The organism is Paenibacillus andongensis (assembly GCF_025369935.1).
Taxonomy (GTDB): Bacteria; Bacillota; Bacilli; order Paenibacillales; family NBRC-103111; genus Paenibacillus_E; species Paenibacillus_E andongensis.
In genome coordinates this window covers 115,344-173,014 of record NZ_CP104467.1, presented here as the reverse complement: position 1 = coordinate 173,014, position 57,671 = coordinate 115,344, and the positions used below count along the sequence as shown (strand labels likewise).

The following is a 57,671-nucleotide window of genomic DNA, read 5'->3' as shown; positions in this document are numbered from 1 at the left end:
ACAAAATGCAACTTCATTCGTTGGGTGCGGAGCGCTCATGCTCATCGAACTCGTCCAATACATTGGGCTGTTCTGGATGAGTTAGGTTCGCCGGGTATTTTCTAGGCGCTATGTTTGTTGGTACCGATCTAGGCTGCATAAACCAATAATGTTCGTTTATTTCTCGAGGGTGCTGGATACATTAGGCAACCTACCTATCTACAACCAAGTAACATTACTATAGCCCACACGCCGACATTAGCTGTTCGATTACAGTTCCATGTCAGCTGTGGGCCACCTAATGCTTCATACGTTCTCTATGGCAAGCCAGACGTTATGTAGCGTCCATCCTATACAAAGATAATGAGTGATACCGTTGAAAGCAGCTGCATTTCTCAAAAAAAATAGCTTCGTACTCGGCCTGCTATTAGCAATCGTCGTCTCCGACCAGCTCATCTCCTGGTGGAACCCGATGGTTAGCTCGCGCCGTTTTTACAAAAACGACTTTACCAAAACACTCTACCACCACGGCTGGTCCCAATCGGGTCCGGTTTTCTTCGGTAATTCGTCCGTTACTGGTGCCTATATCGAAGAGAAATCTGAAGCACATTTAGTCGAGATGGGACTTTCTTATGGAAAGCTAACCGACCTGAAAGCCATCCTATCGAATAACCTTTACCAAGTTAAGGATGAGCTTGTGATTGGCATCGATGTTCACACCATGCTGGATTCACTTGAAACGGATCCAACCTACCAATGGTTCAAACCATGGTATCAGCCTTATGTTTATACGTACCGCGACTATTTCCGGGATACTGGTGAAGAGTTTGCTCGTAATTTGCGCAAAGGCAGCCTAGCCTACGAACCCCGCTGGATTGATAAAGAACTGTACCCCGGTCGCAAAGACGATGCTTTCCTAAAGACGAAATGGACCGATTACGACAAGCGTTTCGGTGCCATGACACTAAAAGATTTTCAAGCAAATTTGGATGCTCTGAAGTGGGTTATCCAGTATGCGAATAAGCATCAACTTCCTCTGCGTGTGATCTGGATGCCGTGGAACAAAGGCTATGCGGATCCGCCTTACGTCGCCTCCTTGATGCAAGAGGCAAACCGCCAGCTGCAAGCAGCGAATGTCCCTACGCTGGATTTGCTGCACAAATACGATCCACGCTATTTCCATGACCTTGTCCACTTAAACCGCGAAGAGGGCGCACCGTTATTTACGAAGGAGGTAGACACATGGTTAAAATCCTTAGGAAAACCATCGAAGTCCTGATCTATCTCGTAATGCTGTATTTGGTTTTCATCTATTTTACTGGCAAAGGCTTGTTTATCTACGAGAAATTCTAGTATTTCTAAATCTTCTAGAAGTCTAAGATGAGACTGATTAAGCATTCGAAGCGAGGAGTTCTTAAGCTATGTTTTATATGCACATGAACGCAATTATTGCTATGATCGGCATGGTTGCTGTTCTGATGCTCACCCGCAAGTGGGCTAATAATAAACGCATTCTGATGATTATTTTCAGCCTATGCTTCCTGCTGCTCTTCAGCCAGAAGCTGCTTATTTTCTATGCCGCTTTTACGGTCATTAATTATGCCGGCTTTGTTTATCTATGTCGAACGACGTTATGGCGTAAAGCGACCTTTATTTTCGCGATTGCTGCTAATGTTGTCGGTGTGTTTCTCGGTGTCCGGCTTTTCGTCATGGACATTTTTCACAACCCATTGTTCGATGCTATCATCTATTTAGGCCTCATTTATAACGTTCTTAAAGTGATCGATGCTTATTATTTTGCTTATTTCTTCGGTAAAGAAGGCCAAGTTCCAGTTATTGATTACGCGAATTACCTGCTCTTCATTCCAACTTTTACATCAGGGCCGATTTTAAAATTCCGTGACTTCATGGCCGATAGCAAAAAGCCTTACAACGTAGATGCAGCGCTCTTCGAAGACAGTGTGAAACGAATCATTTTAGGATTGTTTAAGAAAATTGTTGTGGTCACTTGGATGACCAGCGTTTTCGATCAAGTGCTAAAGCAGGATCTGCACACCCATCAGTCGTTATTTCTATTGATCTGGTTCTATGCACTCATTTACTTCGATTTCTCCGGTTATTCCGATATGGCGATCGGCTTTGGACGATTGATGGGTTACACGATGCCTGAGAACTTCAAGCGTCCACTCCTCTCGCCTTCCATGACGCAGTTTTGGCGGAATTGGCATGCGACGCTAGGTGATTTTTTCCGTGATCATATTTTCATGTTCTTCTCCCGTACCGCCCCATCCCGCTGGGTAGCCTCCAGCTTGTCCGTTCTGATTATGGTCTTGATTGGTCTGTGGCATGGCTTTACGTGGCTTTATTTTTTCTACGGGCTCTATCATGGGATCATTCTTGCCATCGAAAATATGTTTAAAATCACTACCGTTAATAAAAAGAAAGTATCCAAAACCTATTTCTACTTCCGTTGTTTCGTGACACAAGCGTTGGTTACGTTCTCGGTTATTATCTACAGCTCCAATTATGAGACGGTCCTTCGGATCTATAAAGGCTTGCTTCATTTTACTGGATGATAGTGGTATAATTTGTGTGGTTGTTTACCATTTATGGAGGTGTACCTAATGAAGTTAGGCGTTTTTATGGTTCTGTTCGGTGGAAAACCTTTCGAGGAAGCGTTGGATTACATTGCTGCAAAAGGCTTAGATGCTGTTGAAATTGGTACAGGGGGCTATCCCGGTACAGCGCATTGCAACCCAAGCGAACTCCTCGCAGACGCAGGGAAACTAAAAGCATTTAAACATGCGGTGGAATCCCGCGGTTTGACAATCAGCGCCCTTAGTGCCCACGGTAACCCGCTGCACCCGCAAAAACACATTGCAAAAGAGTTTCACGATGCTATCATACAAACGATTGATCTTGCTGAACGCTTAGAGGTACCTGTGGTTAACACATTCTCTGGCTGCCCTGGAGACCATGAGGATGCGAAGTATCCGAACTGGCCGGTAGCGCCTTGGCCGAACGATTTCCAAGAAATTCTGGACTGGCAGTGGGGGAACAAAGTTATTCCTTACTGGACAGAAACAGGCAAGTACGCTTCCGACCGAAATATTAAAATCGGACTGGAGCTGCACGGTGGTTTCTCCGTACATACGCCAGCAACCCTCCTTCGTCTTCGTGAAGCTGCAGGTGAAGCAATTGGAGCAAATCTTGACCCGAGTCACATGTGGTGGCAAGGTATCGATCCTGTTCAAGCGGTTCAAATTCTTGGCCGTGCCGGCGCGATCCACCATTTCCACGCCAAAGATACATCCCTTGATGTGAACAATGTGAACCGTTATGGTGTAACAGATATGCAATCCTATGCCAACATGCTTGACCGCGCTTGGCAGTTCCGTTCCGTTGGTTACGGTCACGATATGAAAGTTTGGGCTGACATCATCAGTGCTCTGCGCCTTGTTGGTTATGACTATGTCGTGAGCATCGAGCATGAAGACGGTTTAATGTCCGTTGAAGAAGGATTCTCCAAAGCCGTGCAAAATCTCCAACAAGTGCTCATCAAGGAACCTCTTGGTGAAATGTGGTGGGTATAAGCATTCATTTTAAATAAAACAAAAAAGCCCGCAGGCTCCGTTGATCTTACGATCTTGGTCCTGTGGGCTTTTATCTTGTTTTGCTCGGAATTACCAGCCTCTGATCATAACAACATCCATGAAGCCGAATACGAACAAGGCAACCCCCGCAAACCCTAGGGCAAACAAATTTCTTTTAGGATTGATCAGCTCTCTGATGAAAGCAATGGCGATGACCACCGTGAAGATTAAAACGTAAATATCAAAGCTTGTATACGTACTTGTTGTTGCTGCTGCTTCCGCTAATAACATGGTGAAACCTCCTTATAGTAACTCGGTGCAAGGCACACGTCCTGCTATTTTAATTCTATGTTAGCTTGATTGAGCACTAGATGCAAGTGATTACACTGATGTGTAACAAGTTTGTCACCTTTTGCAGGGTTTCTTCTTGATGAATCGAGATTTCTCAAACCTGCCTCGTAAGTATAAAATGTCCATCTCTTCAGATATTTATAACCGGGCATACTGTGATTCAGCTCTTACCTATATATCAAAATAAAAAATAAACCCGAAATCCCTATCGAGGGACAGCTCGGGTTCTATGTTTTCATAGAGTTGCACTTCTTAAACGACTAGTCCGTAAACAGGGTCGAATTCTTTATGCTCCTCTAGATATGCATTTTGTAGTTTTTCAGCTAATTCTTTCTCCTGCCAAGCTAGGAATCGAAAAGGATCAATACCTAAAGCAGAAACAATCTCTTGTAATTCTAGCGTCGGTTTCATAACAAGCCTCCATAAAGTAGATAGATTAGAATGCATATATCCTCGATCATGGATAGTTAGTATGAGGGATATTTCTGTATGCAACTTATATCCTAATTATAGGTCTATTCTCCTTCATTGTGATAGAGGGTTAAATTGTCGAAGCTTGTATCATTCAATTAAGTCTTAACAAAATCCAAGGTTTGTTCGTCGAATTTGTGACAAAAGAACAAAATAAGCTTGGCGTCACGGTCTCTTGTATCGTGAGCCAAGCTTATTCGGATAATTGGCTAGCCGACTGATTCTTCTAACACTTCAAGGCGCTTCGCGTAGTTCTCAGAGCGCTCCCGATCCCGTTCAAGGATCGGTTTCAAGTACTGGCCGGTGTAAGACCCGGCCACTTTCACGACATCCTCCGGCGTACCGGCAGCCACGATCAGTCCTCCGCGGGTACCACCCTCGGGGCCTAGATCGATGACGTGGTCCGCCGTCTTGATGACATCGAGGTTATGCTCGATGACAAGTACGGTTTCACCGTTCTCAACGAGACGGTGAAGCACCTTCAGCAGACGATCGATATCGTGGATGTGGAGCCCCGTAGTGGGCTCATCCAGGATGTAGATCGTCTTGCCTGTGCTGCGGCGGTACAGCTCCGCCGCGAGCTTCACACGCTGGGCTTCGCCGCCGGACAGCGTAGTTGCTGGCTGGCCGAGGGTCATGTAGCCCAGTCCCACATCCAGAAGTGTCGTCAATTTACGATGAATACGCGGCAGGTTCTTAAAGAACTCGCAGCCGTCCTCAATCGTCATCTCTAACACTTCAGAAATACTCTTGCCTTTGTACTTAACTTCCATCGTCTCGCGGTTGTATCGCTTGCCTTTACAGACTTCACAAGGCACGTACACGTCCGGTAAGAAATGCATCTCGATCTTGATGATGCCGTCTCCGCGACAAGCCTCACAACGGCCGCCCTTCACGTTAAAGCTGAAGCGGCCCTTCTTGTAACCGCGAACCTTGGCTTCGTTCGTATTCGCATAAACATCACGAATATCGTCAAACACACCGGTATACGTCGCTGGATTCGAGCGTGGCGTACGGCCAATCGGTGATTGGTCGATGTCGATGACTTTATCAATGTGTTCAAGTCCCACAATTTCCTTGTGCTCACCAGGACGCACCTTAGCTCCGTTTAAATCACGCGACAAGGTTTTGAACAAAATCTCGTTAATCAACGTACTTTTGCCTGAACCGGATACCCCTGTTACACAGGTAAATACTCCGAGTGGCACTTTAGCCGAGACGTTGCGCAAATTATTTTCTTTGGCGCCTTTGACCTCGATCCATTTCCCGTTCGGTTTGCGTCGCGCTGCTGGAATAGGAATGAAACGTTTGCCGCTAAGGTATTGCCCTGTAAGTGAGTTTTCGTCTTTCATTAACTCTTTAGGCGTACCTTGTGCAATGACTTGTCCGCCATGAATACCGGCGCCAGGACCAATATCGATAATGTAATCCGCAGCCATCATTGTGTCTTCATCATGTTCTACAACGATTAATGTGTTGCCGAGATCACGCATATGTTCGAGTGTCTGAATCAGACGCGTGTTATCTCTTTGATGCAGCCCGATGCTGGGCTCATCCAAAATATAAAGGACACCCATCAAACTAGAACCGATCTGAGTAGCCAAGCGTATCCGCTGCGCTTCTCCACCCGATAACGTACCTGCGGCACGATGCATCGTTAAGTAATCAAGACCTACGTTGACTAGGAACCCTAGGCGAGATCTGATTTCTTTGAGAATCAAATTAGAAATCGTCAACTCCCGCTCATTCAAGTCCAGCCCTTTAAACCATTCCTCAGCGTCACCAATCGAAAGGGAAGTTGCATGTGCAATATTTTTGCCATTGATCGTCACAGCTAACGTTTCCGGCTTCAGACGCTGTCCTTTACACTTCGGACAAGGCTTCGTGCTCATATACGTCTGGATATGCTCTCTGATACCCTCAGAGAACGTATCTTTGAATCTGCGTTCTAAGTTGCGAATGATACCCTCAAATGGAACTAGCGCTTCCTTGCTCGCTCCCATATCATTCTCGTAGCGGAAACGAATCTTCTCCCCGCCTGTTCCATATAGAATCACCTTCATCTGATCACTGCTGATCTCAGAAACAGGTACATTACGCGGAATGGAATAATGTTCACAAACCGCTGCAAGAAACTGCGGATAATAGTTGGAAGTGCTGCCCGCCCAAGCTTCGAACGCTCCCTCTTCAATCGTTAGCTTCGCATCAGGAACAAGTAAATCCGGATCAACGATCATCTGGCTGCCTAGTCCATCACAATCCGGACAAGCACCGAAAGGACTATTAAACGAAAACATTCTCGGCGCTAATTCCTCAACGCTGAAGCCGCACTCCGGACAGGCCAAGTTCTGGCTAAAGAGCAGCTCTTCCTGGTCAATGACATCGACGATGACCCGGCCATTTGCCAACTTGAGCGCTGTCTCCAGAGAATCCGCAAGACGAGTTTGAACGTCCTCTTTGATCACGATACGGTCAACAACGACCTCGATCGTATGCTTCTTATTTTTGTCGAGTTCTATCTTCTCAGCGAGATCGACCGTTTCTCCGTTGACGCGTACCCTTACGAATCCTTGCTTTTGTATATCGGCAAGCAGCTTCGTATGTTCACCTTTGCGTCCTGAAATAAGCGGAGCTAGAATCTGGAGCTTCGTTCGTTCCGGATACTCCATAATACGATCCACCATTTGTTCCACGGTTTGCGACGTAATCTCGATGCCATGGGTCGGACAATGCGGTCGTCCAATTCGAGCATATAACAGTCGCAAATAGTCATAAATCTCCGTTACGGTTCCAACCGTGGAACGCGGATTACGGCTAGTTGTTTTCTGATCAATGGAAATAGCCGGTGATAGACCTTCAATCGAATCTACATCCGGCTTATCCATTTGCCCTAGAAATTGTCTGGCATAGGCAGATAGAGATTCAACGTATCTGCGCTGCCCTTCCGCATAAATCGTATCAAAGGCAAGCGAAGATTTCCCTGATCCACTTAAGCCTGTGAGAACAACAAACTTATCACGCGGAATCGTGACATCGATATTTTTTAGATTATGAGCTCTCGCTCCTTTAATGACGATTTGATCTCTAGACACGGGTACCCTTCCTCTCCTATGTGAAGCTGATGCCCCTTCTAGGCATCAGCTTTCATTTCCATAATTGCATCACGCAGCTGCGCGGCTCGTTCGAACTGTAGGTTCTTCGCAGCCTCTTTCATCTCGCCTTCCAAACGCTCGATCAGCGATGCGCGATCCTTCTTGGACATCTTCGCACCCTTCACATCAGCTAGATAATCCGCTTTCTGTTCAGCCACCTTCGTAGCTTCAATGACATCGCGAATTTTCTTGGCAATCGTTTGCGGCGTAATCCCCAGCTTCTCATTATGCGCTTCTTGAAGACCTCGACGGCGACTAGTCTCATAGATCGCTTTCTGCATGGAATCCGTTATCTTATCTCCATACATAATAACACGACCGTCTGCATTCCTCGCCGCACGGCCGATGGTTTGAATCAACGATCGTTCCGAACGCAAGAACCCTTCTTTGTCCGCATCTAGAATAGCGACCAGCGATACCTCAGGTAAATCAAGCCCTTCCCTAAGGAGGTTAATCCCCACGAGAACATGGAAAGTCCCCAACCGCAAATCACGTAAAATCTGCATACGTTCAAATGTCTTGATATCTGAGTGCAAATACCGAACCTTAATGCCTATTTCCTTAAAGTAATCGGTTAAATCCTCTGACATCTTTTTCGTCAAGGTCGTAACGAGCACCCGCTCATCTTTACGGATTCGATCCTGAATTTCGGCTATTAAATCATCGATCTGACCCTTGGTTGGTCTTACTTCAATAATCGGATCCAATAACCCTGTAGGACGAATAATTTGCTGTGTCATCGTCGGACAATGTTCCAGCTCATAAGGTCCAGGTGTCGCCGATATATATAAAATTTGGCTGATTTTCTCCTCAAATTCCTCAAAACGCAGAGGTCGGTTATCTAGTGCAGATGGCAACCGGAAACCATGATCAACCAATACTTCTTTTCTCGCCCTATCCCCATTATACATCGCGCGAATTTGTGGCAAAGTCACGTGAGATTCATCGACCATAAAGAGCATATCGTCTGGGAAATAATCCAAAAGCGTATAAGGCGTAGCCCCCCGCTCCCGGAAAGTCAGCGGTCCTGAGTAGTTCTCGATGCCACTGCAGAAACCCATCTCTTGCATCATTTCCATATCGTAGCGCGTCCGTTGTTCCAATCTCTGCGCTTCGAGCAGCTTCCCTTGCTCTTTCAGCTCTGCGAGACGCTCTTCGAGCTCACGCTCAATATTCACTAGCGCGCGCTTCATCGTATCTTCGTGCGTCACAAAGTGAGACGCCGGGAAGATCGCGATATGTTCGCGCTCGCCGATAATCTCGCCAGTAAGCACATCGATTTCCGTAATTCGTTCAATTTCGTCACCAAACAACTCAACTCTCACCGCTTGTTCGCCATGCGACGCTGGAAAAATCTCAACGACATCTCCGCGCACGCGAAACGTCCCGCGGACAAAATTCAAATCATTCCGCTGATATTGAATATCCACGAGCTTGTGTAAAATCTCATTGCGCGATTTCTCCATACCTACACGTAAAGAAAGCAGCATACTTCCATATTCAATTGGCGAACCCAAGCCATAAATACACGACACGCTGGCAACGACAATAACGTCACGGCGTTCAAATAACGAGCTTGTCGCCGAGTGGCGGAGCTTATCGATCTCTTCATTGATGCTGGAATCTTTCTCGATGTAAGTGTCAGAGGAGGCAATGTAGGCTTCTGGTTGGTAGTAATCATAGTAACTAACGAAGTAGGATACGGCATTATGAGGGAAAAATTCTTTAAATTCACTGCACAACTGTGCGGCTAACGTTTTGTTATGCGCAATAATCAGGGTAGGACGGTTCAACTTGGCAATGACTTGCGCCGCTGTGAACGTTTTTCCCGTTCCCGTCGCACCTAAGAGCGTTTGATGCTTATTACCCGCTTGTATACTTTGAACAATTTCCTCAATCGCTTGAGGCTGGTCACCCTGCGGAGAAAAATCGGATACAAGCTCAAACTTCTTAGAGCTAACTACTAGTTCACTCATCAATAATCACCTACACTTATAGAGGTTGTTTAAAAAGTTCGACTTTTTAAACCTTCATTTTATCGAAATAAATCGAACTTTTATCCTATTAACTTTCCTTATGCTATTTCCGATATAGAAGTTTATGGAACTTATTCTGCACAAATATGAAGGAATCTCAAATTCATCCATCATAAGAATGTTTGTTCTGGTTTTTCCATTATACTCTTTTTGAATCATGGATGCAAACGGCAATATCTGTTACGGCCTGTATAAATTTTTGTGGAGAGTCTCCAACGAATGGATCAGGTTGCTTTATGGTTCCTATTCTTTTTATGCTAATTAGGAGTGGTACAGTCATGGATTTGACAACAGTTTTAGGATTAGTATTGGGTCTTGCAGGTTTAGTCGGCGGGTACATGTGGGATGGCGGTCATCTTAGTTCATTGATTATCCCAAGTGCCATGCTGATCGTTTTCGGCGGAACCTTTGGTGCAGTAGCCATCAGCTTCCCGCTCTCTATTTTAGCCAAAATCCCTAAAGCTCTAGGCATTGCCTTCAAAGAAGTAAAAAGAGATCCGGGGGCAACGATTGATGAACTTGTGGACATGGCTTCGATCGCTCGTCGAGAAGGAGTACTTGCCCTAGAGCAGCGCGCACAGGAGCATACAAATCCATTCCTCAAAGATGGCTTGCTTATGGTGGTGGATGGAACAGATCCTGAGCTAACCAGACAAATTCTGGAACTTGAAATGGACGCTATTGAGCACCAGGTTAACAATATGTCAAAGGTGTTCGAAGCCGGAGGCGGATATGCGCCAACCATGGGAATTATCGGTACCGTTATGGGGCTCATTCACGTTCTCGGCAATCTCGACGACCCTTCCAGTCTGGGACCTGCCATTGCTGTTGCTTTCACAGCTACCTTATACGGTGTTATGAGCGCCAACCTGGTCTATCTTCCGATTGCTAATAAAATTAAAGTTCGCGGCAAAGAAATGGTTTCCGAAATGGAACTGATGTTAGAAGGCATTCTTGCCCTTCAAGCCGGTGAAAATCCACAGTTAATTAAGAAAAAACTGAATTCCTTCCTCCACGATAAATCAACGAAAAAAGTCGTAGAGGAGGATGTCGACAATGGCGCGGAGAGGTAAGAAGCACGAGGAACATGTCAATCATGAGAGATGGCTCATTACTTACGCTGATTTAATCACCCTTCTGCTCGTTTTCTTCATTATTATGTATGCAATGAGTAAAGTCGATGTTCAAAAGTATTCCGTTCTGGCTCAAGCCTTAAACATGCAATTCCAGAAAGCCGACTCCGTTTTGGATAAAGGCTTTGGCGTCAGCGGCCAAATGACTCCTAAGCAAGGCGATGCCAAGACGCCACAGAACCAGAATCAGAGCCAAGACGATCAAAAGGAAGAGAAAGATAAAACAAAGCCTGAAGAGAATGAAAAAGAGAAGCGTGAAAAGGAACTTCAAGATCTTTTAAAACAAGTCCAGGCTTATATTAAGGATCAAAATCTAGAGGCACAAGTATCCGCTAGCGATACAGAACGCGGTGTAGCTATCACACTAAACGACTTATTCTTATTCGATCTAGGAAAAGCAGATCTGAAAACGGCCTCCTTTCCTATTCTGCAGAAACTCGCTTCACTCATTCCTACATTGAACAGTAAGGTAAGCATTGAAGGGCACACCGACAACTTGCCGCTGGCGACAGGATCTCCTTTCAAAGATAACTGGGGCCTATCCTTCGCCCGATCCCTTTCGGTGCTTCGTTATTTTAGCGATACAGCCAAACTGGATAACAATAAATTTATTGCAACAGCGTATGCCGATACGATGCCCAAAGTAGCCAACACCAGCGATGAGAATCGCAGCAAAAATCGCCGCGTCGAAATCATTGTGCTGCGTGATGGGCTATCTCCCACAACAACGGTTAAATGAGCAAAGACCCTTCCTCTTTCAAACGAGAGGTTAGGGTCTTTTTTTAAAATCACATGGTTTTCGTCGAATCATTGGATAACAAGCCGGTCAGTTTGCTTCGCAAATAGGAAAACAGATGCAGAGGTCTTTGCTCTAGGAAGTACAGTGCATCCTGATCCGGAGCTAAAATAATGCCTAATTGATGATGATCGCCAGAGAAAATTGCTCGCTGCAAGAAGCGTACCTCACCTTGCTCATTCAGCACTTCCAGCCTGCAGAAGGCGGAATTCAGCCCCATGGCAACGTGCAGATCGGTTTTCGTCTTGATTTTGTGCCCGTTCACCTTGTGAATAAGTTCGCCCGTTTGAATACCTAGCTCGTGAGCAGGGCTATTGGGCACTACCGACAACACCATTAGACCTTGCTGTGAGTGAACGTAGAACGGAACCAGCTTATCTTCCATCCATTGGTTATAGCGAATCAATCCTTCATGTAAAGCAATGCTTAATACGGCTCCTACAAGCAGAATCGGCGGCCAGAAATGAGCGGCAAGCGCTGTAACTAACAGGATGATGCCATATACGTAGAGCAAGCTTGCGCTGAAACGTGCTTGTTTGCGGGGAAGCTTCGATATCGTAAGCTCCGTGAAGCCAATCATGGCCGGAAAGGCAAGAAGTGTCCATCCCGATGCGAGGTTCGAGCCAAACAGCGTTTCCCATGGAAGACCTTGTATACTTCCTCCCGTCATAGGAACGAGCAAGAATAAAGGAACAGGCCAGAAGCCTTGCAGCTGTTGCCCGCCGATAATTTGCCCTCGCCTTCCCTCGAGAAACAGCGGTGTTGCCATGCGTGCCCCTTGAAAGCCAACGAGCGTCCCTTCTAGAAGATGAAGTACGGCGACTATGACCAGCAAGGAAGGGATATCCGCGCCAACTACTATGTCCAGAACCGGAACCGCCTCCTGCAGACTAGCAGCATTCGGCAGCCACGAAAGAATCACTTGCGCGATTCCCAAAATACCCACCGCATAAGCCAAACAGAAGAATCTAACGCGCATCATCACTAGGATAATCGAAAGAACCCATAACAGAATTACCGTGTTTGCCTGAATATTAACACCTACGAAAAGCATAAGAACGGAGGCACTGATACCGCCCAGCCATCCCCAGAGAACGGTTCGCCACGTTTCATTCAATAAAGAATGCAAGCGCGTGTGAAACAGCTTACGCTCCATCTGAATCTGCTTCCGATAATGCAGCACGATAAATAGAATACCTATATAGTAAAAAGGATTCGCAAACAACTGCCCTACAGCTTGCAGCAGTCTGTCCAAGAGTTGAATCAATACATCCATACGAATCTGGGTCTCCTTGATGAAAAAGAAATAGGAAGGCAGCCGAAGCAACCTTCCTACACTAATTCGACTAGTAGAGCTTAACTCCTGCCCAACTTGATGAATTTCCAATATCTGATCCTTATTATTTCCCGAGTTGCTTTTGAATTTGCCCAATTGCTGCTTTTAATTGCAAATCGTTTTTCGGCTCACGAATTTGAGCTAAAATTGATTTTTCAATTTTAGTCGCTGTCTCCGTATCGACTTCGCCAGTCATAGGCAAACCGTTAGTCCGTTGGAATGCTTTAACAGCCGTAACTGTTTTATCATTGAAATAACCATCCGTACGCTCTGGGTTAAAGCCAAGACCGGATAACATGAGCTGAAGATTCTTCACATCATCGCTTGTCGTATCCTGTTTAAGCACACTTTTCTTAGACAGCGGAGCTGCTTTAAAATAACCTGGCTGCTCAACTGGGATATCCGGTTGGATCCCTGTTTTGTGGATCCAGTTGCCGTTCGGCGTTAACCATTTGTACACCGTCATTTTAATATTGCTGCCGTCGCCCATTTCCTTCTCAAAAGTAACCTGAACGGTTCCTTTCCCGTAGGAAGTTTCGCCAATAATCTTGCTGCCAACCGCTTCTTGGAAGGCTCCTGCCAATATCTCCGAAGCACTCGCACTGCCCTTATTCACAAGTACAGTAACCGGATAGTTCTTGCCTGAACCCGTCGAAGGTGTCGGCTCCCGCTTCCCATCTCGGTTCTCGACCTGAACGATTGGCTTGCCGCTCTTAACGAAAGGATTCACGATATCAACGACTACGTTGAGCAGACCGCCCGGGTCATTACGCACGTCGATAACAAGTCCTTTCATCCCTTTGGCTTCAAGACTTTTCAGTTCTTCAGCGAAACGGACGGCTGTATTCGAGGAGAATTGGCGAATCTCAATTTTCCCGATTTGGTCCTGAAGCATTTCGCCATAAACTGTTTCAACGTCAATATTATCCCTGACCACGATGACTTGCACCGGATCACCGGCACCTTGACGAAGCAGATCCAGCTTTGCCTGTGTCCCTTTAGGACCGCGGATTTTCATCACTGCTTGGTTGAGTGTAAGCCCGTCCAACTTCTCTCCGTTAACGGAGACGATCACGTCTTTGGATTGGATACCCGCTTTCTCAGCAGGAGAGCCCTTGATTGGAGAGACGATAACGAACTTACCTTCCTCAATCGAAACCTCTGCCCCTATGCCTTGAAAAGAGGACGTAATACTCTCGTCGAACTGCTTCGCTTCCTTCTGATCCATATAGACAGTAAACGGATCTTCCAGAGATTCCAGCATGCCATTGATTGCGCCGTTGACCAACTTATCATGATCCGGCTGCTTCAAATATTTACTCTCGATCAATTGAAACGTTGTAGAGATTTTACTCAAATCCTTACTCGATAGCCCGGATGAAGTAGCAGTGGATGCGGCTGTACTGCCCGCTGGCTGCTCTTTCCGCCCCCAAGAAAAGGATGAATCCACAACCGTCAGTGTTACGATACTGCTTGCAAACATGGCTAACAAAACAAATACAATGACCGTGCGTCCTTTGAATTGCAAAGCGCGTTTCACCACCTTTTTCCTAAAACCCATTTGGGTTCGCCTGTTTGTAGTATATGACAAGCTATTCCCGTTTTATAACCAAGTTACCCTATCGCAAGAACGGTTTAGGATCGGTTGGAACTTCATTCTTCCTAACTTCAAAATGCAAATGGTACCCAGTCGATTGACCTGTCGAGCCAACTCCCGCAATCTTCTGTCCGCGTTTCACGACATCGCCAACTTTGACGTAGATTCCATCATTCATAATATGTCCATATACCGTCCATAACCCATTCCCATGATCCAAGATGACGCAATTCCCGTAGCCGTTCATCCATGATGCATAGATGACGGAGCCGTTCTCAGCCGCGAGAATGTCCGTTCCTTTGGGAGCTCCCAAATCAATCCCTTTATGGCTCTCTGCTCTGCCTGTAACTGGGTTGATTCTATTCGTAAAATCAGATGTAAGTGGCGCTTGAACGGCTAATGGGTAACCCAATTTCCCCCCGGAATATGTGAAAGGCGACTTCGCATTACTAGCAGCCCGCTTCTTCGCTTGTAGGTCTGATTCTTGCTTCGCTAGTTGTGTAATCTGTTTATCGCTTTCTTCTGAAATATCCTCTAGCACCTTCTCTTGCTTCGTAAGGGAAGCAATCTTGACTTCCTTGGCCTTCTCCTTCGCTTGCAGGTCATCCCTAAGGGCGTCGGCGTCCGCGTAAAGCGCTTTAACCTTCTCAAGCTGCTGCTCTGTATCTACTTTCTTCTGGGCAACCGTCTCTTTATCTTTCTTATTCGAAACTAGTATCTCTTTATCTTGATTAACAATAGATTTCAAAGCTTCAATACGGTTCAAGAAATCAGAAAAACTAGTCGCGCTAAGCACCACATCCATGTAGGAAACAAATCCGTTCATGTACATCAAACGCACTCTGGATTTCAGCATTTGATCACGGCTCTCCACACGCGCCTCCGCTTCATCCAATTGTTTAGCGTTATCCTCTAAGGTATCCGACACTTTGTCGATTTCTTCATTCAGCTTCGTGAGCTTCTTACTAGCCTCATTCACCTGATTGACCAGTGTGTTCATATCTTTGGTTGCCTGGTCCTTCTCATTATGGACCTTCGTTATTTGATTCTGCGCGTCATTCGCCTTCTGCTGCGCTTGCGCCTTCATTTTCTTGAGCTGAGTCAACTGCTGATCGATCTTTTCCGTTGTTGAAGCGGCATATCCCGCATATGGAACCGCCAATGAAGCCGCAATCCCAAGTGTCAACACCACAGGTAGAATCTTCTTCTTCAAGCACGTAGCCTCCCCATCATCAAAACCTGGTTCTTCTCGAGTCATTAAAACTTTGAAACTCTTAGTCTCTTATCTTTTAATCTATGAATCTTTGAAAATGAAAAATCAGTAGAAAACTTAAATAACGCTTTTGTAATCGGCTTTCAGAACCGAGAAGGTTGGACGAAATCCGGAGAAGGAGGAACGGAGCTTAGTGTTTTGCTAAGTGAGTACCGCACTTCCCGGATTTCGTTCAAGATTCGACGCCGAATAAGCTACCTGTAACATCATCGTTATCAAAGTCGGTTATAAAAGCTTCCGTCTTAGACGCGGAGGAATTTGCGGACGGAGATTAGGGATCCCCAGATTCCGATAACCATACCAATACCTAACAATAAAGCAGTCATCGTAGGAGCAATCTTCCCGAAAGGTGTTAATTCAACCATAAGCAGATTCAAGTTCAGTGAACTTGTGTTAAGCAGCTTCCAGTACCCACCTAGAATAATAGCTGTCGGGATCACAGAGCCAATGAATCCGAGTAGAGCACCTTCTATAAAGAACGGCCAACGAATAAAGGAATTCGTCGCACCCACCAGTTTCATAATTGATATTTCTTTGCGTCTGGCCAAAATCGTAATTTTGATCGTATTGGCGATCAGGAACACGGCGGTAAATGAAAGTAAAACCACGATACCAATCCCGATCCAACGAACAATTTCTGTCACCTTAAATAGGGCTTCCACCGTACCTTTGCCATAATTCACCTTATAGATAGGCTTTGGATCTTTGCCAATGTTGAGCGCACTGATTTGATCAGCAACGACGGCCACATTTCGCGGCTCATCGACTTCGATAGTGAATGCATCGTTTAGCGGGTTATTATCCCCTTCAAATCCATCTAACAAAGCTTTACCGCTCTCACCAAGCTTTTGCCTTAAATAAACAAGGCCTTCTTCTTTCGAAACAAACTTGATCGTTTTCACCTCATGAATAGCTTGGATTTGAGATTCAAGCGCCTTAATCTGATCCTGCGAAGTGTTAACCTCCAGATACACATTAATCTCAACCTGTTTCTCAATCTGACCGGCAATATCATTCACATTAAGGGTAATAAGGACGAAAACACCTAAAATAAATAACGAAATGGCAATCGAACTGATCGATGCGAACGTCATCCAACCATTCCGAACGACATTCTTCGTGCCTTCTCGCAAATGACGAGAAATCGTACTAATCTTCATAGCCGTATTCCCCCCGTGCCTGATCACGAGCAATGAGTCCATGCTCAATCGCAATGACTCGTTTACGCATCGTATTGACGATTTCCTTGTTATGCGTAGCCATGACTATGGTGGTTCCCCGGAAGTTAATTTCCTCCATCAATTTCATGATCCCCCAGGATGTCTCAGGGTCGAGATTTCCTGTCGGTTCATCGGCGATAATGACAGCTGGGTTGTTAATTATTGCCCGGGCAATCGCTACCCGCTGCTGCTCGCCACCAGAAAGCTGAGAAGGCAGCGAATTCGCTTTATCCTTCAGCTTAACAAGCTCGAGCACTTCCATTGTGCGTTTCTTAATCTGCTTCTTAGGTGCCTCGATAACTTCCATAGCGAAAGCTACATTTTCAAAAATATTAAGCTTAGGAAGCAGTCGATAATCTTGGAAAATAACACCAATATTACGACGCACGTAAGGAATCTTACGCTGTTTCAGCTTTTCCAAATTAAAACCGTTCACGAAGATTTGCCCCTTGGTCGGCCTCTCTTCTCTATACATCAACTTCATAAATGTAGATTTACCTGCGCCGGAAGGTCCAACAACATAGACAAATTCGTTACTGTCCACTTTTACATTAATCCCTCGCAATGCATGAGTGCCGTTGGAGTATGTTTTCCATACGTCCTGCATTTCGATCACAATATCACATCCTAATATAGGGATCTTTGAGCGGAGCTCAAAGTCTCTCTGCTTTGGGATCTTTGAGCCCAGGCTCAAAGTCTCTCCGTTTTGGGATCTTTGAGTTTACCCAAAGTCTCTCTGCTTGTAAAGATAGCTTTTAACCATTCGACACAAAAGCTGAAATTCCTTTTAAAAAAGCTCTGCAATTCCTGTTGAATACCGTCATTATATCATTTTCTTAGAGAATATGAGAAATCCAACGCTAGTAATGTCGAACTAGAAAACTATACCATACGCAAAAACCGCCCTGCATAGGACGGTCATGTCATTAATTTTGTCTATTTTTAGGTGCGGCTACACTAGATCGGACGAGAAGTTCCGCTGGTAGCACCATCAGTGCTGTTGGTTTAAGGGACTAATAAAGCTATATTTGAAAAACCGTTGGATTATGTCCGACGGTTTTTGTTCTCCTGGGCTGCTGGTTAATTCCCTAGCAAGTACTAAAACCCCTTAGCTAACGATACATATAATAGTACAGGCATTCTACTGCCTGTACCGCTTGTATCTGAGCGCAAAGGAGCCGCTGTACATGCCTAGCCAAATTAGAAAAGTTATCTTCTATGCGTCCATCTTCATAGGCTTACTTAGTGCGTTTAGCATTGCTCTATATATCTATGGATCTCAACCTACATTTCCTGCAGGTTTCACAGTTGCTGGCTGGCGGGTTGGAGGCATGCCCTATGATAAGTTTCAACCAGAATACGAAAAGCGCCTACAGCTGCTCTCCTCCTATCCCGTTCAATTGCAATCCTCCCGTTCGAACATTCCCGATAAACAACTGGCGCTTGGACAACTCGGTGTTCAGTATCAAAAGGAAACCCTAGCTCGTTCACTTGAGCAACTATTCGGAGGCTCTCCGATAGCGCGTATAAAAGCTCGTTGGACGCTGCGTCATGCAGATATACCACTCGAGGTCACTGTCAATCAAGCGCAGTTAAACACCGTAGTTAAAGAAGCTTGGAAAGACCTCTACAGTCTTCAGCCCGTTGCCGCCAAACGAATCGTAACCAATGAAGATTTATTAGCTTTTGAACCCGAACGTAAAGTGCTGAGAATTGATACGGCCCATTTGCTTGAACACTTGAAAGAAGTTGCCCCGTCCATAGCCTATATTCACAATGCCGCTCCTATCATACTGTCCTTGCCTTTATACGAGCAGGGTCCCGCGGTAACGATAGAAACATTGAAGCGTCAAGGCATCGATCGCAAAATCTCGGAATTTACGACCTCATTTCCTCCATCGGGTGAAGGAAGAATTCACAATATACGCTCCACAGCCGCCTCTATTCAGGATTATCTAATGGCTCCGGGAGAGACTTTTGACTATAGCAAGATTATTGAACAAACCGAAGCCAAATTCGGCTATAAGGAAGCACCCGTCATCCTAAACGGCAAGCTCGTGCCAGGCATCGGAGGCGGTATTTGCCAAGTTTCGACTACGCTTTATAATGCTGTCCTGCGTGGCGGTCTCGACATTGTTGAGCGGCGTAATCATTCGCTCCCCGTCAGTTATGTTACGCTCGGCCAAGATGCGACTTTCGCCAACGGTTATATTAATTTCAAATTCCGCAACAACACAGATGCCTATCTGTTGATAAGAACGATAACAACAGATCAAGCCGTCACCGTGAAGCTTTTCGGTCATTTGTCGCCATCCATTACGTATGATATTAACTCCAACATTGTAGAAACCATTCAACCACCGGTTAAATACTTGCAAAATGCCAGCCTGAAGCCTGGCGTTACACGCCCTATCAGCACCGGCAAGGTCGGCTATAAGGTAGAGACGTATCGGATCAAAAGAGAAAATGGTACAATCGTCAGTAAAGAACTAATCTCGAAAGATCAGTATTCTCCAGTGCCTACGATCATCGCCGCCAACCGGAGTGACATCAAGCCGGAAGAAATGATTCCCTCAACACCCGAGCAGCCCATCCTTGAAGATGGGGTGAAAGGACCGGTTAACCGGTAATAGTTAGAGGCTTCTGCCTCTTTTGCGAATAGGAAAGGTCATGTGACTGTAGTTACTAGGTCATTATGACTTTTTTCTATTATGATAGGAATATGAAATAGCACACAAGGAGGCTAGGCGAATGAGCAAAATCGATTATTTCAAAGAATTAAACTATCGACTGCGCGGACTTCCCGAGAAGGAGCGCCAAAATATATTGTCTGTTTATGAAGAATTGTTTCAGAAAGCCATTGAAAACGGCAAGCAAGAGGATGATGTAGCGCAGTCTCTCGGCTATCCGCGAGTTCCTAATTGGGATGCTCAGAAGGAGACACCTAGTAAGGAACAGGAGCCTCCCAAAAACACGTCTGGCGAACGAGTTGAGAAATCTCATCCCAAACCCGAACCGACAGAGACACCTAAACATGTTCCCGAAACTAGAGGCTTCCCACCCTATACGCCTCCACAGAGCACGAATCCTTATATGAATCCCAATCCCTACCCTTATCCGGTTAAACAGGAGTCGAGTATTAAGGCTATTATCGTAAGCATTGCGCTTGGATTTTTTAACCTTATATTCGTCGTTGGTCCTTGGTTCGGTATTCTCGCATCATTGATTGGACTATTTGTTTCGGGCTTCGCGCTCATCATTTCGCCAATCGTCGGCATTCTTGGCAGTTACATGGGAACTGTCGGCAGCGATATGCGTTTCATTGGATTCGCCATGCTTGCTTGTTTCGGCTTGGGTATCATTTTGACGACGCTAAGCTCATGGTTGTTCAAAGTATTTTTCAAACTCAGCTGGATGTACATCCAATTTAATGCCAAATTGATTAAGGGGGCTTAAGCTATGAAACGTGGCGTCAAATTTTTCTTATTGCTCGGCTTTGCCTGCCTTGGGGTCGGTCTAATTGGAGCAGCTGTTTCTTTCAAAGAGGTAGACTGGAGCGCAGGTGTAACGAATATTGATATCGAAAAGAAGATTCCCGCAGCCAATATTGATACATTAATTATTCAAAATGACATCTCCGGAGTAACGTTTATCCCAAGTAATTCCGATGAAATTAAAGTACATCTCGTAGGAACACTTGGAGAGAATGCTGCTAAAAACTGCACGATTGAGGCGGCAACAGAAGGAAGCAATGTATGGCGAGTAGACGTATGTACACAGAAGAAACCACAAATTAATTTTGGTTTCGATTTGACACAATTGAAAGCCCTGATCAATAACCAAGGTTTCCGATTACGAACAGAAGTCACTCTTCCAGAAAAAATGTACAAAGCTATCACCGTTTCCTCGGATACTGGGGGCATCAACTTCAAAGAAGTAAAAGCCGACAAACTTACCGTCAGCACCGACACAGGCGGCATTTCCATTGATCGTTACGAAGGGAAGCAGCTAAATCTTCAAACAGATACAGGGCGTATTAACGTAGAGGATGGGCAAGGCGATGTAAAGATGAGAACAGATACAGGCGGCATCACGGCTAAATTGCACGATATCGGAGATTCCGTATCGATTGAATCCGACACAGGCTCGATTCGTCTTCAGCTCGATCCTACTCCCAAAAGTGCAAGCTTCGATCTAAGAACCGACACGGGCAGTGCCAATCTGGAAGTACCTGGTGTAAATGTACAACGGACCGATCATCATTCCGTAAAGGGTACCATTGGTGATGGCAGTAAAAAAATAACGGTACGGGCAGATACAGGGTTTATCTCCGTTACCGGCAGATAAGAAAAAGCCTTCAAGACCATCAGATTTGATGGCTTTGAAGGCTTTTTGTCTATTCGTTTACTTGCTTTTTTCTAAATATACTTGCAACCACTCGTTCGACTGCGCCAGTACTTGCTCAGCGCGTGCGATCGCCTCTGTTACTTGGTTGCTGGCCGTTCCCCCGTAAACATTACGCGCGTTAACCACTTGCTCAGGCTGTAGGACCTGATAAATATCGGACTCAAAGAGGCTGGAGAAGGTTTTGAACTCCTCGATGCTCATATCGAGTAGATATTTTTTGTTTTGGATGCAGTACAGAACCGTTTTGCCGATAACTTCGTGTGCTTGACGGAAAGGCAGACCTTTGTTCACTAGGTAATCTGCGATATCTGTTGCGTTCGAGAAATCTTGGTTCACAGCTTGTCTCATACGATCTGAGTTTACCTTCATCGTAGCAACCATAGGAGCGAATAGTTGAAGCGCGCCCTGCAGGGTGCGAACCGTATCGAACATGCCTTCTTTGTCTTCCTGCATGTCCTTGTTGTACGCCAGCGGCAGCGACTTGAGCACGGTCATCAGACCGAACAAGTTGCCGTAGACGCGGCCTGTTTTGCCGCGGACGAGCTCCGCCACGTCCGGGTTCTTCTTCTGCGGCATGATCGAGCTGCCGGTGCAGAAAGCATCATCGAGTTCGATGAACGCGAACTCGGTTGAGGACCAGAGCACCATTTCCTCGCTGAAGCGAGAAAGGTGCATCATGATCATGGACGCGTTAGAGAGGAACTCTAGGATGAAGTCGCGGTCGCTGACCGCATCCAGGGAGTTCTCGTACACGCGTCCGAACCCGAGCTGCTCCGCCACGAAATGGCGGTCGATCGGGAAGGTCGTGCCGGCGAGCGCGCCAGCGCCGAGCGGCAGCATGTCTACGCGCTTGTAGCTGTCCTGCAAGCGCTCCAGGTCACGCTGGAACATGCTGACGTAAGCCATCATGTGATGCGCGAACAGAATCGGCTGCGCACGCTGCAGATGCGTATACCCAGGGATAATCGTATCGAGATTATCCTTCGCTTTCTCAAGCAAAGCTTCTTGCAGCTTGATCAGCAGGCCTACGAACTCAACCACCCGCTTGCGCAGGTAGAGATGCATGTCCGTCGCCACTTGATCGTTACGGCTGCGGCCCGTATGAAGCTTCCCGCCGACAGGCCCGATCAAGTCGATCAAGGTTTTCTCAATATTCATATGAATATCTTCATTCTGAATCGTGTACTCCAACTCGCCGCGGCGGATCATGCCCTGCACAGCCAGCAAGCCATCCTTGATTTTCTCTACATCATCCGCAGGAAGAATGCCGCACTTGCCAAGCATCGTCACATGCGCTAAGCTGCCTTCAATATCTTCCTCGGCTAACTCTTTATCAAATGTAATCGATGCGGTATATTCTTCGACCAATTGGTCGGTTTTCTTCGTAAATCGCCCACCCCAAAGCTTAGACACCGTGCATGGCTCCTCTCGTATTAACACACTTATGGAAAGACTTATGAAAAAACTTATGGACAACCCAAAGGCTTTCCACGAAGGGAAAGCCAGCGGGCCGAGCTGCTATAGAATTACTTCTTTGCCTTTTGTTCCACGCCGGAAGATACTTTCAGACGAAGCGCGTTCAAGCGGATGAATCCTGCTGCATCGCCTTGGTCGTATGCTTTCGTCGGATCTGCTTCCATTGTAGCAATATCTGGATTGTACAAGGATACTGGGCTTTTCACACCAGCGCCCATCACGTTGCCTTTGTACAATTTCAAGCGTACAGTACCTGTTACGTTCTTTTGGCTTTCGTCCACAAGAGCTTGAATCGCCAAACGCTCAGGTGCGAACCAGAAGCCGTTGTAGACAAGTGTCGCATATTTCGTAATAAGGGAATCACGAAGGTGCATAACATCGCGGTCCATCGTAAGGGATTCCATTTTGCGGTGAGCGGTGAAAAGGATCGTACCGCCTGGAGTCTCGTACACGCCGCGGCTCTTCATGCCGACGAAACGGTTCTCGACCATGTCCACACGGCCAATACCATGCTTGCCGCCGATCTCATTCAAAGTTTCCATAACTTGCAGAGGGGACAACTTGTTGCCATTGATGGCTACGCAGTCACCTTTGTCGAACTCAAGCTCGATATACTCCGCTTGATCTGGCGCATCTTCCGGAGCTACGCTCAGGACGTACATGCCTTTGTTCTCGTCGGATGCAGCATCAAACCAAGGATCCTCCAACATGCCGCTCTCGAAAGAGATGTGCAGCAGGTTACGATCCGTCGAATACGGCTTCGCCGCTGATGCCGTAACCGGAATGCCGTGTTTCTCGGCATATGCGATCATCTCTGCGCGACCCGGGAACTGTTCGCGGAATTCTTCTAGACGCCAAGGCGCGATCACGGACAGCTCAGGCGCCAACGCCGCTGCTGTCAGCTCGAAACGCACTTGGTCGTTTCCTTTGCCTGTAGCGCCGTGAGCAATCGCTGTTGCGCCTTCAGCGCGAGCGATCTCAACCATGCGCTTCGCGATCAAAGGACGAGCAATCGAAGTGCCAAGCAGGTATTGCCCTTCATACAAGGCACCCGCTTGGAACATCGGGTTGATAAAATCCTTCGCGAACTCATCCCGCAGGTCGTCGATGTAGATCTTGGATGCGCCGGTTTGGAGCGCTTTTTCCTCCAGACCGTCCAGCTCATCCTTTTGCCCGATATCCGCTGTGAAAGCAATGATTTCCGCGTCGTAAGTCTCCTTAAGCCATTTGAGTATAACCGATGTATCCAATCCGCCGGAATAGGCGAGAACGATTTTTTCCTTAGCCATGTCTACTAATCTCTCCGTTTCTATGTCTGTTACGAATTATTATATCATTGTCGCGGCCATAATGGCCTTTTGCGCATGAAGACGATTCTCTGCTTGGTCAAAAATGATGGAATTCGGGCCGTCAATGACGCCCTCACTCACTTCTTCCCCGCGGTGTGCAGGCAAGCAGTGCATGAACAAATAATCCGATTTGGCATGCTTCACAAGCGCCTCGTTGATTTGGAAATTCTTGAAAGCAATCTCCCGCTCCTGCTGCTCCGCCTCAAAGCCCATGCTTGCCCAAACGTCTGTATAGACGATGTCCGCATTTTCAATGGCTTCGCGTGGATCACGAGTAAGAAGGACACTGCCTCCGGTTTGCGCTGCGTTTTCCTTAGAAATCTGAATGACTTCCTTATCAGGATCATAGCCTTCTGGCGAGGCAATCGCGAAATTCATTCCCAATTTGCTTGCACCCATCATAAGGGAGTGCACCATATTGTTGCCATCTCCGATATAGGCGACTTTGAGACCTTTCAAACGGCCTTTTTTCTCCAAAACCGTCTGATAATCAGCCATAACCTGACAAGGGTGGGCATAATCCGTCAATCCGTTAATGACCGGTACCGTTGATCCACGTGCAAGGTCAATCACTTTGCGGTGTTCGTACGTACGAATCATGATACCATCCAGGTAACGGGACAATGTTTGAGCGGTATCCCAAACGGTTTCGCCGCGTCCAAGCTGCAGATCATTTTTGCTAAGGAATAGAGCCTGACCGCCTAGTTGGTACATCCCTACTTCAAAGGAAACACGCGTACGCGTCGAGGATTTTTCAAAAATCATTCCCAGCGTCTTACCAGCGAGCACAGCATGCGGCTCTCTTGCTTTCTGTTTACGTTTAAGCTCAATCGCATAGTGAATCAAATATTCAATTTCTTCCGATGTATAATCAACTAAAGCAAGAAAATCCTTGCCCTTCAACTGGGCAGCCAGTTCTTCCTTTACAGCCATATTCATGTTATCCAACCTCTCTAAACGGAACTTTTACTAGACGCTGCTGATGGTTGATGCCTTCTGGGAGAGGACACTGCACACCACATCTAGGGCTTGATCTAAATCTTCTTGCGGTATGGTCAAAGCGGGCACCAGACGAATAACGTTTGGCCCTGCCGGAATGACGAGTACGCCTTGCTTATGAATTTCGCTAATGATTTCACCTGCTGGCTGTGTGCATTCGATCCCGATGAGGAGACCAATACCGCGAATATTGCTAATAAGCGGATTGCCTGCAAGCTTGCTTTCCAGCTTCTTCACCGTGTAATCGCCTAATTCTGCAGCACGCTCTGGAAGTTTATTCGTGATAATTGTGTCCACAGCCGCATATCCGGCAGCCGTAGCTATCGGCGTTCCACCAAAGGTTGAACCGTGGCTTCCAGCGCTGAATCCTTCAGCCAAGAACGCTTTGCCTAACATAGCACCGATCGGAAACCCTCCACCAAGGCCTTTGGCCAACGTGAAAATATCCGGCTCCACCCCATAATGCTCATAGGCAAAAAGCTTACCTGTACGGCCTACGCCCGTCTGGATTTCATCCACGATCAGAAGCAGGTTCTCTTGCTTGCACAGCTCTGCAATTTGTTTCACGAACTCCGGATCAGCCGGCAGCACGCCGCCTTCCCCTTGCACCATCTCTAACATAATGGCACATGTATGCTCGTTTACAAGACTGCGGACAGCCTCGAAATCGTTATAAGGCGCATAAACGAAGCCGCCGGGAAGCGGATGGAAGCCTTCCTTCACTTTATCTTGACCTGTAGCGGTCAAAGTCGCCAGCGTGCGTCCATGGAACGACATGTTGAACGTGATAATCTCGTACCGACCATTGTTCAAAACCTTCTGGTTATAGCGACGCGCCAGCTTAATCGCAGCCTCATTCGCTTCCGCACCAGTGGAACAGAAGAACACCGCGTCTGCACAGCTATTATCTGTGAGTAGAGTAGCCAGCTTCTCTTGATTCGGAATATGGAAAAGATTGCTCACATGCCACAATTGATCTAGTTGTTCAATCAACTTCTCCTTCACCGCTTGTGGCGCATGCCCGAGGTTCGCCACCGCGATCCCGCTCATCAAGTCGATATATTCCTTGCCAGTATCATCCCACAGACGGCTGCCCTCACCCTTTACTAGTGTGATTGGATATCTTGCATAGGTTGGAAATAACGAGCTTTTTCCCGTTTCAGTCATGTACATTCCCTCCTTAATGTTTGTGGTTCAACCCATAAGTTCGAACTTGTGCCAAGCTAAATAAAGACATATCGCTGCAGCTGCGTATAAAATAAAAACTGTTGTTCGATTCCTTCGCATTTTCATCCCGTATGCAATGAAAAAGATTGCTGCCGCTAATTTGGAAAAACCTTGATAAGCTGGATCATTGGAGAAATAAGAATTACTAAAAATGAGTGCAACCAGCAAGGTTGTCGAAATAAGTATTTTAAACCATAGAGGCTCTCTTAAGAATTGTTTAAACATAAACGTAATCCGCTGCATCACAGATACCTCCGTTTAAGAACCTTTTGTATGGTAACGATGTTATTCATCGCTATGGAGACAGCCTGACGGTGAATCTCAATTATAACGATGATAATCATCGTTAAGTGTGTCCATTTACAGGTTAACCAGCGTTACAGCCCTATTTAAAGATGAAAAACAGCATTAAATTCGCTCCGGCCCCCTGTAATTGTACCATTAGGATGAAAAACAGCGTTAAAGCGGTATTTTCAAGCTCGTATCGGTCGTTGTTACAATGAAAACCATTGTTAGCGCACAATCCTCGTGCCAATGCCCGTGCCCTTCAGTACTTTGCTGAGCACATTAGGCTCAGAGCCGTTTACGATGACAACTTCTTGGACCCTGCCTTGGATACAAGCAATCGCTGCTCGAACTTTCGGAATCATCCCCCCGTAGATATCTCCGCTAGCGATCATCTCTTCAATTTCTGCCACGCTGACAACGGGAAGCACCCGCTTCTCGCCATCCACCGTTTTCATAATGCCTGGAACGTCCGTCACCACGACCATCTGCTCCACACCAAGGTGAGAAGCAACAGCTCCTGCAGCCGTATCTGCATTGATGTTGTAACGCTGACCGCCATCGGCGCCAAGTCCAACTGGTGCGATCACCGGGATGTAGCCCATATTCACGACACCTTGTATCAGCTCTGCGTTCACTTTCGTGACCTCACCAACAAGGCCAACCTCGTGACTATTCGCCACCGGCTTCGCTTCAATCAAATGTCCATCCACACCGGACAATCCAAGCGCCATTGCGCCTGTTAACTGAATTCGGCGTACGATCTCTTTGTTGATCTGGCCGGAAAGCACCATCTCCACAACGTCGAGCACCGCTTCATTCGTCACCCGAAGGCCATTCACGAAGCCGGACTCTATCCCTAGCTTCCCTAGCGTTTCTGAAATAGCAGGACCTCCGCCATGAACGATAACAGTTACTATACCCTCATCCTGAAGCTGACGCATATCTTCAAAAAAACTAAACGGTAACGCAGTGAGCGTGCTGCCGCCGCATTTCATCACAAAGCAATTGTTCTTCACAAGCTTTCGTTCCCCTTTGCTTCCTTATGTGGCGATCCTATTGCGGTAACTTAACTAAACCTAAGTCCGATAAGCCGCATTGATCCGCACATAATCATATGTTAAGTCGCAGCCCCAGCCCGTAGCCTTGCCAGCGCCCATATGTAAATTCACATGAATTTGAATCGTGTCTGTTTTCAAATAGGCAAGCGCCGCTTCCTCGTCGAACTTCACCGGACGCGACTGCTCCAACACGGGGATATCACCTAAGCGAATATCGACGGTGTTCACGTTCACCGGCTGTCCTGAGTAACCGACAGCCGCAATGATCCGACCCCAGTTCGCATCTGCGCCATAGACAGCGGATTTGACCAAGCTAGAGCCAATGATCGACTTCACGATCTTGCGTGCCACTTCAATGCTCTCCGCGCCGACTACCGTCGTCTCGATCAGCTTCGTCGCGCCCTCGCCGTCGCGCGCGATCGCCTTGGCGAGGTACTCGCCAACGTACTGGAACCCTGCCGCGAACGCTTCCCAATCCGGATGCTCCGGATTCAAAGCTTCGCCGCCGGCCAACCCGCTTGCCATCGCCACGACCATGTCGTTGGTGCTCGTATCCCCGTCAACGGTGATCATGTTGAACGTGGAATCTGTGATCCTGCTAAGCAGCTGCTGCAGGTATTCGCTCTCGATCGGCGCGTCGGTTGTCATGAAACCGAGCATCGTCGCCATGTTCGGGTGAATCATCCCCGAACCCTTCGCTGCCCCGGCAATGTGAACCTCCTTGCCGCCAACGACAACACGGACACACGTCATCTTCTGCGTGAGATCCGTGGTCAGGATCGCTTGGCAGAAGTCTTCGCCGCCGTCTGCCTTCACTTTAAGCGGCAGCTGCTCGATGCCGCTCAGCACTTTCCCCATCGGCAGAAGCTCGCCGATGACGCCTGTGCTCGTCACGCCGACGTGGTGCTCCGCCACGCCTAGCGCCTTCGCACTAGCAGCGCGCATCGCGTACGCGTCTTGCTCGCCCTGCTCGCCGGTACACGCATTGGCGTTGCCGCTGTTGACGATCATCGCCTGCAGCTTGCCGCCTTGGGCGATGCTCTCCTGCGTCACCCGCAGCGGTGCCGCTTGAAACGCGTTCAGCGTGTACACGCCCGCCGCTGCCGCTGGTACATCACAGACGATTGCGCCTAGATCATAGCGCTCCGTCTTCTTCAATCCACAGTGCAGCCCCCCTGCACGAAAGCCTTTCGGCGTTGTTACTGTGCCTTCCGACACAACGGTAAACTTTTGACCCGACATCTTCATCCGTCCTCGTCTGTTTGTTTATGGATACACCGGTGCGAACAACAGCCCTGTCGTTTCGTCCCAGCCTTGCATAATATTTAAATTCTGAATGGCCTGACCTGCAGCGCCTTTAACCACATTGTCAATGACGGAAACGATGGTCACACGCCCCGTGCGCTCATCCACCGCAAAGCCGATGTCGCAGTAGTTCGAGCCGAACACTTCCTTCGTAGAAGGGAGCTTACCATTTTGACGAATACGTACAAATCTCCGACCTTCATAATATTGACGGTACAGTTCAATAAATTCCTCGGCGGTGTGCTCACCTTGTATCGTTGCGTACATGGTAGACATAATTCCGCGCGTCATCGGAACGAGGTGTGTCGTGAACGTTGTTATAACTGGCTTACCTGCTATCCGGCTGAGCGCCTGCTCGATTTCCGGAATATGCTGATGCTTATTTACTTTATAGGCTGTTAAATTCTCATTCACTTCCGCGTAATGCACGCCCAAATTAACGCCGCGACCCGCTCCGGACACGCCAGATTTAGCATCAATAATGATCGTCGATGGATCAATCCAACCCGCTTTGACAGCCGGAATGAGACCAAGCAGCGTTGCTGTCGGATAGCAGCCTGGGTTAGCAATTAAATCGCTTCCCTTCACTTCATCTCCGAACACCTCAGACAAGCCATAAATCGATTGCGCCAATGCTTCCTCGGAAGCCGCCGGCTTTTTATACCATTTTTCATAGTCGCTACTCGACTTCAATCTTAAATCGCCAGAAATATCAATGACCTTCAGGCCAGCTGCCAGAAGCTTTGGTGAAAGTTCTGCACTCACACCAGCTGGTGTCGCCAAGAACACAACGTCCGCTTTGCCCGCAATCAAATCAACATCAAGCACATCTAGAATATCAACAACCACTTCCTGCAAGTGTGGAAAATGCTCCGCAAGCGGCGCTCCTGCATTAGAGGTCGAGATGACCGAAGTAATCTGTACCAAAGGATGCGCCTGCAACAGACGAATCAACTCCGCACCACCATAACCCGTGGCTCCAATAATAGCCGCTCTAACTCCATGACTCATTCGAATTTCCCTCCCGATGTTCCGAAAATATATGTATTATTATACAGTCGTATACATAATAATTCAATGAATTTTTTTGTGCTAATTTTGACAATATTGTTGTCACTAAGCAAGGAATTTCAAGGATTTTTGCATTGAAAAACGACGCTTCTTTCATTCTTTGGATTCCTGTCTTTCGACAAGAAGTATACACAATATGCATCAATTACACGTAACATGTGCATAAAACCAATTCTTCCTTATCGATACCCGTTTATTGTAACAAATCAATTATCCCAAATTATACGGCATATAGGCAAATCTTGTATGTGATTATTTCTTCATTTTTGAGGAATGTGGGTAAGTGGTGTAATTATCCACAGATTATGCACAATTTATCCACAGTCGGTTCATTCTTTTGCAAAGTTATACACAAAAAAGACGCACCTAAGTGCGCCATTCTATTATTTAGCCTCACGCTATGCATGTCGTTTGAAACCTTCCCCAAGTACCTCATTCGTTTCACTCAAAATAACAAAAGCCTGCGGATCCACCGACTGGACTAGCGTTTTCAATCGACTTACTTCATTTTGTTTCACTACGACCATCAAGACTGTTCGCGATTCCCCTGTAAATCCGCCGGATCCATTAAGCTCCGTAAGTCCACGGTCCAAATCATATAAAATCGCTTTGCGTATAGCTTCTGTATGATCAGAAATAATGAAGGCCACTTTGGCATAGTTGAAGCCGAGTTGAACGATATCGATCGTTTTCGTGGTGACAAACAACCCAATTAACCCGTACAGGGCATTTTCAGGCGTAAAAACAAGTGCGGAGCTTAGAATGACCAATCCATCAAAAACCGCTACAGAGAATCCTAAACTTAAGCCCGTGTATTTATGCAGTATTTGCGCCGCTAGCCCAAGTCCCCCCGTGGAACCTCGTCCTCGAAAGACGATGCCGAGTCCAAGTCCAACACCAATGCCTCCATAGACGGATGCAAGCAAGGGATTTTGCGTTGGCACTCCTAAATGGCTGGTTACGAGTACACACAATGGAAATATAACCGACCCAACCGCCGCCTTAACTCCGTACTGTCCGCCTAGCAGCCATAAAGCTAACAAGAAAATCGGGATGTTCAGGGCCCACTGCGTCAACGCCGGATTAAGACCCGTCAAATGTTGAACAATCGTAGAAATACCTGAAACCCCGCCCGTGGCAATTTGATTCGGATTCAAAAAACAGTTAAAACTAGCCGCCATAATGAGCGAGCCGATCAACATCAATGTATACTCAAATACGGAATGTGCTGGACTTCCTATCCGTATTCGCGGTTCTCTTCTGGGCACGAACGGCCCTCCTCTCGGTACCAAACCTACTCCTACAACAGGGGTGCACTCATATTTTTACCGTAAAATATTTCGTCCATTTCCCACTTTACACTTTCTGTAATGTCCTTCTGTTCCGCTTCGCTCAGCTTCTCTTTCGTGTAACCGAACAAATAATTGTTTAAATCAAATTTTTTCAGCTTACATTTTGTATGAAAAATATTCTCCTGATACACGTTCACATCGATCATGTCGTACATGTTTTTGATTTCCTCAGGAATGTAATTCTGAATCGAACTGATATCATGATCAATAAACAGCTTATGCCCGTTAATATCCCGAGTGAAGCCTCGAACCCGGTAGTCCATCGTCATAATATCCGTATCGAAGGAATGGATTAAGTAATTCAGTGCTTTTAGCGGCGAAATTTCCCCGCATGTGGATACATCAATGTCCGCCCTAAACGTGCTGATCCCTTCATCAGGGTGATACTCCGGATAAGTATGAACCGTGATATGGCTGGTGTTCAGGTGCATAAGCACTGTCTCCGGCAAAGGCCCCGGGGATTCCTTAAACGAAGCTTCAGGAGCGCCTTCAACAGGACCCTCAGAGACCAACATCGTTACGCTTGCCCCTTGGGGATCATAATCCTGCTTGGCTATATTGAGCACATGAGCACCGATAATGTCCGCTACCGCTTTGAGAATTTTGGTTAGTCTGGCAGCATTGTACTGCTCGTCAATATATTCTATGTACGCTTCGCGTTCTTCTTTGGTCCTGGTGTAGCAAATATCGTACATATTGAAGCTCAATGATTTCGTAAGGTTGTTAAAGCCGTGCAGTGTGATGCGCTGCTCCGTAGTAAGTGTCATAATTTTTCTTCCTCCTCGTTGTTCCATCCCCACTATTTCCTTACCCAAACCCTGATTGACATTAAACTTGAAAAAATCCTACACCTTTCAGATGTAGGATAAACTTCTATAGCTCCATGTATGCGTTTTGCGTTTGGTAATGGTTCGGTGGCTTAGATCCTCCCCGCACAGCTTCCTGTGCAAAGGTTCTACTCGGGCTTCCGAATTTGATGACGCAGGTAAGCATCGATGAACATATTGAGATCTCCATCCATGACTGCGCCAATATTCCCAGTTTCCGCTGAAGTCCTGTGATCTTTGACCATGCTATATGGGTGAAACACATAAGAACGAATCTGACTGCCCCAGGCAATGTCAGACTGCTCGCCGCGAATCTCTGCGAGATGCTTCAGCTGCTCTTCGATCTTCCGCTCGTAGAGCTTAGACCTAAGCATCTTCATCGCTTTCTCGCGGTTCTTAATCTGCGAGCGTTCTTGCTGACAGCTCACCACGACACCCGTTGGTATGTGCGTAATCCGCACAGCCGAATCCGTGGTGTTGATGTGTTGACCGCCGGCGCCGCTTGCGCGGTACGTGTCGATTTTGAGATCCTCGGAGCGGATCTCTCCCACGTCTGTGTCGTCCTCGATCTCCGGCATGACGTCACACGACGCAAACGAGGTGTGACGACGACCGGAGGCGTCGAACGGCGAGATCCGTACGAGCCGATGCACGCCCTTCTCTGCCTTCAAATAGCCGTAGGCGTTGAAGCCTGTGATCTGCAGCGTGACGCTCTTCACGCCGGCTTCGTCGCCGGGCAAATAGTCGAGTACCTCGACTTTGTAGCCCCGCTTCTCCGCCCAGCGGCGGTACATGCGCAGCAGCATCTCCGCCCAGTCCTGCGACTCGGTGCCGCCGGCACCGGGATGCAGCTCCAGGATCGCATTCAGCCGGTCATACGGCTGATTGAGAAGCAACCCTAGCTCGAAGGATTCGAGCTTCTTCTTCAAAGCATCGATGCCTGCTTCAATGTCTTTCACTAGGCCGGCATCACTCTCCTCTTCCTCGAGCTCGACCATGACCTGCAGGTCGTCGAACTCGTTCGAGAAGCCTTGGAACTGATCAACGACACTTTTGATGGCGTTGAGGTCCGCGATGGTCTTCTGGGCACGATCATTATCGTCCCAGAAGTCCGGCGCCCCCATTTTTTCCTCAAAATCCCCGATCGCTTCAAGCTTATGATCTAAGTCAAAGAGACCCCCGTAATTCGGTTAGTCGCTTTGCTGTCTCTCTTAAATCTTGTTTTACTTCTGGTTCCAGCATGTCTTACACCTCATTTATTCTGCTTGTGACCTGCCAACCGGACTTGGGCGCACGCTTCTCAGATCGATTAGCTACCTTGTCCGTGGCATTGCTTGAATTTCTTCCCGCTGCCGCATGGACATGGGTCGTTGCGTCCAATACGCTGCTCATCGCCGCGCACGAGCGGTTTCTTCCCGCCAGCTTCGTTCTTCGTATCCACCGCTTGACCTTCGGCTACCGCTTGACGCTCCAGGTTGCTTTGTACGTGAGCCTTCATGATGTACATCGCAACTTCTTCGCGGATATTGTCGATCATTTCTTGGAACATCTCGAAGCCTTCGAATTGATACTCACGCAGCGGATCCGTTCCGCCGTAAGCACGAAGATGAATACCTTGGCGCAGCTGATCCATCGCATCGATATGATCCATCCATTTGCTATCTACCGCACGAAGAGCAACAACCTTTTCGAATTCTCGCATGAATTCTTCACCGATCTCAGCTTCACGCTCATCATAACGTTTGCTAACGAGATCTTTGATATAGTCGATAATCTCTTCTTGTTCTTTGCCCCAAATATCTTGATCCGTAATCTGGCCTTCTTCAGTTAAGAAGTTGTTGTTCACGAAGTTAGCTACTTCCTGAAGCTCCCACTCCTCCGGAATTTGTTCCTCCGGACAGTGTGCTTTCACGATGCGTTCGATAACCGCGTTGATCATACCCTCGATAACTTCACGAATATTTTCGGACTCCAGCAGCTCGCGGCGCTGTTTATATATAATTTCCCGTTGTTGATTCATTACATCGTCATACTGAAGAACGACTTTACGCACGTCGAAGTTGTTACCCTCAACGCGTTTTTGGGCCGATTCGACGGCACGCGAGATCAATTTACTTTCAATCGGCTGATCTTCTTCCATCCCGAGGCGATCCATCATCGCCATGATATTGTCAGCGCCGAAACGTTTCATCAATTCGTCCTCAAGGGAGAGGTAGAACTGTGATGAACCAGGGTCACCTTGACGGCCTGCGCGCCCGCGCAGCTGGTTATCGATCCGTCTGCTTTCATGACGTTCTGTACCTATGATATGCAGTCCGCCTGCTTCATGTACACCTTCACCGAGCATAATGTCCGTACCGCGGCCCGCCATGTTCGTTGCTATCGTCACAGCGCCTGGTTGACCTGCACGCGCTACGATTTCAGCTTCCTCGGCATGGTACTTCGCATTGAGTACTTTATGCTGAACGCCTTTTTTCTTAAGCATTTCCGAAAGTTTCTCGGAGTTCTCAATAGATACCGTACCTACAAGTACCGGTTGGTTCAGCTTATGACGCTCTACAATTTGCTCAACAACCGCTCTGAATTTACCCATCTCTGACTTATAAACAACATCCGGCATATCCTTACGAATCATCGGGCGGTTTGTCGGAACAATGATAACTTCAAGACCATAAATCTTCTTGAGCTCTTCCTCTTCCGTCTTCGCAGTACCTGTCATACCCGCTAGTTTGCGGTACATCCGGAAATAGTTCTGGAATGTAATTGTCGCCAGCGTCATGCTCTCATTCTGAACTTGAAGCTGCTCTTTGGCCTCAATGGCTTGATGCAACCCATCACTATAACGACGGCCAGTCATAATACGGCCCGTGAATTCATCAACAATCATGACTTCGTCTTCTTGTACCACATAATCCACATCGCGCTTCATAATGAAACGAGCCTTAAGCGCTTGAGTCACGTGATGGTTGATATTCACATTTTGATGATCGAATAAGTTCTCAATGCCGAATGCACGCTCCGCTTTAGCTACCCCTTCTTCAGTAAGAGCCACGGAACGCACTTTAATATCAATCGTGTAATCCTCTTCTTCTTTCAACTTAGCCACAAAACGGTCAGCCGCGTAGTACAAGTCTGTCGACTTAGCCGCTTGTCCCGAAATAATCAAAGGCGTTCTCGCCTCATCGACCAAAATGGAGTCAACTTCATCGATAACCGCAAAATAAAGCGGACGCTGAACCATCTGCTCTTTGTAAAGCACCATGTTATCACGCAAGTAGTCAAAACCGTATTCGTTATTCGTACCATACGTAATATCACAAGCGTAAGCCGCTTGCTTTTCCTCATGGGATAGGTCATGTAGATTAACCCCAACCGTCAAACCGAGGAACTCATAGATCTGTCCCATCTCGGCGCTATCACGTTGAGCCAAATAATCATTGACCGTAACCACGTGAACGCCTCTGCCAAGCAAAGCATTCAAATAAACAGGAAGTGTTCCAACGAGCGTTTTCCCTTCCCCTGTTCTCATCTCCGCGATACGGCCTTCGTGAAGCACCATACCCCCAATAAGCTGAACATCGTAATGACGTTTACCCAAAACACGTAAGCCTGCTTCTCTAACGACAGCAAAAGCTTCAGGCAGCAAATCATCCAGTTCCTCGCCTTTTTCCAAGCGATTTCTGAATTCGATTGTCTTGCCTTTCAATTCCTCATCGGACAGCGGCTTAATGCTAGCTTCGAGGTCGTTGATATAATCAACAGCCTTGAGCATCCGTTTAATTTCCCGTTCATTGGAATCACCAAAAATTTTCTTCACTAGTCCTAGCATCGGTGAACCCCTTTCCCTTGCATTCGTATCCTTAAATTGTACCACTTTTGACGGTCTTGCCGCAACAAATGACCATTCCTACATCAATACACAACATCCAAGGCGGATGAAAAGATCACGTTTTTCCTTATTTCTATAGTATTGAATCGATGTCCCGATTGCATGCATAAGAAAAAGCTTAATTCGACAAAATCGAATCAAGCTCATTTTTTTGTTATAGGGATGTCTCGAGTTGCTCCGCTTCTTATTAAACAGCCGGCTCAATCAGACCATACTTGCCATCATCACGTTTGTAAACTACATTGACTTGATCCGTATCCATGTTCGAAAAAACGAAGAAATTATGGCCTACCATGTTCATTTGTAGAATCGCTTCTTCCACATCCATCGGCTTCAAATCGAAGCGTTTGTTGCGGACCAGTTCAAAGTCATCTTCCTCTTCCAGATAAGTAACAGGTGATGTTTCCACTTTAAATAAATCACGCTTGCCGCCTTCTTGGCGAATTTTCCGGTTTGTTCTCGTCTTATGCTTACGAATCTGACGCTCCAACTTGTCTACGACCAAATCAATCGACGCATACATATCATTGTTGCGTTCTTCAGCTCTCAGCAGCACGCCTGTTAGGGGAATACCTACCTCAATAGCTTGTAAACCTTTGACCACGCTAAGCTTTACTTGTACATCTGATGTAAGGGGAGCTTCAAAATACCTCTCTAGTCTGTTCAATTTCTTGTCGACATAGTCCCTGAGGGCTTCAGTTACTTCAAGGTGTTCTCCGCGAATGCTAATTTCCATGTTCAACATCTCCCTTCCTGCTTACATTATACTACATTCCACCCCCATCTTCATAATTCCTTTAAATTCCGATCTATCCATTATGCAAAAAAACACCCCAGGATTATTCCCAGGGTGCTAGCTCATTCGTAGATGTATTCGAGCGGCACTGTGGTGCCGAATGCGGTTATAATCTGCTTACGTTAGCGGCTTGTGGTCCTCTTGCGCCTTCAACGATGTCAAACTCTACAGCCTGACCTTCGTCTAACGTTTTGAAGCCTTCGGATTGAATCGCGGAGAAATGTACAAATACATCTCCACCATCTTCACGCTCAATGAAACCATACCCTTTTTCTGCGTTAAACCATTTTACTTTACCTTGCATAACGTACACATTCCTTTCGTTTTAAAAAGTAATAAAATGTAAGCCCTTACTTTTTGACTATATCACCAGCCTGCTTGACCTGTCAATTTCTAACTTACCATTTGATGAAATATTTTGAAAATTCGGGTATATACAAGCCGTGGATAACTGCAGAATTTGTAAAAACTTGTCGTATCGGGCTTCTTTACATTTTATCAACAAAGTTATACACATAATTGTACACATTATCCACAGGTTGTGGGGGGAGGGTTTTGGATAACTTGGGTTTATTGTGGTTGGTTTATGCACAAGAGAACATTTTAGAAATAGTTTGTCCACAATAATGGTTAGAAATAAAATAACCCCAAAAGACTTTGTAGTTCCAAGTCTTTTGGGGCTATCTTCAAATACCATTAGTTCCAATTCGCTTATCAAAATAAGCGGCATCCGATGAATAATGAACATCATAGCCTTGTTTTTGAACTTTAGCCTGCTCCATCTTGCCTAATTGAAAGGCAGCCTCTTGCTTAAACTCTTTAATCTTGGCCATGATAATAATATTCAAAGGCGTAATCGATTCAAGTAACTCTTTATTCTTGTTCACAACCTCAGGTGTCCATGTTCCTTGCTTCAATTGCGTGAGCAATCTCTCTCTCTGATCTAAAAAAGGATTTATATCTTCGTACCTTATCTCCTCAATCCCTTGCACAAACTGAGTGGTTAACTCAACAATGGCCTCAACAATTTTATCCATGACGAATGCCTGGAGCGGCCATAGCTGATTTAGCAGCTTGGTACCAAGTTTCCTTTAGTTCTACTAGAAAACCGAGAACTTCAATAGCAGGGTTCGGATCTTTTTTCGTATTTGCCTCAATAATCCGTTGGATAAAATACTCATATAATGGGAGCAATTGTTCAGCAATTGCTGAGTTCTGATCAAGTGTTATTATAAATTCTTTAATAATATCTTGCACCCGAAAAAGATACTTACTTGCGTCATCATACTTTTTATGATTGATTCCTTCAATACCTAGTTTGCAAAATCGAATGGCACCATCACAAAGCATAATTAGTAGTTGTGCGGGTGTGGCGTTTTGGACGGTGTTTTCAAGATATTTATTCTGTTGTTGTGGAATCATAATCCAACGCTCCCTTATTTACCTAACTGTGACAAATATGAACTTTGTGAATTTAGCTTATTGATGGCCGATTCCATAGCATTAAACTGATTGTAATAACGAGTTTCGGTAGCAGTCAATTTCGTGTTCATTTTATCAATACTTGTATTAAGATTTTTTAAATTCTTTCCAATTAGATAGGCACTGTCGACACTTGTCGATACCCCTGCCTTAGCAATTAATTTTTCATTCCATGATTTAGCTTGATCATATAAACGAACTGCAAGACCATGACCATCATCACTTGTTGTAATCCCATCATTAGCTGTGAAAAGCTTCTTTACTTGATCTGGATGGTTGGCTATAGCATCTTTCAGCTTAGTATCGTCAATATATAACTTACCTTGTTCCTGATAAGATCCTGTTGTGATACCAATCTCAGCTAGCTGATTAAAATCACTAGTAGGTATGCCTGATACTGTCTTAGTCAATGAACTCCTTAAGTTTGAAATTCCACTTGTAAGAATACCATCATTATGAAGTAGGCCTGATTGTGCTTTGTCTTGCCAAGCTTTAATATCATCGTCTTTCATTGCTTTTTTTTGTTCATCTGTAAGAGGCGTAAAGTCACGATATCGAGTTTCACTAGTTTTCGTATTCACAGTGGAGATTAAATCATTATATTTATCTACAAAACCCTTAATATTATTATAAATCGTGTCTACATCTTCACTTACTGTTAAATTAGTCGTAGCAGCGGCACCTTCTTTTTTGGCAGTAAAGGTCAATCCGTTAATCGTGAAAGTGTTCGTAGCATATGATCCGACGACATTATTAAATTTAACAGAAGCATTGTTCCCAGCTTTGCTTACAGTATTGAATGCCTGACCAGCAGATCTTGTGGAAGAAGTTAATCCTAACTTGTCAACTATATCCGTACCATCTGCAGTTTGATCAGTAAACGTAAGATGATGGGTATTATCAGGATTCATAAAAGCAAGTTGTCCTGTAGAATCAAGGTAAGCCGTTACACCCGTTTGCCCTAAAGGAGAGCCATTGATGTCATCAACTAGTTGTCCAATTGTTTTACCCTTAGTAATTTGTACATCATAATTATTTGGAGCTCCAACACCCGTTGGTTGATAGGTAATACGTAAGGTTTGTGTCGCAGTAAGAGTTGGATCAATAACCGCTGTCGAACTAGCAAAGGGAGTAGGTCTAGTTCCGGTTTCCGTTTCTGAAGTTGTTGCCCCCGCTCCAGCACCTGGCAATTTCAAAACTGTTCCAAGAAGATCGGGGTCTGTAGATTTCAAATCGATCTTAGCCGCATCCCCCGTAGACGAAGAAACAAAAAAGAGGCTATCTAACGTAGAATCATAACTTAACTTCACACCTGTAATACTTGACTTTGCATTAACATTAGTAACAAATTGGCTTAGTGTATCCGTAGTATTCACTTGAATATTCGCGGATCCTTTGCCCCCCGTAATAACAAGAGTAGTATTTCCCGCCAAACCTAACCCTGGTACACCAGCAACAGTCCCAAGAGTCTTCGTAGCGTCACCAGCCCCCGCCATTAAATCCCCTGAGGTTAAATTTGCTGCCTTAGCTAGCGCAGTAACCTCAAGCTTGTAATTACCTTCCGTAGCACTAGCAGAAGCCGTAACTGAGGCAACCGAATCGTCACTCGAAGAAGCTTTCTTTGCCAAATATGCAGCGTCTAATTTCATATTAAAAGCCGTATTGCGGAAGTCTAATACTTTACTGTTGATAGTCCGATATTGATCTCTTTGCCATGTTAAAATCTGTTTATTTGAATTTAATTTATTTAAGGGTATTCTTTCAGCAGTCATCAGTTTCGTGACCATTGAGTCAATATCCATGCCGGAGGCAAGCCCAGACATTCTTGTCACCATGTTACTTCAACTCCTTTTTTATTTCGTTCTCCCTATCTTCTTTCATCTACCATAATTCCTGCCATTTCCCATAGCTTAGCTACCATATCTAACGTTTTCTCTGGGGGAATCTCGCGAATAACTTCACCAGTATCTTTATCGAGTACCTTTACCATGATTTGCTTCGTTTTCTCGTGAATTGAAAATTCGAAGGAAGTTGTCCGTCCTTGCAGCTCTTTATTAGCACGTTCAATAGCTTTGATAATCTGCTGGTCACCGTATGTAACAGGTGCCCCTTCCATTTCAATTTTCTTTAAATCACTAGTTGTTTGAATGTTCTCGGTAACATTAACATCTGGTTCTTTGGGGGAAGGGGAAGGGCTAACAATTGGGGTATTACCAATCGATGCACTTGAGAATGAAGCTCCGTTTCCAACAGAAAAATCGCTAGCCATTTAGATAACCTCCACTAATAAAATATATACCTTTATTATCGGCTAAGCGAAGATAAACTGTAATAGTAAAAATGAAACTTTCTAGATGGCTTAGAAAGTTTCATTTTGGATTTTACGAACCGCTCCCACGACATCTTCCATATCTTTGGTTGTCATTCTAGGAAATAACGGAATAGTTATTATTTCCTTATATAATGTCTCAGCTTCGGGGCAAATGCCTTTTGTGTAGCCTAGTTTTTCATAGTAAGGGTGTAGGTAAACAGGTAGATAGTGAACGTTGACTCCAATATTCTCCGCACGAAATGCTTCAAAAATCTCTTTGCGCGACAACTTTGACTTGGACAAATCAAATCTCAAAATAAATAAGTGCCAACTAGATGAAGTATCTTCATGTTGACGAGGTAATGTAATACCAGGAAGCCCACTCAATTCTGATTGATAATAAGAAGCGATTTCTCTACGTCTTGCAACGAAACGATCTAACTTATCCATTTGGGTAATGCCCAAAGCTGCTTGCATATCAGGCATTCTATAGTGGTATCCTAATTCTTGCATTTCATAATACCAAGGACCCTCATTGTGAGTTAACAAAGAAGGATCTTTCGTGATTCCATGACTACGGAAAAGCTGCATTCTATAATAAAAATCCTCGTTATTGGTAACAATAACGCCGCCCTCAGCTGTAGTTACGTGTTTGACAGGATGAAAGCTGAACATTGTCATGTCGGCAAGTGTGCCTACTTTACGACCTTTGTAAGTAGCACCTATAGAATGGGCGGCGTCTTCAATAATGATCAAGTTATGTTCATTAGCAATCTGTCGGATCTCATCCATCTCCACAGGCTGTCCAGTGAAATCAACAGGAATAATAGCTTTCGTGCGAGATGATAATTTAGCTCGGATATCTTGAGGATCTATGTTATAAGTTAGTGGATTAATATCTGCAAAAACAGGGGTACCGCCTTGATACAATACGCAATTACTGCTTGCTGCAAATGTGATGGCCGAAGTAATGACCTCATCACCCGGACCAATGCCCGCGGCAAAACAAGCTCCATGCAAAGCAGCAGTTCCACTTGAAAAAGCGACCGCGTACTTCGTACCTGCATACTTAGCTACCTTTTGTTCAAACTCTGCAATCTTAGGCCCTTGAGTGATTAGTTCGCCTCGCAAAACATCAAGAACAGATTGAATATCTTCTTCATCAATCCACTGCTGACCATAAGGTAACAGGGTAGGTCTAACTGGATTTCCACCGTTAATAGCTAATTGATTCATTTGAACGAACCTCCCCTATTATAAAACAAGCCACCTATTACATCAGGTGACTTGTTTGTATCCATTGTTCCGTGCGAGAAATACCTTCCTCGAGAGAAAATTGAGGCTCCCATCCAAGTAGAGATTTCGCTTTATCGTAATTGCTAAGCAATTTCTGAATTTCACTTTGGGGATGGATATGAGGAACATGTTTAATTCTCGATTCATCGCCAACAATAAGCTTTGCCAAATCATTAACGGAGATATCCCGGCCAAGACCCGCATTGACAATTTGACCATTGACGGCATCGGAATATCCCGATTCAACCACGAAACGAGCACAGTCTTCTACATAAAGTAGATCACGTGTCTGAGTACCCTCACCGTAAATATTGAGATCATTGCCATTTAATTTATTTCTTAGGAAAATAGCGACCACTCCGCCTTCTCCGCCCGTCTTTTGGAAAGGCCCGTATGTATTAAAAGGTCGGATTACAACCACAGGAAGGTCATAGGCATAATAATAGGAGAGTACCATGTTCTCAGCAGCAATTTTCGCCCCTGCATATGGAGAAGCAGGCTTCGTAGGATGAAGCTCTGTTATTCCTGTTTCATCCGTACAACGATCATACACCATACACGTGCTCATAAACACAACTTTAACGTTATGCTTGCGACATTGTTCCATGACATAGAATGTACCTACAGCATCATTATTAAAGGTCGTACGAGGGTCATCAATAGAATCTTGAACATTAATGGAAGCTCCAAGATGATAACAGATCTCGAAGTTTACAGACGAAAATAAACGCTCTAGAAGCGCTTCATCTTTGATATCACCAATGATGATTTCACGTAACCCAGAATGGTCACGAAACTCATCTAAATTATCTTGACGACCATTGGACAGATCATCAAGAATCCAGACTTGGTGGCCGTCTGCAAGCAACCTTTTAGCGACCCATCGCCCGATGAAGCCGGCTCCGCCGGTTAATAATACATTCATTTTTTGTGCCTCCTGAGTAATCATTGAAATAGTTCCCATGTTACTGGTGTACCCTTTTTCACATCTGTTTGTACTCGTTTCCCCAACAGAATGTCATAATATTTAGGCGGCAGTCCGAAACCTGGACGAATTGCACGCATATTTTTGTCAGTTAGGACTTCTCCCGCTTGGATATCTTCGGAGATATATAGGGATCTGCGATATTGTAGTGACGCCTTCTCTTTATCCGTGGGACCATAGCTAATATGACCGAGAGATTGCCATGCCCTCTCACTTTCAATAACCAAAGCAGCCATCTCTTCAGGTTCCATAGAAAAAGTCGAATCAACGCCGCCATCCGCACGTCGAAGAGTAAAATGCTTTTCAATAACAGTTGCACCTACAGCAACACTTGCCACCGCTACGCCAACACCCATCGTATGATCAGATAACCCTACTTGGCATTGAAATAACTCCTTCATATGCGGAATCGTCAATATATTCGTGTTGTCTGGAGTTGAAGGATATGTGCTTGTACACTTCAACAAAACGATATCTTGACAACCCGCTTCACGTGCCGCTCTTACTGTTTCGTCCAGCTCTGCTGCAGTGGCCATACCAGTCGAAATAATCATTGGTTTTCGTGTAGAAGCAACTTTCCTAATCAAAGGCAGATCCGTGTTTTCGAATGAAGCTATTTTGTAAAGCGGAACATCTAACGACTCTAGAAATTCAACAGATGACTCATCAAATGGTGTACTAAACCCTATCATCCCTAGTTCACGACAACGATCAAAAATCGGTTTGTGCCACTCCCATGGAGTGTAGGCTTCCCCATATAATTTATGTAAGGAGGTCCCTTTCCATAGACTTTCGGAATCACTTATAAAAAATTCTCTCTCTGACAAGTCAAGAGTCATTGTATCCGCTGTGTAAGTTTGCAATTTTAATGCATGTGCGCCTGATGCTGCGGCAGCATCTACAATAGCTAATGCTCTTTCCAGTGAATGATTATGATTTCCGGACATTTCTGCGATGATGAATGGTCTATGACCAGAACCTATGCGAAATTTACCAACCGTTATCTCACTCAAATTATCCCCTCCAAACTTAAGTGTTAAATTAATTTATATCAAATGATACATTTTTTTTCAATTCATTTAGCATTGAACAAAAAGCATCATAACTATCATCAACCACGATAGCATATCCTACACGATCGAGACTACTGCGCAATTGAGAAACTATATCGCCAATTCCAACAAAGAATTCATAACGCACTATTTTCTTATTTGTTCTCAGGAACTCTAAGCCCCTTATCTCCATTAATTTACCTGATGGAGCGGTAAAAAAGACAATGCCAGCGAACCTATTTATGGATATTTCCTCAATAATCGGTTCATCTAGAATAAGATTAATGTTATTCCCCAACATGTCATAACCAGTTGCTAGAGGTACAAGATCAGAAGTAATATAATCCCCGCCTAAACGCGGCCCAATTTCGATAATAAATATACCTTCATCATTAATTTTCAATTCAGTGTGGGCTACACCATTTGAGAAGCCAATTGCATATAAGGCAGACTTAATCAAATTTTCTATTTGCTCATACCTATCATGAGATAAGTTAGCTGGTATTATGTGCCCTAACTCTACATAATGCGGTGCTCCTGTAGTACTTTTTTCCGTAATCGCAATCATTTTTGTTTTCCCTTTAATGGTAATACTCTCAACGGAGTACTCATTTCCAGTTATGTATTGTTCCATAATCAGAATTTGATTTTTAGATGAAAGCAATGATTGTTCATACGCTAGTTTAATTTCTTCGTTATGATCAATTCTAAAAACACCACGGCTTGCCGAAGAATCAACCGGTTTGAGAATGAAAGGCAAACCAATATTTTCAACCTGATAATTAATATCTGCCTCTTTGGTTATTTTGGCGAACTTCGGTGATAAAATGCCACTTTCACTTAGTATCTCACGTAACAACAGCTTATTAGTAGCAATTAATGCTGTCACAGGACTTAAACCAATCAGACCCAGTTCTTGTGAAATTGAACTTGTGGTTCGCATAGGATAATCCGAATTTGTAATAACCCCAGACACATCCTCTTGACAAGCTAGTTTCAATAACTCATTTGTGTTATTAGTACTGATAGGATGAAACTCATCTGCCTCAAATTTTCCAGGAGCATCATTGTTCATATCAGCTGCAATAGTATAAATCCCTTTGCTTTTCGCTTTACGAATCAAAGGAATTTGCAAGTTTCCCGCTCCTAAGATTAATAGTTTCCGCATAAGTCACCTTCTCACTTTACAACTTGTCCTTAATTTTATCGAAAATAGCAGCAATTCCTTGGCATTCGCTGTTGCCCATGAGTAGAAGAGCTTTATGACTCATCTCTAGGAGCATTTCTTTCTGTTCAAATGCTTTGGATATTTGTTCGGCAATCACCTGATCATTTAATGTTGCTTCCCATCCTAAACAACGTGTAGCTCCAGTTGATTCAACAGCCTCTGTTGATCGTCTTTGATTTTCAGCCAATAGAATAGTGAACGATGGTAATCCTAGGAAGCATCTTTCCCATGTGGTTATACCGCCAGCTCCAATGGCCAAATCCGATTTTGCCATCATTTCTGCCATATTTGAAACTTGGAAATGTGTGCAGAAATGACTATCACGCTTACAAAATTCCTCGATTTGGTTTTTATACGGATTCGATGCGCCTATCACAACATCTATCTTTCTATTTCCTAAATCAAGTTTGGATAGTGCAGTTATTACTTTAAATGTTGTATTATATGGATCACTTCCCCCAAGAAAAACGAGAACACGTTTTACAGTGCCGCTTCGTTGGGTGAGCTTCTTTCTTTCCCAATAAAATTCTTCTCTAAGAAAAGCATATTGCGGCCCTAATAGCAGCTGGCAATTTGGAGGTGTCTTACCTATGTATCTCGTCTGCATATCCAAATCAAGATTCTGATCGATCAATACATCACAATCATGGTTACGATTTGCTAGATCATCTATGACAATAATACTTCGAGTTTTCTCTCGTAATTTTTGTTCCCATTGATAATCTAATCCGTAATGATCGACTATTATCCAATCTACCTTCATAAATAATTGATTAATTGCTTTAATCGTCCCATAAGCATCTTGTTCCCAATTAAGTTCCTGATCTAACCTGACGACATTGTAACTTTTGTCTTCAAGCCAATCACATAGATTCCCCATAGCTGTTTTGCATACAAATGTTACATTAGCATGATAATTTTTTTTGAGGTAGTCAGCAAGTGCTAAACAACGCATAACATGGCCAGTCCCTATTTCAACAGATGCATCTGTTCTAATAATTACATTCATAGTCCTCACCTATATGACTGGTTTTTGTATTATATGTGAATTTATGGATGCGACTTCCGGATGTTTTACCAAGAAATCAACAATATGTTCACAATCAATAAGTTTATCGGGATATACATCAGCTAATTTTTTACATAATTCATAATCATCTTCAGTATCTAAGGTAATTCTCAAATTAGATTCTTTCATCTTTAGTGGAATATCACATGAAACCGTCTTAAATTCCTCAATAAACTCATATCCATAGTAAGTTACATGTTCCCGATGCCTTGCTTCATGCCCCTTAGTATGAAAATACGCTAACGCTTCGAATGAAACGATTTCTACGGTTAATCCTCTCGGTTGATCTTCTGGAAATACTACAAAATCAACAGGATTGTTCCTTAAGGTATCCATTCCTTTTCTGGCTTGTTTAAAGTCAACAAAAGGACAATCCGAAGTAACTCGTATTACGTAATCAGCGTCATACTGTTTAGCACAATCATAAAACCGAGAAAGGACATCCTGCTCCGAACCTCGAAAATAAGGGATTTGGTAATCCTTACACCATTCGGTAAGTATATCGTCCAAAGGATTCTCTGTTGTCGCTACAACTACTTCATCAGATAGGAAATGTTTACTTCGCGAAATTACATAATCTAGAACACAACTATCTCCAAGAGGTAAAAGCACTTTACCTGGTAGCCTCTCTGAGCCCATTCTTGCTTGAATGATGGTTACGAATTTGATAAATAACACTCCTTAAGAACAAGCATGAAAGTCCCATTCATTAACATGAGTACATATATCCTTTATTTGTTCTTTGCTATATGTCCCGTCCACCCATAAATTTACTACCTCTTTTTCCAAAATCAAACTGTTCAAATGAATTTCATTTCCTTCAAAAAGCCTCGGGTAATAAGGATACCACGAGCTGCAATGAATATTCTTCGAACGCAAGTATGCTAGTAATGAGTCCCGTTTGTTGGAATCCATTCTAAAAGTGAATCTCCACGAAGTGCTTCCCTCATGGATTTGCGCTAAGTCAATATCATCTCTGCTTAATAAATCTTTATACAATTGAGCGTTCTCTAATCTCAGTGCGGTTTTATCAGAAAGGGAATCTAACAAAAGAGCAATTTTCTCTGAATAAGTTGGCTGATATGGCATAACAAAACAATCTTTATAATTAGTCTGTATATTTAACAGATTTTCAGTAGAGTTCTTATTCCAAGCAGTTTGGTTTCGAATACTTTCGTAGTATTCTTTTCTGTAATTTTCTTGCATATCATTTACAGAAAAATGACTTCCCTTAAGAAAATTTTCCTGAAGTTTCTTTTCTAATTTACATATTTCATTATAGAGTACTAAGTCATCGGTCAATACAGCTCCACCATGTCCTGCTTCAAGAACTTTAGTATGACCAAAACTAAGAATACTGGCAAGACCAAATGATCCACAAGGCTTCCCTTTATACGAAGCTCCCATAGACTGGGCAGCATCTTCGATTACTTGCACACTATATTTGTTAGCAATGGATTGAATTGTTTCCACATCATATATATGACCGTACAAATGAGTAGGTACAATATATTTAATCTGCCGATTATTTTGCAAGGCCTCTTCAAGCTTAGTCAGATCCATTGTAAAATCAGAAAGTGATATATCAGAGAATTCTGGTGTTGTTCCCGCATACATTGCAGCACTATAGGCTACTAGACAACTTGTACTGGGAAACAAAGGCCTCTGATTTGAAGAAAGCTGCAATGCTTGAAACAATAAAGTTAATCCCGATGTACCCGAGCCAACTAGGACACAATATTTCCTTTGAAAAGTATCAGCAATTTTTTGTTCTAAACTCAATTTCTTTATATTCATATCTATCCCTTATAGATAGTATAGTCTGATAAGAATTCCTCGACCATACTAATCACTTCTTTTTTAGAAATCGGCATTTGCTCGTGAGAGCTGTAAGAATGAGGCTCAGCTTTCTTCTTAAGAGTGTGCGTAGTTGCTTTATCTAATAGTGGATTCACAATAACGAACATGTCCTCTTGCTCTATAGCATCCTTCGCTTCTATCTCAGTCATTAATTCCTCAAACATCTTCTCTCCTGTTCTAAGACCTATTGCTTTGATCTGTACCTCAGAAGGATCTATTCCAAACTTTGGAGCAGCAAGCTCGATTACAGCATTAGCTAAGTCATCTAATTTTAGTACAGGCATCTTTAGTACAAAAATTTCCCCGCCATTAGCTAGCTCCATGGCTTTAATCGTCAATGAAGTTGCCTGTTGTTGTGTCATCATGAATCTTGTCATAGTAGGATCAGTAATGCTAATTTGGCGATTTTTTTGAATTTGGTTTATGAACAATGGGATAACAGATCCTCTTGAACCCATCACATTACCGAAACGAACCGCCGCGAATACAGTACCATGAGAACCGCTATTATATTGAGCTGAAGCAATTAATCTTTCGGCCATTAATTTTGACGCCCCATACGTGTTAGTAGGAGCTATCGCTTTATCTGTACTTGTAAATATTGTTTTCTTTACGCCTGCAGATATTGAGGCTTGTATAACATTTTGGGTTCCAATAATATTTGTTTGTACCGCTTCAAACGGATTATATTCACAGAACGGAACATGCTTCATCGCTGCAACATGAAATACATAATCAATATCACGCATAGCACGAAGTACACGATCACTATCGCGAACATCACCAATTAAATACCGAATATTTGTGAAATCTTTCATATGTTGTTGAAGCTCAAATTGTTTATGTTCATCTCTACTGAAAATACGAACGACAGCTGGATTCTCTAACAAAATATGCTTGAGAAGACCTTGACCAATTGTACCTGTTCCACCAATTATTAAGATTTTCTTATTATGAAAGAACCCTGCCATTGTTGGACACTCCTTATCATTATCGGGCATTTCGTTGCTGTATAGTACTATTAATTGAAAGAAGCTCAGTGTTTTTGCTTAGAAAGTTAACAATTTGGTATAGGTCGAAATTCTTGTTGATTGGGTAAAGCTCTTCGTAAATTTTTCTTATTAATTCATAGTCTTCTACAGTATCCAAGGTAAGACGAAAATTAGGGCGTCTCAAGTAAACAGGAGCTTCAATATTACTAAGATGAAAGGTTTCGGGACGTTCATAGATATAAAGAGAAACATGTTCACGATCTGCAGGATCCTGAGTAAGCTGTTCTATTTCTTTTAAAAGAGAAGTTCGAAAAACTTCAACTCCAAATCCTAGTGGATACGTAAGAAACATTTGATTTGTGACGAAATCTAAATATGGATTCTCTAACATCCGTTCTATTACGACATCTATGGTTTCTGCATCCATTAAAGGACAATCACTTGTAATCTGTATAATTAAATCAGTATTAGTTACTTCAGCTGCTCGCAATGTCCTTAAGAGAACATCTTCTTCGCTTCCCCTATAACACAATACTTTTTGTTCCTTTGCAGTATCCTCAACAATATCATCACTTTTATTTATTGTGGTTGCTATAACAATATCATTGATATATCGAGATTTTCTTAATCTCTCTATTAGCCTAATAAGAGCCGGTTGACCTGCGAGATCCATCATAATCTTGCCTGGTAAACGGGATGAAGTCATGCGAGAAGCAACAACTGCACTAATTTGCATTATAAGGAAAATACCTCCTTAATAAAAGCTATTACTCTAACTGTTGAATTGCCATCCAACCATAGAAGCTGATTTTTCTTTAGCTTAATTTCATATAAATTTATATAGTCCACCAAGGAACTATTAAAAAAATCATACAACTTTTCCTTCGTATAAAAAGCGGGGAGTAGATTCAGCTTACTTGTGATAGAGGTATCGTTTCCCTGCAAGTTAGGCTGATAACTCAATGCTGGTACACCCATTAAATATGAATGTAATAACCCCATTGTCGACATTCCTATGATTAAATGATAGTTTGGCAGTAGGTCTAGCAATTGCCCCTCCACCAATCTTTCTTTATATAGCACTTTAAGATATTCTTGATCTTTTGGGTGTAACTTAATATCGAATGTATAATGATGATTGTTAGTAAAAAAGCTGAGACAATCCTCAATAGCATCTTTTTCTGTAAAACCAAGCTCATTTCCGTATAAAACGGACAAAGGTTGGGAAAGAAATAATACTTTCATGGTTGTATCCGATATTAAATGACGACCCGATTTAATTTGACTTTGACTTCTCTGAATAATAGTGTCCATTCCTGGATGTCCGAGAACACGAATAATGGATTCCGGTACTCCATGATCAACTGCTTCTTCTCGTGCTATCTCATCCATTACAATATAATACGTTGGAAAGATGTGTGCTTTGTCTTGAATTTCTAACCGTTCCATGTAGTTGGACCAGTAATCAAGTACTGTTAGGGTGGGCACACCTTTATATTCAAATAATTGAATCACCGTTTGCTCCAAACTACTTCCCCAACTAGTGCCTGTTACAAGACCACAAAACTCATTGTTCGCTAACTCTACTTCAATTTTGCTCAAAGTAGCAGTGTAATCAAATTTAGTTCCGGACTGTACGACATCGGTATGTGTTCCATAAAAAGAGTGTGGAAGATTTAATATTTCCGCACGATCAACCAAAGGTTTAATTACATCATGACCACCTGGATCATGAGAAAGAAACAGAATCTTTTTGATGGTCATAAAGCTGGTCCCGTTCTTCCCATATTTTCAAAATAGCTGCGCAAAAATCATCAATATCTGCCGCAGTAAAAGGCTCTCGGCATATATCTGCTGAAATAAATTTGTTATCATACAATTCTTCTACAACTGGACATATCCCTCTCTCATATTTCTGGATTGGATTATCAATCAAAGAAAAAGGAATCGTTGTTTGATTATACACTTTTTTATGTTGGTACATAGGAAGCATATAAATCGGCTTTTGATATCCTCCATAAACAGGGAATCCTTCTGCCTTCAAAGCATCCGTAAAAACTTGTCGAGAAATACCCCAGATTTCACTTTCAAATACAATTGGATATACGTAATAGGAGTGCTCGTATCCTTCTGGAGTCGTTACTCCTTTAATGCCCGGTATTTGCGCTAGCTTATTTGTTATTATATCTGCTAATGCTCTTCTTTTCACAAGAAATCCATCCAATTTCTTTAACTGTTCAATTCCAATAGCCGCATGTAACTCGGTCATCCTATAATTATTTCCAAGGACAACGGTTTCCCAATCATTTACATCATCAACAACCATTTCACCATGATTCCGTACTAACTGGCAGCGGCGCGCTAAGTCTTCATCATCTGTTACAATGATACCGCCTTCACCACTATGAATAACCTTGTGATAGTTCAAACTAAATATGCCTAAATGACCAAAAGTAGAAGCAAATTTACCATTAATGGTAGCTCCAGGAGCCTGAGCATTATCTTCAATAACGTACAAGTTATGTTTATTTGCGATTCTTAAAATTTCAGGAAGGTCTGCTGGCAAACCAAAGAGGTTAGTAACAATAACCGCTTTAGTTCTCGGCGTTATCCACTTCTCCATTTCAAAAGGATTTAAATTAAACGTATCTGGATCTATATCAACAAACACGGGCACTGCATTGTTCATAAGAACGGCCGAAGCAGTTGCAACCATCGTATAAGGTGTTACAAGGACCTCATCACCCGGACCTATTTCACAGGCAGCAATTGCAGCATGAAGGGCGGTCGTGGCTGAATTTACAGAGATAGCAAACTTAGAACCAAATTTCTTTGCAAAACTATCTTCAATTTCTCTTACTTTATTTCCACCAAAAAAACCACTACCCGCTCTACCATAAAAAGCAGATAAGCTCCCTGATTCCATAACTTTAAGTACAGCTTCTGTTTCTTCAGCACCCATAGTATTCACCCAAGGAATCGGTTCTTTACGAATTGGAGTACCGCCTAACAAAGCTAATTTACTCATGATTCATTACACCTCTCACTTAACTAATTTTACTAAAAAATTACTCTCAACAAATTCACAATTATTCATAGTTTGATCTATTCGATCTATAAATACTTGGCTAAATGATGAGGTTAATTCAGTTAATTCATCCCTTGAAAAGAAATGCATCGTCATACCGTTCTCATGGAATGATGATTTATTGGAATCATTCTCATGAATAATAAAGGTGTTCTTCTCTATTTCGTTTCCCTTTCGAAAACGATGATCATCCGTAGATCTTACGACAATAAAAGCGACCCCATCTTTTTTCAAAACACGAAATAGTTCTTGAAAAGCTAATTCTATTTGAGAATATGTTAGGTAATATAGAACCGCGTAAGAAATACAGCCATCAAAAGAATCTGACTCAAAAGGTAAATGAGATGCTGAATTGACTGAAGTTTCAATATTATGAAATTCACCCTCTAATGTCATCTTATTAATATAATCGATAGCTGAATCGGAAACATCCGATGCAGTGACTTTGTATCCTTCACTTGCTAGAAAGAAGGTGTGCCTTCCGCTACCTGCTCCTAAATCCAATAAGCGAAGACTTTTCCCCCTAGGGAAGTGATGGAATACAAATTGAACAACAACTTCCGATGGATACCTCAATCGAAAGTTGTTCATATTGTGCAAGTCGTTCCATTTCTTTATAGTTGCCTCATATATTAACACTAGATTGTCACCTCAACTTTTTGCCATGTTTTGCTCTGAAAAGACCTCTCTATAGCTCGTCCAACATATAGTGGAATGCATGCATCCTCTAATTTGCAAAACGGCGTATCTTTTTCATTTAAGACAGAAATAAGATTTTCTATAGCTAACTTTAGAGCAGATTGGGTGAGTATTTGGCCAAATTCCTTCTCGATATAAAGTTCTTGAAACCCCGTAAACAATGAATGCGCGCGATTTACATAATAAAATATTTGATTGCCACTTTGCTTGATTTCAATTTTTCCACGTTCAAAGTAAAGATCGATTTCAAAGAAATAATAATGTCTATCGTCAAATGCTTCTGCATAGCCTGTTTGTCCATCCTGAAGCTTAAACAAAAAACTATATGAAGGATCATTATCTTTGTCTGCTGATGTTAGAACTTGATTGGCCGTAAAAACTTCTGTTATATCCGATGTAAGCCAACGGATCAAATCAAATAAATGAGTTCCAGAATTATATATGCCTCTAGTATATCTGGCATGAATCTTTTGAAGAGAGCCATATTGATTACTGCGGATAAAGTCTCTGATTTGAATAAACTCAGGAATCCAACGTCTAGATATATTAGGAACTATGATACCGTTATAAGTCTGGACTAACTTTAAGATATGCTCTGCCTCTTCAATATTTAAAGCTAAAGGCTTCTCACAAAAAATAATCCTTGCTCTTGAAATTTCAATAATTTCTCTTAGCTCATTAAATCGATTAATTGGGGGAGTACAAATACTAACTATGTCAACTTGACTATTTTCATTAAGCATTTCCAAGTAGTTGTTATAAAACCTTGTCTTCGCAGCAATTCTATGCAAGTCTGATTCTCTTGTGACATTCACATCAGCAGCAGCCACCAAGTTTATGTGACTATTCGTCTCATAGGCCAAACAATGACTAGATGGGTGCACTCGCTTCTCTTCAAAATCATACATGAGTCCTATTTGACCTAAACCAATAACTACAGAAGAGAACATCAAAGCATCTCTCCCTTTAACATCGCCATTAAGACAACGTCAACATAATTACCGTGTTTGAAAATATGGTTTCGTTTAACTCCTTCATGCCTAAACCCCAATTTTTCATAAAGACGTATAGCAGATTTATGAGAATGAATAACACCAAGCTCAATTCGATTTAGATTTAGTTGGTTAAATCCATGTTCACAAATAAGCCGAATAGCTTCTTCGCCCAACTTTTTCCCCCAATAATCCTTATTTCCAATAATAACACCCATTTCAGCAAAGCGATGTATAGCATCCATGTTATGGAGGCCTACATTACCAATATGAGCATTATCTTCCTTATGGATAATAGCAAGAATCAAATTAGTAGAATTATTAATGACTTGATCAAAATAATCTTGCTGTTGCTTCCGGCTTAGTGGAAGCGCTCCTTTAAGCATATGATGTGTTACCTCTGAGTCATGGAACCAGTCCATATACGGACCAAATAAATCTTCTTGCTCGATTTGGCGCAAGTACACCTTATTTCCTGAAAGGAAAGGTTTCATTTATATCAACCCTTAACTGGTTTTTCAAGTAAGAACATTTGATCGATTTGATCATTTTGCAAATATTTATACTTTTCTTCTTTAACTAAAATAAGATCAGGAAATTGTTTTAAATACAACTCACAGAAATTTGTTTTCCACATGGCCTGTTGATTACCGCGATAATCTTTTTCTTCATAAGCTTCAGAATAGTATTCTAAGCCCCAGATGTAGCGTTTGCTAACACGATAAATCTCATTCAATGCTTTGGAAATATCTTCTGGAGCAATATGAATTAAAACACCACTTGTATATACTAAGTCGAAATATTGATTCTTGAAAGGCAAATCAAAAGCATGTCCTTGAATAATGTTGATTCCTTTTGATAATTGTTTTGCTCTCTCAACAGCATAAGACTGAAGCTCAATACCGTATAAATTTTCGTACTTTAAACTCTGCAGATTACGAAGCTGATTCCCTACATTACAACCAACTTCCAATAAATTATCGATTTTCTTGTCAGAAAGAAATTTTTGATTCATTTCTGAACGAGTATATCCATATTGAGCTCTATAAATATCATCAAGTTCACCTACAGAGAAAGTATTTCTTTCTGTGTATTCTGCACCGAATTCACTTGTCCAAAGATCCATTTGGCTTGTTTTCATATCTAAAATGCCCCCTGTTTAATTTCTGCTTCTTCCGACTTCTCGAACGTGGAAACTAATAGTTTAAAAAACACAGAAGTATCTCGCATTGCTAACTGGCAAGAGTAAATATAACTACCAAATATGTTAATTATTAAGTTTGCCTTTTCAAATACATCAGTTTCTTTTTGGATTTTACCAAGATCCTTTTGCAACATAGCATATTCCAATCTAACCATTGGCTGCAAACAAACCTTATAGTATTGATTGTCGTAAAGTCGCTGATTATATCTATTAAATTTTTCAATTAATTTTTGAACTTGAGCATTATGGCGTAGTAAAGCAACTGTTTCAAGTTTTTTTACTGCTCTAACAATATCAATAACCAGTTTATCAAGATCCTCGAAATCTTTCTCCAAGATCTTCATTTTCTCAATAATATATGTAAAATCGTAATCACTCTCATCTTCGATCTCAAACCAATTGGATTCAACAATACGTTCATGAAGAAAGCGGTTTATAACATCTTCTAATGCAATAAACTCAGCTCCCTTAATCTTTGCTCCGTTTGTTGTAGTATTATAAATCATAATTTTGGAATTCATAGTAGTAATATATTGTTCCATCGCCATACGACTCGAGTTATGTGCGGCACTAGTGATGACTTTCCCACCATCCACACTCTCAATCTCAATAACCGTTTCTAAATCGTGAGTTGTCAATTCCGTGCTACGATCGCTGTAACTAACACCACTAGTGTAGTACTTGTTATTTTTATATGCGAAGTTTTGTCCAACTAAAATGACTTCACTGCACTCAAGTTTATTAAGTACTTCTAACGCTATAATGGCTACTGAAGGTGCATCCAAAACCACTTGATTGCCGAACTGTTGATACAAGCGTTCTTCACCAATAAGAAAATTAGAGATAGAATCTTGACTAGTAATCATATGAAGTTTAGGACCTGGATAAAGTTCCAATGTCTGCAGACCCACTGAAGAACCAAAGATTAAAGGAATATTTTCTATTTTTTGATCAATTATTTCTTGGAATACTAAATGATTGACTGTTGAAGGATCATAGGTGCAAATTGCATCAGGATATATCCCTTGATTAATTAGAGCTTTATTAGCCGAGCCAACGGCAATTATATAAGCAAGACCGTTTTCTTTGATTTTTTTCAATCTTTCATATTCTTCTTCTAAAGACGGTCCTGCTGATACTATTACAGCTGGTTTTCCTTCAAAGTACTTTTTCTTAGTCCCTATAATAGAAGGTGTACGCATAACTTTTGAAAAATTCGCCATGCTGTTGACCGTCCACAACCGTTGAAAATAGTTATTTACACCAATAGATAAACGCTGTTCTTGGAGTTGTGTTCTGAACTTCTCTAAAAAAGTCTTATAATGTGTAGAAAAAATTCGCTCATAGGTAGGATGAGGAATAATAATTACATCTCCTAAACCTTGACTAGCAAAATGGTTCATGTAGAAGTCCGCTAGATTGTCTAAATATATATTAATAGCCTTATGCAAGCCTACTTGGCGATAAGAACGATATTTCATACATTCTCCAAATACAACTGGGAATGGGTCGAAAACAGAATAATTAATTTCCGGGTATTGCTCAACTATTTGTTCAACGTGATAACCAAATCCAAATCCATAAAATAGTACATGCTTTGCTTTCTGCAGTTCATCAGCATACTTTTCTATAATTTTTTTCGCTTCAAATATAGGGTCATATTGACTATGAAAAGACAATATTTTTTCATTTGTTCTTATTTGAATAATGGGTTGCCCTGATTTTGAAGTAATTACTTCTATTGGCTCTTGTTCGAAAATTGAGCGCTTATCTTTTAGAAATTGAAGTACTTGCGGAAACTTTCTTGCAAGAAACGCTTCATTATCGTTCCAATACATTATTTTTTCCCCACCTTCTGTAAGCCTTCTACATAGTCGTTCAACAGCTGCAACAGAGGTATCTGTTCGTAAGTTATTAAATCAGCCAAACCAATAAAGTCCTTTTCTTGAAGAGAGCTAAACATTTGAATAAATTGCGCTTGTAGCTTGGATAGGGTCTCACGAAAAAAAAGATTATTAGACGAGCTTGCTTCCGATTCTTGCAAATAATGAAGTGCTGATATGACCCATTGTGCCCCCTCGGAGAATTCAGAAAGCGAGCTACTTACTTTCTCTTCATCACCTTGATATAACCGTTCTACCAAAACGTGCAATGAAGGTAGCGCACTCGTCAAATAGTCAAAAAGAGTATTAATAGTCTCTATTTTTCTTTCAACTGGAGTAAGTAAAATAATCTGTAATGATTCAATCTGTTTAATTTCATCTTCAATTTTCATCCGAAAATCACTATATATTTCGTTATCATTTAATAGTATATGACTCAAAAAATACTTGTCTTCTGCCAACAAAATAGCCAAATTGTTAAATAATAAATCGATGCCTTGTTTATCATTACTGTATTCAATAGTTTCACTTAGAAGATTAACTAGCATT

At 43.4% G+C, this 57,671-nt stretch carries 52 protein-coding genes; 8 read left to right on the top strand and 44 right to left on the bottom strand.

Annotation, left to right across the window (positions count from 1 at the left end):
• The first annotated feature begins 346 nt into the window (after window positions 1-346).
• The 3 genes from NYR53_RS00790 (at window position 347) to NYR53_RS00780 (ending at window position 3,572) form a co-directional block, all read left to right on the top strand.
• Window positions 347-1,258, top strand: a complete 912-nt coding sequence (locus tag NYR53_RS00790) for a hypothetical protein (RefSeq protein ID WP_367618608.1) — start codon at window positions 347-349, stop codon at window positions 1,256-1,258.
• Between the two features lie 142 nt (window positions 1,259-1,400).
• A complete protein-coding gene (locus NYR53_RS00785; protein WP_261303520.1) occupies window positions 1,401-2,555 on the top strand; it encodes an MBOAT family O-acyltransferase in 1,155 nt (384 codons plus the stop codon).
• A gap of 48 nt (window positions 2,556-2,603) precedes the next feature.
• The gene (locus tag NYR53_RS00780; RefSeq protein WP_056832288.1) at window positions 2,604-3,572 is read left to right on the top strand and encodes a sugar phosphate isomerase/epimerase family protein; all 969 of its coding nucleotides are present in this window, start codon (window positions 2,604-2,606) and stop codon (window positions 3,570-3,572) included.
• A gap of 90 nt (window positions 3,573-3,662) precedes the next feature.
• Here NYR53_RS00780 and NYR53_RS00775 read toward each other — a convergent pair whose 3' ends face one another.
• From NYR53_RS00775 to uvrB, 4 genes are all read right to left on the bottom strand, one after another.
• On the bottom strand, window positions 3,663-3,863 hold the full coding sequence (locus tag NYR53_RS00775; RefSeq protein ID WP_261303519.1) for a DUF2759 family protein: 201 nt from the start codon (window positions 3,861-3,863) through the stop codon (window positions 3,663-3,665).
• A 312-nt stretch (window positions 3,864-4,175) separates the two neighbouring features.
• Window positions 4,176-4,334 carry a hypothetical protein gene (locus tag NYR53_RS00770; RefSeq protein ID WP_261303518.1) on the bottom strand — a complete coding sequence of 53 codons (159 nt, stop codon included), beginning with the start codon at window positions 4,332-4,334 and terminating at the stop codon, window positions 4,176-4,178.
• 269 nt (window positions 4,335-4,603) lie between these two features.
• Entirely contained in the window at window positions 4,604-7,486 is a 2,883-nt protein-coding gene (gene uvrA / locus NYR53_RS00765; protein WP_261303517.1) for an excinuclease ABC subunit UvrA, read from the bottom strand.
• 38 nt (window positions 7,487-7,524) lie between these two features.
• Window positions 7,525-9,522 (bottom strand): excinuclease ABC subunit UvrB, encoded by a 1,998-nt coding sequence (gene uvrB / locus NYR53_RS00760; protein WP_261303516.1) that lies wholly within the window; start codon window positions 9,520-9,522, stop codon window positions 7,525-7,527.
• Window positions 9,523-9,860: 338 nt separating this feature from the next.
• Here uvrB and NYR53_RS00755 point away from each other — a divergent pair, with 338 nt between their 5' ends.
• Entirely contained in the window at window positions 9,861-10,655 is a 795-nt protein-coding gene (locus NYR53_RS00755; RefSeq protein WP_261303515.1) for a flagellar motor protein, read from the top strand.
• Complete coding sequence (locus tag NYR53_RS00750) at window positions 10,639-11,454, top strand: OmpA/MotB family protein (RefSeq protein ID WP_261303514.1); 816 nt, start codon at window positions 10,639-10,641, stop codon at window positions 11,452-11,454. Before NYR53_RS00755 ends, NYR53_RS00750 begins: the two co-directional genes overlap by 17 nt.
• Window positions 11,455-11,503: 49 nt before the next feature.
• Here the strand turns inward: NYR53_RS00750 and NYR53_RS00745 are convergent, their stop codons facing one another.
• From NYR53_RS00745 to ftsE, 5 genes are all read right to left on the bottom strand, one after another.
• The gene (locus tag NYR53_RS00745) at window positions 11,504-12,898 is read right to left on the bottom strand and encodes a PDZ domain-containing protein (protein WP_261303513.1); all 1,395 of its coding nucleotides are present in this window, start codon (window positions 12,896-12,898) and stop codon (window positions 11,504-11,506) included.
• A 13-nt stretch (window positions 12,899-12,911) separates the two neighbouring features.
• Window positions 12,912-14,375, bottom strand: a complete 1,464-nt coding sequence (locus NYR53_RS00740) for a S41 family peptidase (RefSeq protein ID WP_261306231.1) — start codon at window positions 14,373-14,375, stop codon at window positions 12,912-12,914.
• A 91-nt stretch (window positions 14,376-14,466) separates the two neighbouring features.
• The gene (locus NYR53_RS00735; RefSeq protein ID WP_261303512.1) at window positions 14,467-15,657 is read right to left on the bottom strand and encodes a murein hydrolase activator EnvC family protein; all 1,191 of its coding nucleotides are present in this window, start codon (window positions 15,655-15,657) and stop codon (window positions 14,467-14,469) included.
• A 302-nt stretch (window positions 15,658-15,959) separates the two neighbouring features.
• On the bottom strand, window positions 15,960-16,877 hold the full coding sequence (gene ftsX, locus NYR53_RS00730; RefSeq protein WP_261303511.1) for a permease-like cell division protein FtsX: 918 nt from the start codon (window positions 16,875-16,877) through the stop codon (window positions 15,960-15,962).
• The gene (gene ftsE / locus NYR53_RS00725; RefSeq protein ID WP_261303510.1) at window positions 16,867-17,553 is read right to left on the bottom strand and encodes a cell division ATP-binding protein FtsE; all 687 of its coding nucleotides are present in this window, start codon (window positions 17,551-17,553) and stop codon (window positions 16,867-16,869) included. The genes ftsX and ftsE overlap by 11 nt, the downstream gene beginning before the upstream one ends.
• A 571-nt stretch (window positions 17,554-18,124) precedes the next feature.
• Between ftsE and NYR53_RS00720 the strand changes: the two genes are divergently transcribed.
• From NYR53_RS00720 to NYR53_RS00710, 3 genes are all read left to right on the top strand, one after another.
• Window positions 18,125-19,567 carry a VanW family protein gene (locus NYR53_RS00720; protein ID WP_261303509.1) on the top strand — a complete coding sequence of 481 codons (1,443 nt, stop codon included), beginning with the start codon at window positions 18,125-18,127 and terminating at the stop codon, window positions 19,565-19,567.
• Between the two features lie 121 nt (window positions 19,568-19,688).
• The gene (locus tag NYR53_RS00715) at window positions 19,689-20,393 is read left to right on the top strand and encodes an HAAS signaling domain-containing protein (protein ID WP_261303508.1); all 705 of its coding nucleotides are present in this window, start codon (window positions 19,689-19,691) and stop codon (window positions 20,391-20,393) included.
• 3 nt (window positions 20,394-20,396) lie between these two features.
• Window positions 20,397-21,284 carry a DUF4097 family beta strand repeat-containing protein gene (locus NYR53_RS00710; protein WP_261303507.1) on the top strand — a complete coding sequence of 296 codons (888 nt, stop codon included), beginning with the start codon at window positions 20,397-20,399 and terminating at the stop codon, window positions 21,282-21,284.
• A gap of 57 nt (window positions 21,285-21,341) precedes the next feature.
• On the opposite strand, the gene argH is transcribed toward NYR53_RS00710, so the two are convergent.
• From argH to NYR53_RS00535, 35 genes are all read right to left on the bottom strand, one after another.
• The gene (argH, locus tag NYR53_RS00705; protein ID WP_029194886.1) at window positions 21,342-22,757 is read right to left on the bottom strand and encodes an argininosuccinate lyase; all 1,416 of its coding nucleotides are present in this window, start codon (window positions 22,755-22,757) and stop codon (window positions 21,342-21,344) included.
• Window positions 22,758-22,870: 113 nt separating this feature from the next.
• Complete coding sequence (locus NYR53_RS00700) at window positions 22,871-24,109, bottom strand: argininosuccinate synthase (protein ID WP_261303506.1); 1,239 nt, start codon at window positions 24,107-24,109, stop codon at window positions 22,871-22,873.
• A gap of 39 nt (window positions 24,110-24,148) precedes the next feature.
• The gene (argF, locus tag NYR53_RS00695; RefSeq protein WP_261303505.1) at window positions 24,149-25,108 is read right to left on the bottom strand and encodes an ornithine carbamoyltransferase; all 960 of its coding nucleotides are present in this window, start codon (window positions 25,106-25,108) and stop codon (window positions 24,149-24,151) included.
• 30 nt (window positions 25,109-25,138) lie between these two features.
• Window positions 25,139-26,335: an acetylornithine transaminase gene (gene argD, locus NYR53_RS00690; RefSeq protein WP_261303504.1), complete on the bottom strand. Its 1,197-nt coding sequence runs from the start codon at window positions 26,333-26,335 to the stop codon at window positions 25,139-25,141.
• Between the two features lie 27 nt (window positions 26,336-26,362).
• The gene (locus NYR53_RS00685) at window positions 26,363-26,638 is read right to left on the bottom strand and encodes a hypothetical protein (RefSeq protein ID WP_261303503.1); all 276 of its coding nucleotides are present in this window, start codon (window positions 26,636-26,638) and stop codon (window positions 26,363-26,365) included.
• 269 nt (window positions 26,639-26,907) lie between these two features.
• Window positions 26,908-27,678, bottom strand: a complete 771-nt coding sequence (gene argB / locus NYR53_RS00680; protein WP_261306230.1) for an acetylglutamate kinase — start codon at window positions 27,676-27,678, stop codon at window positions 26,908-26,910.
• Window positions 27,679-27,759: 81 nt separating this feature from the next.
• Window positions 27,760-28,983, bottom strand: coding sequence for a bifunctional glutamate N-acetyltransferase/amino-acid acetyltransferase ArgJ (gene argJ / locus NYR53_RS00675; RefSeq protein ID WP_261303502.1), 1,224 nt, complete (start codon window positions 28,981-28,983; stop codon window positions 27,760-27,762).
• A 24-nt stretch (window positions 28,984-29,007) separates the two neighbouring features.
• Window positions 29,008-30,057, bottom strand: coding sequence for an N-acetyl-gamma-glutamyl-phosphate reductase (gene argC, locus NYR53_RS00670; RefSeq protein ID WP_261303501.1), 1,050 nt, complete (start codon window positions 30,055-30,057; stop codon window positions 29,008-29,010).
• 458 nt (window positions 30,058-30,515) lie between these two features.
• Complete coding sequence (locus NYR53_RS00665; protein ID WP_437180118.1) at window positions 30,516-31,385, bottom strand: YitT family protein; 870 nt, start codon at window positions 31,383-31,385, stop codon at window positions 30,516-30,518.
• A gap of 32 nt (window positions 31,386-31,417) precedes the next feature.
• Window positions 31,418-32,236 (bottom strand): adenosylmethionine decarboxylase, encoded by an 819-nt coding sequence (gene speD / locus NYR53_RS00660; RefSeq protein WP_261303500.1) that lies wholly within the window; start codon window positions 32,234-32,236, stop codon window positions 31,418-31,420.
• A gap of 188 nt (window positions 32,237-32,424) precedes the next feature.
• Window positions 32,425-33,538, bottom strand: a protein-coding gene (gene prfB / locus NYR53_RS00655) for a peptide chain release factor 2 (protein WP_261303499.1) whose coding sequence is annotated in 2 segments (ribosomal slippage) — window positions 32,425-33,465 and window positions 33,467-33,538 — 1,113 coding nt in all. Because the reading frame shifts where the segments join, the coding sequence is not laid out codon by codon here.
• A gap of 67 nt (window positions 33,539-33,605) precedes the next feature.
• Window positions 33,606-36,125 (bottom strand): preprotein translocase subunit SecA, encoded by a 2,520-nt coding sequence (gene secA / locus NYR53_RS00650; RefSeq protein WP_261303498.1) that lies wholly within the window; start codon window positions 36,123-36,125, stop codon window positions 33,606-33,608.
• Window positions 36,126-36,372: 247 nt separating this feature from the next.
• Window positions 36,373-36,921 (bottom strand): ribosome hibernation-promoting factor, HPF/YfiA family, encoded by a 549-nt coding sequence (gene hpf / locus NYR53_RS00645; RefSeq protein ID WP_171640072.1) that lies wholly within the window; start codon window positions 36,919-36,921, stop codon window positions 36,373-36,375.
• Window positions 36,922-37,087: 166 nt separating this feature from the next.
• Window positions 37,088-37,285: a cold shock domain-containing protein gene (locus NYR53_RS00640; protein WP_028556842.1), complete on the bottom strand. Its 198-nt coding sequence runs from the start codon at window positions 37,283-37,285 to the stop codon at window positions 37,088-37,090.
• 382 nt (window positions 37,286-37,667) lie between these two features.
• Window positions 37,668-38,018: a flagellar protein FliT gene (gene fliT, locus NYR53_RS00635; RefSeq protein WP_261303497.1), complete on the bottom strand. Its 351-nt coding sequence runs from the start codon at window positions 38,016-38,018 to the stop codon at window positions 37,668-37,670.
• Window positions 38,011-38,403: a flagellar export chaperone FliS gene (gene fliS / locus NYR53_RS00630; protein WP_261303496.1), complete on the bottom strand. Its 393-nt coding sequence runs from the start codon at window positions 38,401-38,403 to the stop codon at window positions 38,011-38,013. The genes fliT and fliS overlap by 8 nt, the downstream gene beginning before the upstream one ends.
• Before the next feature lie 14 nt (window positions 38,404-38,417).
• Entirely contained in the window at window positions 38,418-40,298 is a 1,881-nt protein-coding gene (gene fliD, locus NYR53_RS00625) for a flagellar filament capping protein FliD (protein ID WP_261303495.1), read from the bottom strand.
• 32 nt (window positions 40,299-40,330) lie between these two features.
• Window positions 40,331-40,732: a flagellar protein FlaG gene (locus tag NYR53_RS00620; protein WP_261303494.1), complete on the bottom strand. Its 402-nt coding sequence runs from the start codon at window positions 40,730-40,732 to the stop codon at window positions 40,331-40,333.
• 90 nt (window positions 40,733-40,822) lie between these two features.
• Window positions 40,823-42,010 carry a UDP-4-amino-4,6-dideoxy-N-acetyl-beta-L-altrosamine transaminase gene (gene pseC, locus NYR53_RS00615; protein ID WP_261303493.1) on the bottom strand — a complete coding sequence of 396 codons (1,188 nt, stop codon included), beginning with the start codon at window positions 42,008-42,010 and terminating at the stop codon, window positions 40,823-40,825.
• Window positions 42,011-42,047: 37 nt separating this feature from the next.
• Window positions 42,048-42,995, bottom strand: coding sequence for a dTDP-glucose 4,6-dehydratase (locus NYR53_RS00610; RefSeq protein WP_261303492.1), 948 nt, complete (start codon window positions 42,993-42,995; stop codon window positions 42,048-42,050).
• Between the two features lie 20 nt (window positions 42,996-43,015).
• Window positions 43,016-44,068, bottom strand: a complete 1,053-nt coding sequence (pseI, locus tag NYR53_RS00605) for a pseudaminic acid synthase (protein ID WP_261303491.1) — start codon at window positions 44,066-44,068, stop codon at window positions 43,016-43,018.
• Between the two features lie 28 nt (window positions 44,069-44,096).
• Entirely contained in the window at window positions 44,097-45,242 is a 1,146-nt protein-coding gene (locus NYR53_RS00600) for an ATP-grasp domain-containing protein (RefSeq protein WP_261303490.1), read from the bottom strand.
• 49 nt (window positions 45,243-45,291) lie between these two features.
• The gene (gene pseG, locus NYR53_RS00595) at window positions 45,292-46,344 is read right to left on the bottom strand and encodes a UDP-2,4-diacetamido-2,4,6-trideoxy-beta-L-altropyranose hydrolase (RefSeq protein ID WP_261303489.1); all 1,053 of its coding nucleotides are present in this window, start codon (window positions 46,342-46,344) and stop codon (window positions 45,292-45,294) included.
• 9 nt (window positions 46,345-46,353) lie between these two features.
• Window positions 46,354-47,082 (bottom strand): cytidylyltransferase domain-containing protein, encoded by a 729-nt coding sequence (locus NYR53_RS00590; protein WP_367618607.1) that lies wholly within the window; start codon window positions 47,080-47,082, stop codon window positions 46,354-46,356.
• Window positions 47,083-47,085: 3 nt separating this feature from the next.
• A complete protein-coding gene (locus NYR53_RS00585; protein WP_261303488.1) occupies window positions 47,086-48,201 on the bottom strand; it encodes a DegT/DnrJ/EryC1/StrS family aminotransferase in 1,116 nt (371 codons plus the stop codon).
• Between the two features lie 2 nt (window positions 48,202-48,203).
• Window positions 48,204-49,235 (bottom strand): polysaccharide biosynthesis protein, encoded by a 1,032-nt coding sequence (locus NYR53_RS00580; RefSeq protein WP_261306227.1) that lies wholly within the window; start codon window positions 49,233-49,235, stop codon window positions 48,204-48,206.
• 19 nt (window positions 49,236-49,254) lie between these two features.
• Window positions 49,255-49,992, bottom strand: a complete 738-nt coding sequence (locus NYR53_RS00575; RefSeq protein WP_261303487.1) for a cytidylyltransferase domain-containing protein — start codon at window positions 49,990-49,992, stop codon at window positions 49,255-49,257.
• A complete protein-coding gene (locus tag NYR53_RS00570) occupies window positions 49,992-51,020 on the bottom strand; it encodes a polysialyltransferase family glycosyltransferase (protein WP_261303486.1) in 1,029 nt (342 codons plus the stop codon). Before NYR53_RS00570 ends, NYR53_RS00575 begins: the two co-directional genes overlap by 1 nt.
• The gene (locus NYR53_RS00565) at window positions 50,986-52,284 is read right to left on the bottom strand and encodes a DegT/DnrJ/EryC1/StrS family aminotransferase (RefSeq protein WP_261303485.1); all 1,299 of its coding nucleotides are present in this window, start codon (window positions 52,282-52,284) and stop codon (window positions 50,986-50,988) included. Before NYR53_RS00565 ends, NYR53_RS00570 begins: the two co-directional genes overlap by 35 nt.
• Window positions 52,285-52,299: 15 nt before the next feature.
• Window positions 52,300-52,983, bottom strand: coding sequence for a class I SAM-dependent methyltransferase (locus NYR53_RS00560; protein WP_261303484.1), 684 nt, complete (start codon window positions 52,981-52,983; stop codon window positions 52,300-52,302).
• Window positions 52,983-53,993: a Gfo/Idh/MocA family protein gene (locus tag NYR53_RS00555; protein WP_261303483.1), complete on the bottom strand. Its 1,011-nt coding sequence runs from the start codon at window positions 53,991-53,993 to the stop codon at window positions 52,983-52,985. Before NYR53_RS00555 ends, NYR53_RS00560 begins: the two co-directional genes overlap by 1 nt.
• On the bottom strand, window positions 53,993-54,529 hold the full coding sequence (locus NYR53_RS00550) for a GNAT family N-acetyltransferase (protein ID WP_261303482.1): 537 nt from the start codon (window positions 54,527-54,529) through the stop codon (window positions 53,993-53,995). The genes NYR53_RS00555 and NYR53_RS00550 overlap by 1 nt, the downstream gene beginning before the upstream one ends.
• A gap of 5 nt (window positions 54,530-54,534) precedes the next feature.
• Window positions 54,535-55,176: a pseudaminic acid biosynthesis-associated methylase gene (locus NYR53_RS00545; RefSeq protein ID WP_261303481.1), complete on the bottom strand. Its 642-nt coding sequence runs from the start codon at window positions 55,174-55,176 to the stop codon at window positions 54,535-54,537.
• A 2-nt stretch (window positions 55,177-55,178) separates the two neighbouring features.
• Complete coding sequence (locus NYR53_RS00540) at window positions 55,179-57,077, bottom strand: motility associated factor glycosyltransferase family protein (RefSeq protein ID WP_261303480.1); 1,899 nt, start codon at window positions 57,075-57,077, stop codon at window positions 55,179-55,181.
• A complete protein-coding gene (locus tag NYR53_RS00535) occupies window positions 57,077-57,670 on the bottom strand; it encodes a DUF8042 domain-containing protein (protein WP_261303479.1) in 594 nt (197 codons plus the stop codon). Before NYR53_RS00535 ends, NYR53_RS00540 begins: the two co-directional genes overlap by 1 nt.
• Window position 57,671 lies beyond the last annotated feature (1 nt).

What these genes read in the sequence shown, in the direction of transcription:
- NYR53_RS00785 (WP_261303520.1), top strand. Translation starts at nt 1,401, where the DNA reads ATGTTTTATATGCACATGAACGCAATTATTGCTATGATCGGCATGGTT.
- NYR53_RS00780 (WP_056832288.1), top strand. Translation starts at nt 2,604, where the DNA reads ATGAAGTTAGGCGTTTTTATGGTTCTGTTCGGTGGAAAACCTTTCGAG.
- NYR53_RS00775 (WP_261303519.1), bottom strand. Translation starts at nt 3,863, where the DNA reads ATGTTATTAGCGGAAGCAGCAGCAACAACAAGTACGTATACAAGCTTT.
- NYR53_RS00770 (WP_261303518.1), bottom strand. Translation starts at nt 4,334, where the DNA reads ATGAAACCGACGCTAGAATTACAAGAGATTGTTTCTGCTTTAGGTATT.
- uvrB (WP_261303516.1), bottom strand. Translation starts at nt 9,522, where the DNA reads ATGAGTGAACTAGTAGTTAGCTCTAAGAAGTTTGAGCTTGTATCCGAT.
- NYR53_RS00755 (WP_261303515.1), top strand. Translation starts at nt 9,861, where the DNA reads ATGGATTTGACAACAGTTTTAGGATTAGTATTGGGTCTTGCAGGTTTA.
- NYR53_RS00750 (WP_261303514.1), top strand. Translation starts at nt 10,639, where the DNA reads ATGGCGCGGAGAGGTAAGAAGCACGAGGAACATGTCAATCATGAGAGA.
- ftsX (WP_261303511.1), bottom strand. Translation starts at nt 16,877, where the DNA reads ATGAAGATTAGTACGATTTCTCGTCATTTGCGAGAAGGCACGAAGAAT.
- NYR53_RS00720 (WP_261303509.1), top strand. Translation starts at nt 18,125, where the DNA reads ATGCCTAGCCAAATTAGAAAAGTTATCTTCTATGCGTCCATCTTCATA.
- NYR53_RS00715 (WP_261303508.1), top strand. Translation starts at nt 19,689, where the DNA reads ATGAGCAAAATCGATTATTTCAAAGAATTAAACTATCGACTGCGCGGA.
- NYR53_RS00710 (WP_261303507.1), top strand. Translation starts at nt 20,397, where the DNA reads ATGAAACGTGGCGTCAAATTTTTCTTATTGCTCGGCTTTGCCTGCCTT.
- NYR53_RS00700 (WP_261303506.1), bottom strand. Translation starts at nt 24,109, where the DNA reads ATGGCTAAGGAAAAAATCGTTCTCGCCTATTCCGGCGGATTGGATACA.
- argF (WP_261303505.1), bottom strand. Translation starts at nt 25,108, where the DNA reads ATGAATATGGCTGTAAAGGAAGAACTGGCTGCCCAGTTGAAGGGCAAG.
- argD (WP_261303504.1), bottom strand. Translation starts at nt 26,335, where the DNA reads ATGACTGAAACGGGAAAAAGCTCGTTATTTCCAACCTATGCAAGATAT.
- NYR53_RS00685 (WP_261303503.1), bottom strand. Translation starts at nt 26,638, where the DNA reads ATGCAGCGGATTACGTTTATGTTTAAACAATTCTTAAGAGAGCCTCTA.
- argB (WP_261306230.1), bottom strand. Translation starts at nt 27,678, where the DNA reads ATGAAATGCGGCGGCAGCACGCTCACTGCGTTACCGTTTAGTTTTTTT.
- argJ (WP_261303502.1), bottom strand. Translation starts at nt 28,983, where the DNA reads ATGTCGGGTCAAAAGTTTACCGTTGTGTCGGAAGGCACAGTAACAACG.
- argC (WP_261303501.1), bottom strand. Translation starts at nt 30,057, where the DNA reads ATGAGTCATGGAGTTAGAGCGGCTATTATTGGAGCCACGGGTTATGGT.
- speD (WP_261303500.1), bottom strand. Translation starts at nt 32,236, where the DNA reads ATGACACTTACTACGGAGCAGCGCATCACACTGCACGGCTTTAACAAC.
- secA (WP_261303498.1), bottom strand. Translation starts at nt 36,125, where the DNA reads ATGCTAGGACTAGTGAAGAAAATTTTTGGTGATTCCAATGAACGGGAA.
- hpf (WP_171640072.1), bottom strand. Translation starts at nt 36,921, where the DNA reads ATGGAAATTAGCATTCGCGGAGAACACCTTGAAGTAACTGAAGCCCTC.
- NYR53_RS00640 (WP_028556842.1), bottom strand. Translation starts at nt 37,285, where the DNA reads ATGCAAGGTAAAGTAAAATGGTTTAACGCAGAAAAAGGGTATGGTTTC.
- fliT (WP_261303497.1), bottom strand. Translation starts at nt 38,018, where the DNA reads ATGGATAAAATTGTTGAGGCCATTGTTGAGTTAACCACTCAGTTTGTG.
- fliS (WP_261303496.1), bottom strand. Translation starts at nt 38,403, where the DNA reads ATGATTCCACAACAACAGAATAAATATCTTGAAAACACCGTCCAAAAC.
- fliD (WP_261303495.1), bottom strand. Translation starts at nt 40,298, where the DNA reads ATGGTGACAAGAATGTCTGGGCTTGCCTCCGGCATGGATATTGACTCA.
- NYR53_RS00620 (WP_261303494.1), bottom strand. Translation starts at nt 40,732, where the DNA reads ATGGCTAGCGATTTTTCTGTTGGAAACGGAGCTTCATTCTCAAGTGCA.
- pseC (WP_261303493.1), bottom strand. Translation starts at nt 42,010, where the DNA reads ATGAATCAATTAGCTATTAACGGTGGAAATCCAGTTAGACCTACCCTG.
- NYR53_RS00610 (WP_261303492.1), bottom strand. Translation starts at nt 42,995, where the DNA reads ATGAATGTATTATTAACCGGCGGAGCCGGCTTCATCGGGCGATGGGTC.
- pseG (WP_261303489.1), bottom strand. Translation starts at nt 46,344, where the DNA reads ATGAATGTAATTATTAGAACAGATGCATCTGTTGAAATAGGGACTGGC.
- NYR53_RS00585 (WP_261303488.1), bottom strand. Translation starts at nt 48,201, where the DNA reads ATGAATATAAAGAAATTGAGTTTAGAACAAAAAATTGCTGATACTTTT.
- NYR53_RS00580 (WP_261306227.1), bottom strand. Translation starts at nt 49,235, where the DNA reads ATGGCAGGGTTCTTTCATAATAAGAAAATCTTAATAATTGGTGGAACA.
- NYR53_RS00575 (WP_261303487.1), bottom strand. Translation starts at nt 49,992, where the DNA reads ATGCAAATTAGTGCAGTTGTTGCTTCTCGCATGACTTCATCCCGTTTA.
- NYR53_RS00570 (WP_261303486.1), bottom strand. Translation starts at nt 51,020, where the DNA reads ATGACCATCAAAAAGATTCTGTTTCTTTCTCATGATCCAGGTGGTCAT.
- NYR53_RS00565 (WP_261303485.1), bottom strand. Translation starts at nt 52,284, where the DNA reads ATGAGTAAATTAGCTTTGTTAGGCGGTACTCCAATTCGTAAAGAACCG.
- NYR53_RS00555 (WP_261303483.1), bottom strand. Translation starts at nt 53,993, where the DNA reads ATGTTCTCTTCTGTAGTTATTGGTTTAGGTCAAATAGGACTCATGTAT.
- NYR53_RS00550 (WP_261303482.1), bottom strand. Translation starts at nt 54,529, where the DNA reads ATGAAACCTTTCCTTTCAGGAAATAAGGTGTACTTGCGCCAAATCGAG.
- NYR53_RS00545 (WP_261303481.1), bottom strand. Translation starts at nt 55,176, where the DNA reads ATGAAAACAAGCCAAATGGATCTTTGGACAAGTGAATTCGGTGCAGAA.
- NYR53_RS00540 (WP_261303480.1), bottom strand. Translation starts at nt 57,077, where the DNA reads ATGTATTGGAACGATAATGAAGCGTTTCTTGCAAGAAAGTTTCCGCAA.
- NYR53_RS00535 (WP_261303479.1), bottom strand. Translation starts at nt 57,670, where the DNA reads ATGCTAGTTAATCTTCTAAGTGAAACTATTGAATACAGTAATGATAAA.